The 57,671-nt window shown below is 71.1% G+C and carries 49 protein-coding genes and 1 pseudogene (1 of these 50 running past the window's edge); 40 read left to right on the forward strand and 10 right to left on the reverse strand.

Annotation, left to right across the window (positions count from 1 at the left end; translation table 11 throughout):
* A pseudogene (locus N865_RS23040) lies at positions 1-630 on the forward strand (DivIVA domain-containing protein); the annotation flags it as partial.
* Positions 631-760: 130 nt separating this feature from the next.
* Here the strand turns inward: N865_RS23040 and N865_RS12730 are convergent.
* Together N865_RS12730 and N865_RS21805 are read right to left on the reverse strand one after the other, a co-directional pair.
* Entirely contained in the window at positions 761-1,639 is an 879-nt protein-coding gene (locus N865_RS12730) for a hypothetical protein (RefSeq protein WP_157557685.1), read from the reverse strand.
* Positions 1,640-1,669: 30 nt separating this feature from the next.
* Positions 1,670-1,855 carry a hypothetical protein gene (locus tag N865_RS21805; RefSeq protein ID WP_051510528.1) on the reverse strand — a complete coding sequence of 62 codons (186 nt, stop codon included), beginning with the start codon at positions 1,853-1,855 and terminating at the stop codon, positions 1,670-1,672.
* Between N865_RS21805 and N865_RS12735 the strand changes: the two genes are divergently transcribed.
* The 15 genes from N865_RS12735 (at position 1,845) to N865_RS12805 (ending at position 22,700) form a co-directional block, all read left to right on the forward strand.
* Positions 1,845-2,363 carry a TraR/DksA family transcriptional regulator gene (locus N865_RS12735; RefSeq protein ID WP_034806505.1) on the forward strand — a complete coding sequence of 173 codons (519 nt, stop codon included), beginning with the start codon at positions 1,845-1,847 and terminating at the stop codon, positions 2,361-2,363. The genes N865_RS21805 and N865_RS12735 overlap by 11 nt on opposite strands.
* On the forward strand, positions 2,336-3,058 hold the full coding sequence (locus N865_RS12740) for a signal peptidase II (protein WP_245603749.1): 723 nt from the start codon (positions 2,336-2,338) through the stop codon (positions 3,056-3,058). The genes N865_RS12735 and N865_RS12740 overlap by 28 nt, the downstream gene beginning before the upstream one ends.
* On the forward strand, positions 3,051-3,983 hold the full coding sequence (locus N865_RS12745) for an RluA family pseudouridine synthase (RefSeq protein ID WP_034806633.1): 933 nt from the start codon (positions 3,051-3,053) through the stop codon (positions 3,981-3,983). Before N865_RS12740 ends, N865_RS12745 begins: the two co-directional genes overlap by 8 nt.
* Before the next feature lie 291 nt (positions 3,984-4,274).
* A complete protein-coding gene (gene dnaE / locus N865_RS12750) occupies positions 4,275-7,859 on the forward strand; it encodes a DNA polymerase III subunit alpha (RefSeq protein ID WP_034806508.1) in 3,585 nt (1,194 codons plus the stop codon).
* Positions 7,860-7,916: 57 nt separating this feature from the next.
* Positions 7,917-9,023, forward strand: coding sequence for a winged helix DNA-binding domain-containing protein (locus N865_RS12755; RefSeq protein WP_245603750.1), 1,107 nt, complete (start codon positions 7,917-7,919; stop codon positions 9,021-9,023).
* Positions 9,024-9,974, forward strand: a complete 951-nt coding sequence (locus N865_RS12760; protein WP_051510529.1) for a pseudouridine synthase — start codon at positions 9,024-9,026, stop codon at positions 9,972-9,974.
* A gap of 184 nt (positions 9,975-10,158) precedes the next feature.
* Complete coding sequence (locus tag N865_RS12765) at positions 10,159-13,593, forward strand: ExeM/NucH family extracellular endonuclease (RefSeq protein WP_034806511.1); 3,435 nt, start codon at positions 10,159-10,161, stop codon at positions 13,591-13,593.
* Between the two features lie 86 nt (positions 13,594-13,679).
* Complete coding sequence (locus N865_RS12770; RefSeq protein ID WP_034806515.1) at positions 13,680-15,779, forward strand: S9 family peptidase; 2,100 nt, start codon at positions 13,680-13,682, stop codon at positions 15,777-15,779.
* Positions 15,780-15,863: 84 nt separating this feature from the next.
* Positions 15,864-17,225 (forward strand): histidinol dehydrogenase, encoded by a 1,362-nt coding sequence (gene hisD, locus N865_RS12775; RefSeq protein WP_034806517.1) that lies wholly within the window; start codon positions 15,864-15,866, stop codon positions 17,223-17,225.
* On the forward strand, positions 17,222-18,406 hold the full coding sequence (locus N865_RS12780; RefSeq protein ID WP_034806519.1) for a histidinol-phosphate transaminase: 1,185 nt from the start codon (positions 17,222-17,224) through the stop codon (positions 18,404-18,406). Before hisD ends, N865_RS12780 begins: the two co-directional genes overlap by 4 nt.
* Complete coding sequence (gene hisB / locus N865_RS12785; protein WP_034806521.1) at positions 18,403-19,014, forward strand: imidazoleglycerol-phosphate dehydratase HisB; 612 nt, start codon at positions 18,403-18,405, stop codon at positions 19,012-19,014. The genes N865_RS12780 and hisB overlap by 4 nt, the downstream gene beginning before the upstream one ends.
* Before the next feature lies 1 nt (position 19,015).
* Entirely contained in the window at positions 19,016-19,654 is a 639-nt protein-coding gene (hisH, locus tag N865_RS12790) for an imidazole glycerol phosphate synthase subunit HisH (protein ID WP_034806523.1), read from the forward strand.
* An 87-nt stretch (positions 19,655-19,741) separates the two neighbouring features.
* Positions 19,742-20,485, forward strand: coding sequence for a bifunctional 1-(5-phosphoribosyl)-5-((5-phosphoribosylamino)methylideneamino)imidazole-4-carboxamide isomerase/phosphoribosylanthranilate isomerase PriA (gene priA / locus N865_RS12795; RefSeq protein ID WP_034806526.1), 744 nt, complete (start codon positions 19,742-19,744; stop codon positions 20,483-20,485).
* The gene (locus N865_RS12800; protein ID WP_084328195.1) at positions 20,482-21,333 is read left to right on the forward strand and encodes an SseB family protein; all 852 of its coding nucleotides are present in this window, start codon (positions 20,482-20,484) and stop codon (positions 21,331-21,333) included. Before priA ends, N865_RS12800 begins: the two co-directional genes overlap by 4 nt.
* 101 nt (positions 21,334-21,434) lie before the next feature.
* Positions 21,435-22,700 carry a DUF445 domain-containing protein gene (locus N865_RS12805; RefSeq protein WP_034806529.1) on the forward strand — a complete coding sequence of 422 codons (1,266 nt, stop codon included), beginning with the start codon at positions 21,435-21,437 and terminating at the stop codon, positions 22,698-22,700.
* Positions 22,701-22,782: 82 nt separating this feature from the next.
* On the opposite strand, the gene N865_RS12810 is transcribed toward N865_RS12805, so the two are convergent.
* The 4 genes from N865_RS12810 to N865_RS12825 all read right to left on the reverse strand — a co-directional run bounded on the left by N865_RS12810 (position 22,783) and on the right by N865_RS12825 (position 27,525).
* Positions 22,783-23,565 (reverse strand): ABC transporter permease, encoded by a 783-nt coding sequence (locus N865_RS12810; RefSeq protein WP_034806531.1) that lies wholly within the window; start codon positions 23,563-23,565, stop codon positions 22,783-22,785.
* A complete protein-coding gene (locus tag N865_RS12815) occupies positions 23,562-24,671 on the reverse strand; it encodes an ATP-binding cassette domain-containing protein (protein WP_084328196.1) in 1,110 nt (369 codons plus the stop codon). The genes N865_RS12810 and N865_RS12815 overlap by 4 nt, the downstream gene beginning before the upstream one ends.
* Before the next feature lie 191 nt (positions 24,672-24,862).
* On the reverse strand, positions 24,863-25,570 hold the full coding sequence (locus N865_RS12820) for a PadR family transcriptional regulator (RefSeq protein ID WP_051510530.1): 708 nt from the start codon (positions 25,568-25,570) through the stop codon (positions 24,863-24,865).
* A gap of 158 nt (positions 25,571-25,728) precedes the next feature.
* Entirely contained in the window at positions 25,729-27,525 is a 1,797-nt protein-coding gene (locus N865_RS12825; protein WP_034806534.1) for a sigma-54-dependent Fis family transcriptional regulator, read from the reverse strand.
* 265 nt (positions 27,526-27,790) lie between these two features.
* On the opposite strand from N865_RS12825, the gene N865_RS12830 reads away from it, so the two are divergent.
* The 9 genes from N865_RS12830 (at position 27,791) to N865_RS23735 (ending at position 37,024) form a co-directional block, all read left to right on the forward strand.
* Positions 27,791-29,422 (forward strand): ferritin family protein, encoded by a 1,632-nt coding sequence (locus tag N865_RS12830; RefSeq protein WP_034806537.1) that lies wholly within the window; start codon positions 27,791-27,793, stop codon positions 29,420-29,422.
* A 182-nt stretch (positions 29,423-29,604) separates the two neighbouring features.
* Entirely contained in the window at positions 29,605-30,687 is a 1,083-nt protein-coding gene (locus tag N865_RS12835) for an FAD-binding oxidoreductase (RefSeq protein ID WP_034806540.1), read from the forward strand.
* 44 nt (positions 30,688-30,731) lie between these two features.
* Complete coding sequence (locus N865_RS12840) at positions 30,732-31,838, forward strand: aromatic/alkene monooxygenase hydroxylase subunit beta (protein ID WP_034806543.1); 1,107 nt, start codon at positions 30,732-30,734, stop codon at positions 31,836-31,838.
* Positions 31,839-31,840: 2 nt separating this feature from the next.
* A complete protein-coding gene (gene mimD / locus N865_RS12845) occupies positions 31,841-32,176 on the forward strand; it encodes a propane 2-monooxygenase effector subunit MimD (protein ID WP_157557687.1) in 336 nt (111 codons plus the stop codon).
* Positions 32,177-32,332: 156 nt separating this feature from the next.
* Positions 32,333-33,373, forward strand: coding sequence for an amidohydrolase family protein (locus N865_RS12850; RefSeq protein WP_034806548.1), 1,041 nt, complete (start codon positions 32,333-32,335; stop codon positions 33,371-33,373).
* Entirely contained in the window at positions 33,370-34,158 is a 789-nt protein-coding gene (locus N865_RS12855; RefSeq protein WP_084328197.1) for a metal-sulfur cluster assembly factor, read from the forward strand. Before N865_RS12850 ends, N865_RS12855 begins: the two co-directional genes overlap by 4 nt.
* Complete coding sequence (locus N865_RS12860; RefSeq protein ID WP_034806551.1) at positions 34,155-35,180, forward strand: NAD(P)-dependent alcohol dehydrogenase; 1,026 nt, start codon at positions 34,155-34,157, stop codon at positions 35,178-35,180. Before N865_RS12855 ends, N865_RS12860 begins: the two co-directional genes overlap by 4 nt.
* A gap of 70 nt (positions 35,181-35,250) precedes the next feature.
* Positions 35,251-36,900, forward strand: coding sequence for a chaperonin GroEL (gene groL / locus N865_RS12865; protein ID WP_034806560.1), 1,650 nt, complete (start codon positions 35,251-35,253; stop codon positions 36,898-36,900).
* A 1-nt stretch (position 36,901) separates the two neighbouring features.
* A complete protein-coding gene (locus N865_RS23735; RefSeq protein ID WP_281173498.1) occupies positions 36,902-37,024 on the forward strand; it encodes a hypothetical protein in 123 nt (40 codons plus the stop codon).
* Positions 37,025-37,088: 64 nt separating this feature from the next.
* Here N865_RS23735 and N865_RS12870 read toward each other — a convergent pair whose 3' ends face one another.
* Positions 37,089-37,295, reverse strand: a complete 207-nt coding sequence (locus tag N865_RS12870; protein ID WP_034806563.1) for a hypothetical protein — start codon at positions 37,293-37,295, stop codon at positions 37,089-37,091.
* 57 nt (positions 37,296-37,352) lie between these two features.
* Positions 37,353-37,811 carry a MarR family winged helix-turn-helix transcriptional regulator gene (locus tag N865_RS12875; protein WP_034806566.1) on the reverse strand — a complete coding sequence of 153 codons (459 nt, stop codon included), beginning with the start codon at positions 37,809-37,811 and terminating at the stop codon, positions 37,353-37,355.
* Positions 37,812-37,872: 61 nt separating this feature from the next.
* On the opposite strand from N865_RS12875, the gene N865_RS12880 reads away from it, so the two are divergent.
* Together N865_RS12880 and N865_RS12885 are read left to right on the forward strand one after the other, a co-directional pair.
* Entirely contained in the window at positions 37,873-38,304 is a 432-nt protein-coding gene (locus tag N865_RS12880; protein WP_034806569.1) for an organic hydroperoxide resistance protein, read from the forward strand.
* A gap of 56 nt (positions 38,305-38,360) precedes the next feature.
* Positions 38,361-39,362: an NADP-dependent oxidoreductase gene (locus tag N865_RS12885; RefSeq protein ID WP_034806572.1), complete on the forward strand. Its 1,002-nt coding sequence runs from the start codon at positions 38,361-38,363 to the stop codon at positions 39,360-39,362.
* A gap of 97 nt (positions 39,363-39,459) precedes the next feature.
* On the opposite strand, the gene N865_RS12890 is transcribed toward N865_RS12885, so the two are convergent.
* Positions 39,460-40,116 carry a hypothetical protein gene (locus N865_RS12890; protein WP_157557686.1) on the reverse strand — a complete coding sequence of 219 codons (657 nt, stop codon included), beginning with the start codon at positions 40,114-40,116 and terminating at the stop codon, positions 39,460-39,462.
* A gap of 180 nt (positions 40,117-40,296) precedes the next feature.
* On the opposite strand from N865_RS12890, the gene N865_RS12895 reads away from it, so the two are divergent.
* Both N865_RS12895 and N865_RS12900 read left to right on the forward strand, forming a co-directional pair.
* Positions 40,297-42,501 (forward strand): sensor histidine kinase, encoded by a 2,205-nt coding sequence (locus N865_RS12895; RefSeq protein WP_051510532.1) that lies wholly within the window; start codon positions 40,297-40,299, stop codon positions 42,499-42,501.
* On the forward strand, positions 42,494-43,153 hold the full coding sequence (locus N865_RS12900; protein WP_034806578.1) for a response regulator transcription factor: 660 nt from the start codon (positions 42,494-42,496) through the stop codon (positions 43,151-43,153). Before N865_RS12895 ends, N865_RS12900 begins: the two co-directional genes overlap by 8 nt.
* Positions 43,154-43,156: 3 nt before the next feature.
* Here N865_RS12900 and N865_RS12905 read toward each other — a convergent pair whose 3' ends face one another.
* Entirely contained in the window at positions 43,157-45,208 is a 2,052-nt protein-coding gene (locus N865_RS12905; RefSeq protein ID WP_051510533.1) for an elongation factor G-like protein EF-G2, read from the reverse strand.
* Positions 45,209-45,297: 89 nt separating this feature from the next.
* Here N865_RS12905 and N865_RS12910 point away from each other — a divergent pair, with 89 nt between their 5' ends.
* The 11 genes from N865_RS12910 to argB form a co-directional block, all read left to right on the forward strand.
* Positions 45,298-46,644: an MFS transporter gene (locus tag N865_RS12910; RefSeq protein ID WP_034806585.1), complete on the forward strand. Its 1,347-nt coding sequence runs from the start codon at positions 45,298-45,300 to the stop codon at positions 46,642-46,644.
* A 314-nt stretch (positions 46,645-46,958) separates the two neighbouring features.
* Positions 46,959-47,564 carry a translation initiation factor IF-3 gene (gene infC, locus N865_RS12915; protein WP_034806588.1) on the forward strand — a complete coding sequence of 202 codons (606 nt, stop codon included), beginning with the start codon at positions 46,959-46,961 and terminating at the stop codon, positions 47,562-47,564.
* Positions 47,565-47,640: 76 nt separating this feature from the next.
* Positions 47,641-47,835, forward strand: a complete 195-nt coding sequence (gene rpmI / locus N865_RS12920) for a 50S ribosomal protein L35 (RefSeq protein WP_020144695.1) — start codon at positions 47,641-47,643, stop codon at positions 47,833-47,835.
* Positions 47,836-47,918: 83 nt separating this feature from the next.
* Positions 47,919-48,320 (forward strand): 50S ribosomal protein L20, encoded by a 402-nt coding sequence (rplT, locus tag N865_RS12925; RefSeq protein WP_034806592.1) that lies wholly within the window; start codon positions 47,919-47,921, stop codon positions 48,318-48,320.
* A gap of 93 nt (positions 48,321-48,413) precedes the next feature.
* Complete coding sequence (locus N865_RS12930; RefSeq protein WP_034806595.1) at positions 48,414-49,217, forward strand: TrmH family RNA methyltransferase; 804 nt, start codon at positions 48,414-48,416, stop codon at positions 49,215-49,217.
* Between the two features lie 39 nt (positions 49,218-49,256).
* Positions 49,257-50,489 (forward strand): PAS domain-containing sensor histidine kinase, encoded by a 1,233-nt coding sequence (locus N865_RS12935; protein WP_034806598.1) that lies wholly within the window; start codon positions 49,257-49,259, stop codon positions 50,487-50,489.
* Between the two features lie 254 nt (positions 50,490-50,743).
* The gene (gene pheS / locus N865_RS12940) at positions 50,744-51,853 is read left to right on the forward strand and encodes a phenylalanine--tRNA ligase subunit alpha (protein WP_034806656.1); all 1,110 of its coding nucleotides are present in this window, start codon (positions 50,744-50,746) and stop codon (positions 51,851-51,853) included.
* 1 nt (position 51,854) lies between these two features.
* Positions 51,855-54,413: a phenylalanine--tRNA ligase subunit beta gene (pheT, locus tag N865_RS12945; protein ID WP_034806601.1), complete on the forward strand. Its 2,559-nt coding sequence runs from the start codon at positions 51,855-51,857 to the stop codon at positions 54,411-54,413.
* Positions 54,414-54,558: 145 nt separating this feature from the next.
* Positions 54,559-55,602 carry an N-acetyl-gamma-glutamyl-phosphate reductase gene (gene argC / locus N865_RS12950; protein WP_034806604.1) on the forward strand — a complete coding sequence of 348 codons (1,044 nt, stop codon included), beginning with the start codon at positions 54,559-54,561 and terminating at the stop codon, positions 55,600-55,602.
* Positions 55,599-56,765 carry a bifunctional glutamate N-acetyltransferase/amino-acid acetyltransferase ArgJ gene (gene argJ / locus N865_RS12955; protein ID WP_034806607.1) on the forward strand — a complete coding sequence of 389 codons (1,167 nt, stop codon included), beginning with the start codon at positions 55,599-55,601 and terminating at the stop codon, positions 56,763-56,765. Before argC ends, argJ begins: the two co-directional genes overlap by 4 nt.
* A protein-coding gene (argB, locus tag N865_RS12960) for an acetylglutamate kinase (RefSeq protein ID WP_051510534.1) crosses the window boundary here: on the forward strand, positions 56,762-57,671 show its 5' portion. 68 nt of this gene lie beyond the right edge of the window; only the first 910 of its 978 coding nucleotides appear in the window; its start codon is at positions 56,762-56,764; the stop codon falls past the right edge of the window. The genes argJ and argB overlap by 4 nt, the downstream gene beginning before the upstream one ends.

Consider the following 57,671-nt stretch of genomic DNA (forward strand, 5'->3'; position numbering starts at 1 on the left):
CGGGCCGAGGCGGACGCCGCGAGCGCCCGCGCCAGCCAGGTCTCGAGCACGTCGGCCGCGGCCCCGGCCACCCCCTCGACGGCGGGTGCCGACGCCGCCGGTGTCATCGCCCTCGCGCAGCGCCTGCACGACGAGCACGTGGCGGCCGGTGAGAGCCGTCGCAACCAGCTCATCACCGAGGCCGAGAGCCGCCACGCCGAGCTCCTCTCCACCGGTCAGGCGAAGTACGACCAGCTCGTCGGCACCGGCCAGGCCAAGCACGACGAGGCCGTCCGCCGGGCCGAGGAGATCTCCGCCGCGGCGACCGCCGAGCGCGACCGCATGATCGGGGAGGCCACCGCCAAGCGCGACCAGATGCTCGCCGAGGCGACCGCCAAGCGCGACGAGATGCTGACCGAGGCGCGTGAGCGCTCGACCGGCATGGTCGCCGAGGCGCAGCAGCGCAAGGCTGCCCTTCTCGATGAGCTCGAGAAGCAGAAGAGCCTGCTCGACCGCAAGATCGAGGAGCTGCGCGGCTTCGAGAAGAACTACCGGACCAACCTCAAGTCCTACATCGAGGGCCAGCTGCACAGCCTCGACTCCGGTGTCGTCGAGCCGGGCCGCCCGGTCGACGCCCAGCGCCACGGCTGAGCACACGCTCGACCTCGACCAGACGAGCGAGGGCCGCCCGGGATCCGTCCCGGGCGGCCCTCGTGCGTTGTGCACGGCGATCACTTGGCGCGGGTTCGCGCGTCTCGTTTGTGTGGGCGCGTTCGGGGGCTTATTGTCGGCCCCACTTGTCAGCGTCGACGACATGAGCCATGGAGGGCCAGATGGCGGCGAAGAAGACAGCAGGGGCCTCGGGGGCCACGCCACGCACGGCCGCGACGAAGGCGTCGGGGGCCGCCGCGGCAGCCGCTGCCCCGACGCGATCGGGCGCGAGGTCCACGTCCTCCTCCGTGCGCAGGTCAGCCGCCGCGAGTGTCCGAGGGGCTGCGTCCAAGGTCGCGAAGACGGCGGCCTCCGTCGCCAAGAGTGCCGGCCGGGCCGTCACGGGCTCGACGTCCACGACGAAGAAGGCGACCACCGCGAAACCGGGCGCTGCGAAACCGGGCGCTGCGAAGCCGGAGTCGTCAGCGTCGACGGCGGCGAAGACCTCCACCGCGAAGACCTCCACCGCGAAGACCTCCACCGCGAAGACCTCCACCGCGAAGACCTCCACCGCGAAGACCTCCACCGCGAAGACCTCCACCGCGAAGACCTCCACCGCGAAGACCTCCACCGCGAAGACCTCCACCGCGAAGACCTCCACCGCGAAGACCTCCACCGCGAAGACCTCCACCGCGAAGACCTCCACCGCGAAGACCTCCACCGCGAAGACCTCCACCGCGAAGACCTCCACCGCGAAGACCTCCACCGCGAAGACCTCCACCGCGAAGACCTCCACCGCGAAGACCTCCACCGCGAAGACCTCCACCGCGAAGACCTCCACCGCGAAGACCTCCACCGCGAAGGCGACCGCGAAGGCGCCGACCGCCAAGGCCACGTCGAAGACCACCGCCAGGGCGACCGCGAAGGCGGCCACGGCAAAGACGGCGACGGCGAAGGCCGCCGCGAAGACCACGGCGAAGACGACCGCGAAGACGACTGCGAAGCCCACCCCGAAGACCACGGTCGAGAAAACGGCCGCTCAGAAGGCCACGACGAAGAAGGCCGCCCCGACCCCGAGGACGACTCCCGCGAGCGCGAGGAAGACGGCGAAGACCACGACGAAGACCACGGCGAAGGCCGCGGCGAAGACCACCGAAACGCCCCAGGGCCGCACCAGTACCGGCTGGGCGACCGAGACCAAGAAGGCATCGACTGTGAAGACCACTCCAGCAGCCACCAAGAGCGCGAGCACGCCGCCGGCGAAGACCGCTACCAAGACCGCCACCAAGACCGCGAGCAGGACCACCGCCACGTCGCGAGCACGCACGACGAAGCTCGCCGAGACCCTGCGGGTCAAGGACGACGAGAGCCCGTGGAGCGTGGAGGAGATCAAGGAGGTCCGCGGCATCCTGCTCGACGAGATCGAGACGCACCGCGTCGAGCTCAAGCTCGCCGAGGACGAGCTCGACGACCTCCTGCGCGCCTCTGGGGACGGCGCCGGTGACGACCAGGCCGACGCAGGGGCCAAGACCGCCGAGCGGGCCCACGAGATCTCGGTCGCTGCCAACGCCCGCGCCAGCCTGCTGCAGGCCGAGCACGCCCTCGAGCAGCTCGACGCAGGGACCTACGGCATCTGCGAGAACTGCGGCAACCCGATCGGCAAACTTCGACTCCAGGCCCGTCCTCGTGCGACCCTGTGCATGACATGCCAGGAGAAGCAGGACCGCCACTGACCCCGCAGACCGACGCGTCGACGTCCCCCCAGGACGTCGACGTGTCGCTGCTGCCCGCTACCGGCTCGCAGACCAGTGATGGCGTGAGCCCCGAGACCCACCCCGAGCTCGTGACCCCAAAGACGCAGGACCCCAAGCCGACCCCCGCCCGCCGAAAGTGGCTCTTCGCCATGCTCGTCGCCGTGGCCGTGCTCGCCTACGCGAGCGACCAGGTCTCGAAGATCGTCGCCCTCGACGTCCTCGCCGACGGCGAGCCGCGGCCCTTCATCGGCGACCTCATCCGCTTCAAGCTGATCGGCAACCCGGGGGCCGCCCTGTCGCTGGGGGCGGGCAACACGTGGGTGATGACCCTCATCGCGCTCGGCGTGCTCGCCGCGATCATCTTCGTCGCCAAGGATCTCGGGTCCTGGGCATGGGCCCTCGCCCTCGGGCTGCTCCTCGGCAGCGCCGTGGGCAACCTGACCGACCGGTTCGTCCGGCCGCCGGGCGGCGGTCAGGGACATGTAGTCGACTTCATCGACTACAACCGGTGGTTCATCGGCAACGTTGCCGACATCTGGATCGTCGGCGCGGCCGGGCTCATCATCGTGCTCGCGCTCCTCGGGATCGGCGTGGACGGCCGCCGTGACCGCGACCGGGTTCACGACCGCGACGTGCCGGCTGGGCCGACCCCCGGAGGCGGCCCCGATGCCTGACGTGCGCACCGTCCTCGTCCCCGACGGCCTCGAGGGCGAGCGCGTCGACGCCGGGGTGGCCCGCCTTTTCGGCGTCTCGCGGACCAAGGCCGCAGACCTCGCCGCGGACGGCCACGTCGTCCTCGACGGCAAGGCGGTGGCCAAGTCGGAGCGGCTCACGGCCGGGGCGCTGCTCGAGGTGTCGCTCCCGCGGCCGGAAGACACCCCGAGCCTCGCCGTCGTCGCCGAGCCGGTGCCGGGCATGCGCATCGTGCACGACGACGACGACATCATCGTCGTCGACAAGCCGGTCGGGGTGGCCGCGCACCCGAGCGTCGGCTGGAACGGTCCCGATGTCGTCGGTGGCCTCGCGGCCGCGGGCTACCGCATCTCGACCTCTGGCGCGCCAGAGCGTCAGGGCATCGTCAGCCGGCTGGATGTCGGGACGTCGGGCCTCATGGTCGTCGCCAAGAGCGAGTACGCCTACTCCCGCCTCAAGCAGGCCTTCCGGAGCCGGACCGTCGACAAGACCTACCATGCGCTCGTCCAGGGGCTGCCGGACCCGCTCGTCGGGACCATCGACGCCCCGATCGGGCGGCACCCGGGCCACGACTACAAGTTCGCCGTCATGAAGAGCGGCAAGCCGTCGGTCACCCACTACGAGGTGATCGAGGCCTTCCGCCACGCGAGCCTCCTCGACATCCACCTCGAGACCGGCCGGACACACCAGATCCGGGTCCACTTCGCGGCCCTGCACCACCCGTGCTGCGGCGACCCGCTCTACGGTGCGGACCCCAAGCTCGCCGCGAGGCTGAAGCTCGAGCGCCAGTGGTTGCACGCCGTCGGGCTCGGTTTCGAGCATCCCGGGACGGGGGAGTATGTCCACTTCGAGAGTCCCTACCCCGAGGACCTCCAGCGCGCCCTCGACATCGTGTCGACCTTCTGACGGGTTCAGCCTCAACCTCACCCTGAAGGTTGAGAACGGTCGTATGCCGCTCGGCGGGCACTGTGCCCCGCCCCCCGCGAGCCCGTGACCCGCCTCCAAGCCACGTGAACGCAGCGCTCGTTCTCGAACTCAGCGGCATACCACTGAGTTCGAGAACGAGCGCTGCGCTCGATCGGCGATGGGCCCCGCGACCCGCCCGGACAACCAGCACGACGCCGGCATGACACCGGCCGCGACACCCGCTTGCGACACGCCGAGGAGTGTCCTCGGGGAGGCTTAGACTCGACCACGATGTCGACCGAAACCGCCGCCCCGGACCAGAGCTTCGTGCACCTGCACGTGCACACCGAGTACTCCATGCTCGACGGGGCCGCGAGGATCGGCGACCTCTTCACCGAGGCCGCCAGGATGGGGATGCCGGCCCTCGCGACGACCGACCACGGCTACGTCTTCGGGGCCTACGAGTTCTGGAAGAAGTCACAGGGCACGGGCGTCAAGCCGATCATCGGCGTCGAGGCCTACATCACGCCAGGTACCCACCGCACCGACCGGACCAAGGTCAGCTGGGGCGACGGTGGGCGCGACGACATCTCCGGTGGTGGCGCCTACACCCACATGACGATGCTCGCCCAGAACAACGAGGGCATGCACAACCTCTTCCGGATGAGCTCGATCGCCTCGCTCGACCAGGTGTACACCAAGTGGCCGCGCATCGACCGCGACCTGCTCTCGACCTACGGCAAGGGCCTCATCGTCACGACCGGCTGCCCGAGCAGCGAGATCCAGACCAAGCTGCGGTTCGGCCTCTACGACGAGGCCCGCGAGGTCGCCGGTGAGCTCCGTGACATCTTCGGGGCCGACAACGTCTTCGTCGAGCTGATGGACCACGGCCTCGACATCGAGCGCCGCACCCAGCGCGACCTCATCCGCCTGGCGCGCGACCTGGGGCTGCCGCTCGTCGCGACCAACGACCTTCACTACACGCGGGCCGAGGACGCCAAGGCCCATGCGGCCCTGCTCTGCGTCCAGTCCGGCTCGACCCTGATGGACCCCAACCGCTTCAAGTTCGACGCCGACGACTTCTACCTCAAGTCGGCCGCCGAGATGCGCCACGTCTGGCGCGAGCTGCCCGAGGCCTGCGACAACACGCTGCTCATCGCCGAGCGCTGCGAGGTCTCCTTCACCGAGGGGGAGGGCCGCTACATGCCCCGCTTCCCCTGCCCCGTGGGAGAGGACGAGACCTCCTGGTTCATCAAGGAGGTCGAGACCGGCCTTCAGCGACGGTTCCCCGAGGGGGTGCCCGACTACGCCCGCAAGCAGGCGGCCTTCGAGGAGGACGTCATCGTCTCCAAGGGGTACGCCGGCTACTTCCTCGTCGTCGCCGACTTCATCAACTGGGCCAAGCGCAACGGCATCCGGGTCGGCCCGGGCCGCGGCTCCGGCGCCGGCTCGATGTGCGCCTACGCGATGGGCATCACCGACCTCGACCCGATCCCGCACGGCCTCATCTTCGAGCGGTTCCTCAACCCCGAGCGCATGTCGATGCCCGACTTCGACGTCGACTTCGACGAGCGTCGGCGCGGTGAGGTCATCCGCTACGTCACGGAGAAGTACGGCGAGGAGCGCGTCGCGCAGATCGTCACCTACGGCACGATCAAGGCGAAGCAGGCCGTCAAGGACGCGAGCCGCGTGCTCGGCCACCCGTTCTCCATGGGTGAGAAGCTCACCAAGGCGATGCCGCCCGCGATCATGGGCAAGGACATCCCGCTCACGGGCATCTTCGACCCGCAGCACAAGCGCTTCAACGAGGCGGCCGACTTCCGTGCCGTCCACGACGAGGACCCCGCGGCCCAGGAGGTCGTGGCCACGGCCCTCGGCCTCGAGGGCCTGAAGCGCCAGTGGGGGGTGCATGCAGCGGGCGTCATCATGAGCAGCGAGCCGCTCATCGACGTCATCCCGATCATGCGGCGCCTGCAGGACGGCCAGATCATCACGCAGTTCGACTACCCGAGCTGCGAGTCGCTCGGCCTGGTCAAGATGGACTTCCTCGGCCTGCGCAACCTGACGATCCTCGACGACGCCATCGAGAACATCAAGCTCAACCGCGACGAGGACATCGATCTCGACGCGCTGTCCAAGGACATGACCGACCCGGCGACCTACGCGCTCCTGGGCCGAGGCGACACGCTCGGCGTCTTCCAGCTCGATGGCGGCGGCATGCGGGCCCTGCTGCGCCTCATGCAACCGGACAACTTCGAGGACATCTCCGCAGCCCTCGCGCTCTACCGGCCCGGCCCAATGGGCGTCAACGCGCACACCAACTTCGCGCTGCGCAAGAACGGCAAGCAGGAGGTCATCCCCCTCGACCCTGCGCTGAAGGGCAAGCTCCAGCCGGAGATGATCGAGGCCCTGGACCCGATCCTCAAGATGACGTACGGCCTGGTCATCTACCAGGAGCAGGTCATGGAGATCGCCCAGAAGCTCGCGGGCTACACCCTCGGCAACGCCGACCTGCTCCGCCGGGCCATGGGCAAGAAGAAGAAGGAGGTCCTCGACGCCGAGTACGTCCCCTTCTCCGAGGGGATGAAGGCCAACGGGTTCAACGAGGCCTCCATCGCGGCCCTCTGGGGCGTCCTCGTCCCCTTCTCCGACTACGCCTTCAACAAGGCCCACACGGCCGCCTACGGCCTCGTGTCGTACTGGACGGCCTACCTCAAGGCCAACTACCCGGCCGAGTACATGGCCGCCCTCCTGACGAGCGTGCGCGACGACAAGGACAAGTCGGCGCTCTACCTCAACGAATGTCGGCACATGGGCATCAAGGTCCTCCCGCCCGACGTCAACGAGTCGATCGCCAACTTCGCCGCCGTCGGCACCGACATCCGCTTCGGCCTCGCTGCGGTCCGCAACGTCGGCCTGCCCGTCGTCGAGGCGATCATCAAGGCGCGTGAGGAGAAGGGCGCCTTCGGCTCGTTCAAGGACTTCCTCTCGAAGGTTCCGGCCGTCGTCTGCAACAAGCGCACCATCGAGTCGCTCATCAAGAGTGGGGCCTTCGACTCGCTCGGCGAGAGCCGCCGCGGGATGGTCGAGGTCCACGAGCGCTACATCGACGCCCTCGTCGAGGTCAAGAAGCAGGAGGCCATCGGCCAGGACAGCCTCTTCGGCAGCTTCGGTGACGACGACGGGGTCGGCGGTGGGGCCGACGCCTTCGACGGCCTGCCGCCCGTGCCGAGCGGGGAGTGGGACAAGGCGACCCTCCTGTCCTTCGAGCGCGAGATGCTCGGCCTCTACGTCTCGGACCACCCGCTCTTCGGGATCGAGCACATCCTCGCGACGCACGCCGACACGACGATCGCCTCGCTCATGGGCGAGGACGCCAAGCCCGACGGCACCCCCGTCACCGTGGCCGGGCTCATCACAAGCCTCCAGCTCAAGCGCACGAAGAAGGGCGACCTCTGGGCCATCGCGACGGTCGAGGACCTCGACGGCGCGATCGAGTGCCTCTTCTTCCCGTCCGCCTACCTGACATACTCCACGATGCTCGCGCAAGACACCGTCTGCGCCGTCAAGGGTCGGGTGAGCGCCCGCGACGACTCGATCTCGATCTTCGCCCAGGAGCTCATGATCCCCGACATCAAGGAGGGGCCACGCGGACCCGTGGTCGTGACGCTCCCGCTCGGCCGGGCCACCCCCGCCGTCGCGGAGAGCCTCAAGCGCGTCCTCGGCGAGCACCCGGGGGCGACGGAGGTCCAGGTCAGGCTGACCCAGCCCGGTCGCTCCGTGCTCATGTCGCTCGACGACTCCTTGCGCGTCAACGCGACGTCCGCTCTCTTCGGCGACCTCAAGGCCCTCCTCGGGCCGGCATGCCTCAGCTGAACCGATGAGCCGACCCCGCGCACCACGTCGCCCGTATGCCGTCGGGCCGGCTCCCCGATGAAGGCCGCCGACCGCCGGCGGCTGCGTCGCGCGCGGATGTCGGCGCTGGGGCTGAGCCCGGCCCTCGGGTCCCCGGCTGCTCCGGCGTCGGCTCTCGAGGTCGTCCACCACCTGGGCGCCCTGCAGGCGCAGGACTACCAGAGCGGGGTGTGGTCGCTCGGGGTGCGATCGGGCCTGACGCTCGCCGAGGTCGAGGAGGCGGTGCTCCGCCGCGAGATCGTCCGGACCTGGCCGATGCGCGGCACCCTGCACTGGGTCGCGGCCGAGGATGCGCGCTGGATGACCCGGCTCCTTGCCGGGCGCGTGCTCGGCTCGATCGGCGCGCGCTACCGCCAGCTGGGCCTCACCGAGCGTGAGGTCGCCACGGCTGGCCGTCTCTTCGAGGAGCACCTCCACGAGCCGATGAGCCGACCCGACGTCGCCGCCCTGCTGGCCAGGGCCGGCATCGACGCGAGCGGCCAGCGCGCCTACCACCTCGTCGGCCACCACTGCATGACCGGCCTGCTCTGCCAAGGTCCGCTCATCGGCAAGCAGCCGAGCTTCGTCCTCATCGATGCGTGGGTTCCCCTGTCTCGCAACCCAACCCGCGAGGAAGGCCTGGCACTCGTCGCCGAGCGCTACGTCCGCGGCCACGGCCCCGTGACGGAGGGGGATCTGGCCAACTGGGTCGGCGGCACCCTGACCCTCGCCCGCGAGGCGCTCGGCCAGCTGGGGGACCGCATCGTCAAGGAGGAGGTCGACGGCCAGACCTGGCTCACGCATGTCGACGCGCCGGCTCCCTCCGGCGCGCCGGACGCGGTGCACCTGCTGCCGCAGTGGGACGAGCTCCTCCTCGGCTACCGGTCCCGCGACGTCACGCTGCCCGACGAGCACACGGCGCGGGTCGTGCCCGGGCGAAACATGGTCTTCCAGCCGACGGTCGTCGTCGACGGGGAGGTGGCCGGGATCTGGAAGCGCCGTGCTGCGAACGGCGCGACGATGGTCGAGGTGACGCCGTTGACCAGGCCGACCGCGAGGGCGCGCCGTGGGATCGAAGCGAGCGGAGCGGCATACGGGCGCTTTCTCGGCCACGACGTCGACGTGCGGATCACGGGGGAGGACTGAGTGGCCCGGAGTGCCATCCCGGCGTCGCCGCTCCCACCCCGTCACGGCGTCGACGCCCAACGGATCCGGATGCCGCAGGAAGGGCCGTGGGAGAGCCTGCGCGACCACCTCGTCGAACGGCTCGCTCCCGGGCTCGACGCCGACGAGGTCGACCGCAAGCTCAGGGCCGGTGAGTTCGTCGACGTGACGGGTGCGCCGGTGCCGCCCGACGCGCCGTTCGTCCCGCAGACGGTCGTGTGGACGCACCGCGACCTGCCCGACGAGGTCCAGGTCCCCTTCGAGATCGACGTTCTCCACCGCGACGAGCGCGTCGTCGTCATCGACAAGCCGCACTTCATCTCGACGATGCCGCGTGGGCGCCATGTCGTCCAGAGTGCCCTCGCTCGGACCCGGGTGCTCACCGGGCTCCCCCGCCTGACGCCGGCGCACCGGCTCGACCGACCGACCGCGGGCGTGCTCATGTTCACGACCGAGCAGCGGTGGCGGGGCGCCTACCAGCGGGTCTTCGCCGAGGGGCTCGCCCTCAAGGAGTACCTCGCCGTGGCGCCGGTCCGCGACGACCTCAAGCTGCCCGTCGTGCGGCGCACCCACATCGTCAAGGAGCACGGGACCCACCAGGCCCGCGAGGTGCCGGGCGGGCCTCCCAATGCCGAGACGCTGATCGAGCTCGAGGCACGGTCCGGTGGCCTCGGGCTGTACCGGCTGACGCCCCGCACGGGACGCACCCACCAGCTGCGGTGCCAGCTGAACGGCCTCGGCATCCCGATCGTCGGCGATGCGCTCTACCCCGTCGAGCACGACGTGCCCCTCGACGACTTCAGCAACCCGCTCCAACTGCTCGCCGCCGTCCTGGAGTTCGACGACCCGGTCGACGGCACGCGGCGGCGCTTCGAGACCCGGCGGACCCTCGAGGCGTGGCCGGCTGACCCAGCCGTCGTCGAGGCGCCGTGACCTGAAACGTGCCTGCGTCAGGGCCCCGAGGGCTGTTCGCCTTGTGCCCCAACGGCGTCCGTCGGCGCGCACCGTTCACCGATTCGTCGCATTTTGTCTCACCATTCGGGCGGCGCGGGCGATCGGCCCGGTCTAGGGTTTCGGCACACCGTGCGCAGGAGCCGGTTCACCGGGAGGAACTCACATGCTTTCATCACGCCCCTGGGCGCGTCGGATGGCGGGGGTGACGACGGCCGCGCTCGCCGTCGCCATCATCCCGTTCGTCGCGGCCCCCGCCGCATCGGCGGCACCGACCGAGCTGTTCTTCAGCGAGTACATCGAGGGCTCGAGCAACAACAAGGCCCTCGAGATCTACAACGGCACGGGGTCGCCCATCGACCTCGGTGCCGGCGGCTACACCGTCCAGATGTTCTTCAACGGCTCGAGCACGGCTGGGCTGACGATCGGCTTGAGCGGCACGGTCGCGAGCGGCGACGTCTTCGTCCTTGCCCAGGCAACCGCGAGCGCGACGATCCTCGCCCAGGCCGACCAGACCAACGCCGCCTCCTGGTACAACGGCGACGACGCCGTCGTCCTGCGCAAGGGCACGACCGTCATCGACTCCATCGGCCAGGTCGGCGTCGACCCCGGCACCGAGTGGGGCACGGGCCTGACCTCCACGGCTGACAACACGCTGAGGCGCAAGGCCACGATCGCGGCGGGGGACGTCAACGGGTCTGATGCCTTCGACCCCGCCGTCGAGTGGGACGGCTTCGCGGTCGACACCTTCGACGGGCTCGGCTCGCACACGATCCAGGGGCCGGTGACTGATGCGGCGCCCACCGTGGCGTCGACGTCGCCGGCGGACGGGGCGACAGGCGTCGCCGCCTCGAGCAACCTCTCGGTCACGTTCTCCGAGCCGGTCGACGTGACCGCCTCCGCCTTCGCCCTTGTCTGCTCGTCGAGCGGCACCAAGACTCTCGCCGTCACCGGGGGCCCCAGCACGTTCACCCTCGACCCGAGCACCGACCTCGCGGCCAGTGAGACCTGCACCCTCACGGTCTCCGCCGCCGGGGTCACCGACCAGGACACGAACGACCCGCCCGACACCATGGCCGCGGACTTCACCGCGTCGTTCACGGTCGCGGCAGTCGACCCGTGCACCCTGCCCTTCACGCCGGTCCCCGCGATCCAGGGTTCTGGGGCGACCGTTGCCCTGACCGGCACGGTGACGACGCAGGGCGTCGTCGTCGGCGACTACGAAGGGGCCTCCCCGGCACTGCGCGGGTTCTACCTGCAGGACGCCGCCGGTGACGGCGACCCCGCCACCTCCGACGGCATCTTCGTCTTCGAGGGCAACAACGCCAACACGGTGGTCCCTGGCGACGTCGTCCGGGTCACCGGCACCGCGGGTGAGAACCAGGGTCAGTCGCAGATCAGCGTCGGCACGATCCGGAAGTGCGGCACGGGGACCGTGGCCCCGACCCCGGTGACGTTCCCGGTGGCCTCGGACACCGCGCTCGAGCGCGTCGAGGGGATGCTCGTCACGATGCCGCAGCAGATGACGGTCACCGAGCACTTCCAGCTCGGCCGGTTCGGCCAGGTCGTCCTCTCAGAGGGCGGACGGCTCAAGCAGCCGACCAACGTCGTCTCCCCGGGTGCCGACGCCCTCGCCCTCCAGGCGGACAACGACCTGCGCAAGATCATCCTCGACGACGCCTCGCAGTCTCAGAACCCCGACCCGATCCTCTTCGCCCGTGACGGCCAGCCCCTCTCCGCGAGCAACACGCTCCGGGGCGGCGACACCGCGACCGGGATCGTCGGCGTCATGACCTACACCTGGGCCGGCAACAGCGCCAGCGGGAACGCCTACCGGGTCCGGCCGGTCAACGCCCTCGGCGGGACGTTCCACTTCGAGTCGACCAACGAGCGCCCCACCGCGGCCCCTGCCGTCGGCGGCACGACGCGTGTCGTCGGGATGAACCTGCTCAACTTCTTCAACACCTTCGACGGGCTCCCCGACACGGTCGACAACTGCGCGAACGGTGTCGGCGGTGCTGCGACGGACTGTCGAGGTGCCGATACGCCGGCGGAGTTCGACCGGCAGTGGCCCAAGACGGTGGCCGCCGTCAACGGCACCGGAGCCGACGTCGTCGCCTTCATGGAGATGGAGAACGACGGTTACGGCCCCGGCAGCGCGGAGCAGTTCCTCGTCGACAAGCTCAACGCGGACGCGCCGGGCACCTGGGCGTTCATCGACGCCGACGCAGCCACGGGCGAGACCAACGCCCTCGGCACCGACGCGATCAAGGTGGGCCTGCTCTTCAAGCCGGCGAAGGTGACGCCGGTCGGCAAGACCGCCGTGCTCAACTCCGTCGAGTTCGTCAACGGCGGGGACTCGTCGCCGCGAAACCGACCATCCCTGGCGCAGGCCTTCCGCGACAGGAGCACCGGCGGCATCTTCGTCGCGGTCGCCAACCACCTCAAGAGCAAGGGCAGTGCCTGCGACGACCCGGACGCCGGCGACGGCCAGGGCAACTGCAACGCGGTGCGCACGGTGTCGGCCCAGCTGCTCGCCGAGTGGCTTGCCGGCGACCCGACCGAGACCGGCGACGCCGACGTGCTCGTCCTCGGTGACATGAACTCCTACGCCAAGGAGGACCCGATCACCACCCTCGAGACGGCCGGGTTCCACAACCTCATCGAGGAGCTCGACGGACCGGACGCCTACTCCTACGTCTTCGACGGGCAGTGGGGATACCTCGACCACGCGCTCGGTTCCACATCCGTGAGGGCACAGGTCACCGGTGTCGCCGACTGGCACATCAATGCCGACGAGCCGTCGGTGCTCGACTACAACACGGACTTCAAGACGGCGAACCTCCAGTCCAGCCTCTACGCGCCCGACGCGTTCCGGATCTCCGACCACGACCCCGTCGTCGTCGGGCTCGACCTCACGAACGCGGCTCCGGTCGTCGGTACGGTCGCGAACACGAGCCCGGTCAGGGCCGGGACGCCGTTCTCGGTCACGGCGCCCTTCACGGACGCCGACCGGCTCGACACCCACACGGCGACGATCGCCTGGGGTGACGGGACGACGTCGGCCGGAACGGTCGACGGCTCGACGCGGACGGTGACCGGCACGCACACCTACGCAACGGCGGGCCTCTACCCGGTGACGGTCTCGGTCAGCGACGGCTGGGGCAACTCGGCATCCGGCACGACGACGGCCGTCGTCTATGACCCGGCGGCAGGCTTCCTCACCGGTACCGGCTATGTCCTGTCGCCTGCGGGTGCGCTCGTCTCCGACCCGGCGGCGAAGGGCAAGGGCAAGTTCGCTGTCACGGCCAAGTACGAGTCGGGCGCCTCGATGCCGACCGGATCCCTCACGTTCAGCCTCGACGGCTCCACGTTCTCGGTGGCCTCCAGCTCCTTCGACTGGCTCGTCGTGACCGGCGGCACGGCCGTCCTCGCCGGCGACGCCACCGTCAACGGCACGCCCGGCTACCGGGTCGAGCTGACCGCGACCGACGGGGGCAAGAAGGTCGACAGTCTCAGGCTGGTCGTGCGCCAGGGGACCGCAAGGGTCTACGACAGCGGGGTCCAGACGGTCCAGGGGCAGGTGACCGTCCACCCCTGAGGCCGGCAACGCGCAGGACGGACGGCCCCGGAGCCTCGTGGCTCCGGGGCCGTCGCCCCATCCGGGCCCGCCCATAGACTGCCCGCGTGCAACAGCCCCCGACCGCCCGCCGTGCCCCCGTCGTCCGCGAGCACCACGGCGACCGCTTCGAGGACCCCTACGCGTGGATGGCCGACCGCGAGTCGGCCGAGTTCCTCGAGTACCTCGCGGCCGAGAACCGCTGGGCCACCGAGCAGACGGCCCACCTCCAGGACGCCGCGAACACGATCTACGAGGAGTTCCGCTCGCGCGTCCGCGAGACCGACCTCTCGGTCCCGGTGCGGCACGACCGCTGGTGGTACTACTCCCGCACCGTCGAGGGCCAGCAGTACGCCGTCGACGCCCGGGTCAGGGTCGACGTCCAGCCGGACCGCCCGACCACCGACGGCGACCTGCCCATCGAGGGGGAGGAGATCCTGCTCGACCACAACGCCGAGGCGAACGGCCACGACTTCTTCGCCGTCGGCGCGAACGAGGTCTCACCCGCCGGCGACCTGCTCGCGTATGCCGTCGACCTCGTCGGCGACGAACGCTATGACGTGCGCGTCCGGCGGATCGCGACGGGCGAGGTTGTCGACGAGGCGGTCCACGGCACGGGTGGGTCGCTGGCCTGGTCCCTGGACGGACGCTACGTCTTCTACACCCTCGTCGACGAGGCGTGGCGACCGCACCAGGTGTGGCGACACGAGCTCGGGACGTCGATGGACGCCGACGTCCTCGTCCACGACGAGCCGGACGAGCGCTTCTTCGTCGGCGTCGGCAGCTCGCGCGACGACCGCCACGTCATCATCGCCATCGGTTCGAAGACCACGAGCGAGTTCCTTCTCCTCGATGCGGCTCGGCCATTGGATCGGCCGTGGGTCGTCGCGGGGCGGCGGCAGGACGTCGAGTACGACATCGAGCCGTTCGGCGACCAGCTGCTCATCACGCACAACGCCAACCGGCCGAACTTCGAGCTGGCCGTCGCGCCGATCACGTGCACGAGCCACGAGGAGTGGGTCCCCCTCGAGGTGACGCGTGAGGACGAGTACGTCACCGCGGCCGAGGGCTTCGACGACTTCATCGTCATCGCACTGCGTCGGGAGGGCCAGTCCGGGGTGCGGTTCGTCCTGCGTGACGCCGACGCGCCCAACGGGCTGGGGGAGGCGCACGATCTCGCCCTCGCCGAGCCGATCCACACCGTCGCCGTCGGGGCCAACCCGGAGTCGTCGACGCCGACCGTCCAGGTCGTCCACGAGTCTCTCGTCAGCCCACGGACGGTGAGCGACTACGACGTGCGCCGGCGGGAGCTGACGGTCCTCAAGCAGCAGGAGGTCCGTGGCGGCCACGACCCCGACGACTACGTCCAGCGTCGTGAGTGGGCGACAGCGCCCGACGGGACCCGGGTGCCGATCTCGCTCGTCCACCACCGCGACACACCACTGGACGGGACGGCACCGGGCCTGCTCAACGGCTACGGCGCATACGGCATCCCCACCGACCCGTGGTTCTCCGTCCTGCGTCTCTCCCTGCTCCAGCGAGGCTGGGTCTTCGCCATCGCGCACGTCCGGGGCGGCTCCGAGCTCGGGCGGCAGTGGTACGACGACGGCAAGCTCGCCGCCAAGGCCAACACGTTCACCGACTTCGTCGCCTGTGCCGACCACCTCATCGCCACCGGTGTCGTGGCCCCGGACCGGCTCGCCGCGGAGGGCAGCTCGGCCGGGGGTCTGCTCATGGGCGTCGTCGCCAACACGGCCCCCGACCGGTTCCGCTTCATCCATGCCTCGGTGCCCTTCGTCGACGCTCTGACGACGATGCTCGACCCCTCCCTGCCGCTCACCGTGGTCGAGTGGGAGGAGTGGGGCAACCCGCTCGAGGACCCGGCGGCATACGCGCTGATGAAGTCGTACACGCCCTACGAGAACGTCAGGCCCGGGCGCTACCCCAGCCTGCTCGTGACGACGGCCCTCGGCGACACCCGCGTCTACGCCACCGAGCCGGCGAAGTGGGTCGCCGCGCTGCGGCACGTGACGGGCGGCCTTCCGGGTGCCGCGCCCATCCTCTTCCGCACGGAGCTCGCTGCCGGGCACGGCGGCCGGTCGGGGCGCTACGACACGTGGCGGGAGTGGGCGTGGGAGACAGCCGTGCTCATCGACCAGACCTCGTGACACGCCGGTGAGCCCGCTCACTGCCCAGGGCGTCGCCTGAGACGGGCGGACGGGCCGCGCCGCGCCCTCCTTAGACTGGGGCGCATGATGTCCACTCTCGACCTGCGCGGCCGCACGCTCGATGTGCGCTTCCTGCGCAAGGCCATGCCCCGTGCCGAGTTCGACGTCACGGCCGCCCTCGAGCAGGTGCGGCCGATCTGCGAGGACGTCGAGCATCGCGGGGCCGAGGCGCTGCGCGACCTCGGGGAGCGCTTCGACGGGGTCCGTCCGACCCACCTGCGCGTGCCCGCGGAGGTCCTCGCCACCGCGCTCGAGCAGCTCGACCACGACCTGCGGGCCGCGCTCGAGGAGTCGATCCGCCGGGCCCGCGTCGTCCACGCCGACCAGCGTCGCACCGACACGACGACCGAGGTCGTCCCCGGGGGCGTCGTCACCGAGCGGTGGGTGCCCGTCGACCGCGTGGGCCTCTACGTCCCGGGCGGCCTCGCCGTCTACCCGAGCAGCGTCATCATGAACGTCGTCCCGGCCCAGCTCGCGGGCGTCCGCTCCCTGGCCGTGACCTCGCCGCCGCAGAAGGAGAACGTCGGCGAGTTCGCCGGATACCCCAACCCGACGATCCTCGCGACGTGCGCCCTCCTCGGGGTGGACGAGGTGTACGCCGTCGGCGGCGCCCAGGCCGTGGCGATGTTCGCCTTCGGCTTCGACGACGAGGTGGAGGTCGACGGCCGCACCGAGACCGTCGTGTGCGACCCCGTGTCCATGGTGACCGGCCCCGGCAACATCTGGGTCGTCGCCGCCAAGCGCCTCCTCAAGGGCCTCATCGGCATCGACGCCGAGGCGGGTCCGACCGAGATCGCGATCCTCGCGGACGACTCCGCCGACCCCGAGCACGTCGCGGCCGACCTCATCAGCCAGGCCGAGCACGACCCGCTCGCCGCGTCGGTGCTCGTCACCGACAGCGAGGAGCTCGCCGGGGCGGTGCGGGCATCACTCGCCCGCCGCGTCCCCGCGACCAAGCACGCCGAGCGCGTCGCGGAGGCCCTCGGTGGCACGCAGTCGCGCATCGTCCTGGTCGACGACGTCGCCGCGGGCCTCGAGGTCGTCAACGCGTATGCCGCGGAGCACCTCGAGATCCAGACGCGCGATGCCGCCGCGGTGGCCGCACGCGTCCGCAACGCCGGGGCCGTCTTCGTCGGGCCCCACGCGCCGGTCAGCCTCGGCGACTACGCCGCCGGGTCCAACCACGTCCTGCCGACCGCCGGGTGCGCGACGCACTCGAGCGGCCTGTCCGTCCAGTCGTTCCTGCGCGGCATCCACGTCGTCGAGTACGACGAGGCGGCCCTGCGCGGCATCGCCCGCCACGTCGTGACGCTCGCCCAGGCCGAGGACCTCCCGGCCCATGGTGAGGCGGTCACGGCTCGCTTCGGCGACGAGGTGCCGCGGTGAGCGACGGCGACGGATCCGCCCGCAGCGAGGTCCAGCGGCTTCTTCGGGCGGACCTGAGGGGCCGCACGGCCTACGGCGCGCCGCAGCTCGACGTCGCGGTCCGGCTCAACACCAACGAGAACTCCTACCCGGTTCCGCAGGTCGTCGTCGACGCGATCCTGGCCGCGCTCGCCGACGAGATGGCTGGCCTCAACCGCTACCCGGACCGCGAGTTCACCGACCTGCGCAAGGCCCTCACGACCTACCTCGAGAAGCAGTCGGGAGTCTCGCTGACGCCCGAGCAGGTCTGGGCGGGCAACGGGTCCAACGAGGTCCTCTCGCACATCGTCCAGGCGTTCGGCGGCCACGGCCGCGTGGCGCTCGGCTTCACCCCGAGCTACTCGATGCACCCGATCATCAGCGAGACCCTCGGCACGACGTGGGTCGACGGCATGCGCGGCTCGGAGACCTTCGACCTCACGGCCGAGTCCGCCGCGGCGCAGGCCCGGGCGCACGAGCCGTCCATCGTCTTCCTCTGCTCACCGAACAACCCGACCGGCACGGCACTGCCGTTCGAGGTCATCGGGGCGGTCCTCGAGGCCGCCCCCGACGCGATCGTCGTCGTCGACGAGGCCTACGCCGAGTTCGCCCGGCCGGGGACGCGCAGCGCCCTCACGCTCCTCGGCGACCACCCGCGTCTCGTCGTCACCCGGACGATGAGCAAGGCGTTCGCCTTCGCCGGCGGTCGCCTCGGCTACCTCGTGGCCTCGGCAGAGCTCGTGGACGCGCTCCGGCTCGTCCGGCTGCCCTACCACCTCTCGATCCCGACGCAGATCATCGCGCGGGTCGCCCTCGAGCATGCCGACGTCATGCTGGCGACGGTCGAGGTCATCAAGCAGCAGCGCGACCGGATCGTCGCGGAGCTCGCGCGTCTCGGAGCCACCCCCGTGGCGAGCGACAGCAACTTCGTGCTCTTCGGCGGGCTCGCCGACGAGAAGGCGACGTGGCAGGCGCTGCTCGATGCCGGGGTCCTCGTGCGCGACGTCGGCATCCCGCACCACCTCCGGGTCACCGCAGGTGACCCGGGCGAGACGACGGCCTTTCTCGAGGCCATGGCACGTCTCGCACCCACCCACGTCGTTCCCACCCCCGTCGCCGACCCGGCGCCCGAGGGTCCCGCCGAGCAGGAGTCCGCGTCATGAGCACCCCCGCCCCGCGCACCGCGAAGATCAACCGCACGACGTCCGAGTCGACCATCGAGCTGTGGCTCGACCTCGACGGGACCGGCGTGGCCGACGTGTCGACCGGCGTGCCGTTCTACGACCACATGCTCGCCTCGCTCGCCAAGCACTCCCTCATCGACCTCACGGTGCGCGCGACCGGCGACATCGAGGTCGACGTCCACCACACCGTCGAGGACACCGCGATCGTCCTCGGCCAGGCCCTGCGCGAGGCCCTTGGCGACAAGTCCGGCATCTCCCGCTTCGGCGATGCGACGGTCCCGCTCGACGAGGCGCTCTGCCACGCCGTCGTCGACGTCGCCGGGCGCCCCTACGTCGTTCACGTGGGCGAGCCCGAGGGCCAGCAGTACGCCCTCATCGGTGGCCACTTCACCGGCTCGATGACGCGTCATGTCCTCGAGTCGTTCGCCTACAACGCCGGCCTGTGCCTCCACGTGCGCGTCCTCGCCGGGCGCGACCCGCACCACATCGTCGAGGCGCAGTTCAAGGCCGTCGCCCGCGCGCTCCGGGCCGCGATCGAGCGTGACGACCGCGTCGTCGGCATCCCGAGCGCCAAGGGTGCCCTCTGAGATGAGCGCGAACGTCGTCGTCCTCGACTACGGCAGCGGCAACGTCCGCTCGGCCGTCCGCGCGCTCGAACGCGTCGGAGCGAGCGTCACCCTCACCGCCGACCCCGTCGCGGCGCTGGAGTGCGACGGTCTCTTCGTGCCCGGAGTCGGCAACTTCCACGCCTGCATGGCCGGGCTCGCGGCCGCACACGGCCCGCGGGTCATCGGCCGGCGCATCAGCGGCGGTCGCCCGGTCCTCGGCGTGTGCGTCGGCATGCAGGTGATGTTCGACGGGTCCGCCGAGCCGTCCGACACCCCTCTCGAGGGACTCGGCGAATGGCCGGGCACGGTCGAGCGGCTGCCCGCCGACGTCGTCCCCCACATGGGGTGGTCCGACGTGCGAGCCGGGGAGGGCTCCCGGCTGTTCGCGGGTGTCGAGCACGAGCGCTTCTACTTCGTCCACTCGTATGCCGTCCTGCGCTGGGAGCTGAACCCGACCGGTGCGTTCGCGAGGGTCGCACCCACGGTCACGTGGGCGCACCACGGTGCCGACTTCGTCGCAGCGGTCGAGAACGGCCCCCTCTGTGCGACCCAGTTCCACCCGGAGAAGTCGGGCGATGCCGGCGCCCACCTCCTCGAGAACTGGGTGCGCAGCCTGTGACCACCGCGATGACCACCCCGACGTGGAGGGCGTGATGGCGGACCGGCGGCATACCCAGTTCCTCTGCACCACAAGGAGACCCCGCACATGACTGACCAGCCCCGCCTCGAGCTCCTCCCCGCGGTCGACATCGCCGACGGACAGGCAGTGCAGCTCGTCCAGGGCGTCGCCGGCACCGGGGGCCAGTTCGGCGACCCGTGGGAGGCCGCCAAGGCCTGGCAGGACCAGGGCGCCGAGTGGATCCACCTCGTCGACCTCGACGCGGCCTTCGGTCGAGGCAGCAACCGCGAGCTCATCGCCTCGATCGTCGGGCGACTCGACCTCGAGGTCGAGCTGTCGGGCGGCATCCGCGACACCGAGTCGCTCGAGGCGGCGCTCGCCACCGGCTGCCGGCGCGTCAACATCGGCACCGCCGCGCTCGAGGACCCCGAGTGGACCGCCTCGATCATCGCCGACCACGGTGACCGCGTCGCGATCGGGCTCGACGTCCGCGGCACGACGCTCGCCGCCCGGGGATGGACGCGCGACGGCGGCGACCTGTGGGAGACCCTCGCGCGTCTCGACCGGGAGGGCTGCGCGCGCTACGTCGTCACCGACGTCAACAAGGACGGGATGCTCCAGGGTCCCAACGTCCAGCTCCTCAAGGACGTCTGCGCCCGGACGGACCGTCCGGTCGTCGCCTCGGGCGGGGTCTCGACGCTCGACGACATCCGGGTGATCCGCGAGCTCGTCGGCGACGGCGTCGAGGGCGCGATCGTCGGCTCCGCGCTCTACCGGGGCGCGTTCACCTTGCCCGAGGCCCTCGATGTCGCGGGGCGCCCCGGCTCATGAGCCACGAGAGCTCCACGACTCCCGATCCGACGGTCGGCCAGCCCGGCAGCGGTCCCGTAGGGCCCCCGACGACGTCGGCACCCCATGTCGACGAGGCGGGCCGGCCGTCGGACTCGGCTGGACAGGCGTGGCAGGGCAAGGCGATCCCCTCGCACGGTTTCTCGGGCGACCAGGGCGACGCCGACCCCGAGCTGCTGGCTGCCCTGGCGGAGGTCCGGGCGCGCCCCGGCCCCGGGAACGAGGCCGTGCTCATGGAGCGGGTGGCCCGATCCCGGTGGCTCGTGCCCGTCGTGGCGGTCGCGACCGAGGTCGACACGTCGTCGGGTCACGCGGCCGACACGAGGAGCGACATGGCCGCGGTGACCCTGACGGCGCCCGACGGGTCGCGTGCCCTACCGATGTTCAGCTCGCTGGCGGCGCTCGCCGAGTGGGACCCCGCGGCCCGACCGGTCCCGGTCCGCGCTGCAGCGGCGGCCCAGGCGGCGATCAGCGAGGAGTGTCACGTCCTCGTCGTCGACGTCGCCTCGGAGCACGCGACCGTTCTCCGGCCGAGCATGCTGTGGGCCCTCGCGCAGGAGCGGGCGTGGACTCCGAGCCATCTCGACAATCACGTCGCAGCTGCGGTCGCGGCCGCGGTGGCGGGCGAGGACGCCGTCGTCGACCACCGGCTGGAGGCGGGCGAGCCGGCCGGTGCGGGGGTCCTGCGCGTCGTCCTCGGGCTGCGCCCGGGCCTCGACGGCGACACGGTCAGCACGATCGCGACACGGATCGGCGAGCGGATCGCCACCGATGGGGAGACGCGTGCGAGGATCGACGCTCTGACGTTCGCACTCGAAGCGGCCCGCTGACGGCGCCCCCCGAGAGCCACCCGGCCGTCAGCAGGAGTCACCGAGCAGTCACGAGCAGTCACTGAGCAGCGGAGGAGGCCGAGGCGCGTGGAGGTGAGACCGTGAGCGGCCCGCTCGGGTTCATCGTCGACCCGGCCGTCGACGCCCAGCGCCGACGCGACCTGCGCCGCATGCGCACCGTCGCCACGGGACTGCTCGTCTTCGCCGCGATCGTCTACCTGTTCACGCGTGGCCAGGACCACGGGATCCTCGGCTTCGTCAACGCCGGCGCCGAGGCCTCGATGGTCGGCGCGTGTGCCGACTGGTTCGCCGTGACGGCGCTCTTCCGGCACCCGCTCGGCCTGCCCATCCCGCACACCGCGCTCATCCCGCGCAAGAAGGAGATGATCGGGCGCAGCCTCGAGGAGTTCGTCGCCGAGAACTTCATGCATGAGGCGATCATCCGGGAGCGGGTCATCGACGCCGAGCCGACGCGGAGGATGGCCGAGTGGGCCCTCGCGCCCGGGCACGCGAAGCGTCTCGTCGACGAGGTGGCGACCGTCGGCGCCCACGCCCTCTCGCGCATCCCTGACGAGGACGTGCGAGCCATCATCGTGCAGGCCGTCCTCCCGCGGCTCATGCGCGAGCCGGTCAGCTCCCTCGCCGGTGGACTGCTCGACCAGGTCGTCCGCGACGAGGCCCACGTCGGCCTCGTCGACCTCGCCCTCGACGAGTGCCGCAGCTGGCTCGTCGACAACGAGGACCTCTTCGAGTCGCTCATCCGCCAGCGGGCGCCGGCCTGGGTGCCCGATGCGGTCAACGACCTCGTGGCCCGGAGGATCCACACCGAGGCGCTCAAGTGGCTCGCCGACATCCGCCGCGACCCACACCACGACGTACGCATCGCCCTCGACAAGCTCCTCATCGACCTCGCCGACAACCTCCAGCACGACCCCGTGACCCAGGCGAAGGCGGAGCGGCTCAAGGAGCGGATGCTCTCGCACCCGCAGGTGCCCGAGACGGCGATGTCGCTCTGGACCTCGGCGCGTGGCGTCGTCATCGCGGCGCTCGAGGACGTCGACGGGCCGGTCCGGGCCCGCGGCATCGAGGAGGTCACCGCGCTCGGGAAGCGCCTGCTCGCCGACCGGGCGCTGCGAGACCGGATCGACGCGCGGATCTGCGACATCACCGTCTACGCCGTCGAGCGCTACGGCACCGAGCTCACCCAGGTCATCAGCCAGACGGTCGACCGGTGGGACGGCAAGGAGACGGCCGAGCGCGTCGAGCTGCAGGTGGGCCGTGACCTTCAGTTCATCCGGATCAACGGCACGCTCGTCGGTGGTCTCATCGGCATGCTCATCCACGCCGTCTCGCTCCTCATCCCCTGAGGGCGCCCTCAGGCTTCGACACAGAGCACGTATGCCGCCGGGCCGGGTCGCGCGACCCGGCCCGGCGGCATACGGCTTCGTCTCAGACGGACCGCTGGTAGGCGGCGAACGCCTTGGTCGCCAGCCAGCTCATGGCGACGGCGAGCGCGGCGAGGGCGCCGAGGCGCGGCCACATGGCAGCCCAGTCGGGCGCGGCGGCGAGGCCCTCCCGGCTGACGACGACGGCCCAGTCCAGCGGGTTGTATGTCGCGACGGTCTGGAGCCACGCGGGGGCGAGGCGCACATCCATGATCGCCGACGACAGGAACGCGAGCGGGAGGGACAGCAGCTGGCTGATCCCGATGAGCGCGTTCTGGTCGCGGGTGAGCAACGCGACGGCGTTGGACAAGGCGGCGAAGACGACGGTGAGCAGCACCGCCGCGGCGAAGGTCAGCACGATCCCCGGGAACGGACGGTCGAACCGGGCCCCGGCCGCGTAGGCGATGCCGATGATGACGGCCGTCTGCACGAACGCGGTCAGGCTCTGGTACGCGATGGTGCCGTTCATCATCGCTCCGCGGCGCACGGGGGAGGCGAGCATCCGGTCCATGACGCCGACGCCCATGTCCTCGATGTAGACCGTGCCGGCCCAGGCCGCGGAGAAGAGCGCCGTCATGGCGACGACACCGGGGGTCAGGTACTCGAGGTACGAGCGGCCGTCCGCGCCGAAGCCGGGGATCTGGACGACCGTCTCGAAGAGCGCCCCGAAGAGGAGCAGCCAGATCGCCGGCTGGACGAGCGTGATGAGGACGAAGGCCGGTTGGCGCACGAGCGCCGTGACCGACCGCCGTGTCAGGAGGGCTGAGTGCACGGCGAGGGTCGTCACGAGCCCACCTCCTCGAACGTGCGCCCCGCATGCCGCAGGTAGACGTCGTCGAGCGAGGGTCGGGCCACCGTGGCCGAGGCCACCGCGACACCCCAGCGCTCGAGCTCGGCGAGGGCCACCGGGAGGACGCCCGCTCCCTGGTCGGTCCGCCCTCGGACCTGGCGTCCCTCGGTCACGATGTCGAAGAGGGACGGCAGCCGAGAGAGGCGCTCGGCGGCCGCCGCTCCGGAGGTCGGGTCGACCAGCTCGACGACGAGCCGGTCCCCGCGCAGCTCGCTCTTGAGTGCGTCGGGGGTGCCCTGGGCGACGACCCGGCCCCGGTCGACGATCGCGAGCCGGTCGGAGAGATGGTCGGCCTCGTCGAGGTAGTGGGTCGTGAGCAGCACTGTCGTCTCCTCGACGCTGGCCATCCGCGCGATCTCGGCCCACAGCTGTGCCCGGGCCTCCGGGTCGAGACCTGTCGTCGGCTCGTCGAGGAAGAGCACGGCCGGACGGTTGACGAGGCCGATCGCGACGTCGAGGCGTCGGTTCATGCCTCCGCTGTAGGTCCTCGTGAGCCGGTCGGCCGCAGGGGCGAGACCGAACCGCTCGAGCAGCTCGCCGGAGCGTCGGCGCGCCGTCGCGCGGTCGAGGCCCTGGACCCGGGCGGCCAGCTCCAGGCTCTCGCGCCCGGTCATGAGCGGGGCCGAGCTCGGCCGCTGCGACACGAGACCGATGGCATGGCGGACCGCCCCCGGGTCACGCAGGACGTCGTGGCCGGCCACGGTGGCCCGTCCCGAGTCGGGTCGGGACAGCGTGGTCAGGAGGCGGACGGTCGTCGACTTGCCCGCGCCGTTGGGGCCGAGCAGGCCGAAGACCTCCCCGGGCCGCACCTGCAGCGACAGCCCGTCGAGGGCGCGAACCGGTTCCTTGCCGCGGCCGGCGGGGTAGGTCTTGACGAGGTCGGTGGCGTCAATGGTCCACTCCGACGCCGCGCCGCCCCGCTTCGGCCGTCGCGCGGCCCCGAGCGTGGATGTGGGCGTGGATGTGGGCGTCGAAGTGGGCGTCGATGTGGGCGTCGATGCCGGGTTCGGTGCGGCATGGGGCGCCGCAGGGTGGTGCGTCATGGTGACTCCTCGGGTACGGCCCGACCGGAGGGGCCGGGACACGGCGGGCGTTATCGCCCGTGGCGGGGAGTCGGTGCTGCGGCTGCCGTAGGCTCGTCGTGTGCCTTGAGTGCCGTCAGGCAGGTCGTCCGCGACCGACTCGAGGAAATGGCCCCCGGTCCGGCGTTGCAGCGCCTGGCCGGGGGTTCTCGTCAGGCCCCGGGATCGGGGCCGTTCGGCAGGGCGTCGCTCGCCAGGATGCGTCCCTCCTCTCCGAGGTATCCGACGGGATCGGTGAGGATCTCCTCCATGGGGGTGCCGGACGCGCGCAGCTCGTGGAGGCGGCGCCAGGTGGCGGTGCCCCCGAGCGCGCCCGAGCGGATGTCCGCGGCGAGCCCGGCGGCATACCCCCGCTCGGCGCGCAGCATGGCCTCGCGGAAGGTGCCCTCGACGAGGAAGACCTCCGGTATGCCGTTCTCGCGGGCCCACGCGTTGGCCGCTGCGATGGACCGCAGCTCGATCTCGAGCTTGCCGACCCGTTCCTCGAGCAGGCGCGCTGCCTCGTCCGGCGCGAGGCCGGCGATGAGGGAGAGCGCCGACTCGAGCGAGGACGGGTCGGCCGAGGGCGTGCTCAGCAGCTCGGAGAGCCAGTCCTCGAACTCGTCCATGCCGGCCGGGGTGATCTCGTAGACGGTTCGCTCCGGCCGGTTGCCCTCACGGATCTTCTCCCGTTCGGCGATGAGTCCGTGCTTCTCGAGGGCGGCGACGACCGCGTAGAGCGAGCCGTAGTTGAGGCGGATGCTCTTCTCCTTGCCGCGATGGCGCAGGGTCGAGCTGATCTCGTACGGGTGCATGGGCCGCTCGCCGAGGCACCCGAGCACCGCAAGGGCGAGGGGGTTGTTCACGCGACGGCGAGTCATGATGGCCTCCAGTTCGAATACTCGAAACAGAGTATTCCGAATGGAGGTCGTTGGCAAGCAACAAGGAGCCGCCGCGCGACGGGTCGCCAGCGCAGGCTCCCGCGGCGGCCGAGGTCAGGGGAGGCCGGGGAAGGCGGGAGGGTGGGGGGAGTGCCGGCTCAGGGCCGGGAGTCGATCATGTAGCCCCGGATCTTGCGGTAGATCGTGGCCCGTGACATCCCCAGGTGACGGGCGGCGAGGGCCTTGTTGCCGCCGTGGTCGTCGAGGGCGCGCGTGATCGCGTCACGTTCGAGGGCCTCGAGCGGGGTGAGGCTGCGACGACCAACGGCCATGCACTCGGGAGGCAGGTCGGCGAGCTCGATCGTCCCGCTCCGCTTGGTGGCCATGATCTTGCGCAGCGTGTCGCGCAGCTGGGCGACGTTGCGTGGCCACGGGTGCCGCGCCAGCTGGTTCAGCGCCGCTGACGAGATCTGCAGCTCCCTGCCCGGGGAGGCCGAGAGTGACCTCAGCAAGTAGGGGATGACGACGCGGATGTCCTCGGGCCGGTGCCGGAGCGGCTCGAGCACGACCGTGCGGTCGAAGCAGGGGACGATCTGCGTCTCGACAGCCTCGTTGCGCACGGACGGGGTTCGTGTCGCCACGACCCACCGACCCGGGGCCGAGTGCGAGCGGCCCGACTCCTGGACGAGCAGCGTCGACACTGGCTCGACCAGCTGGGCCGGCAGGAGATCGAGGTGGCGGATCACGAGCGTGCCCTCCTCGGCATCGAGCTCCTCCGCCAGCGCGTCGAACCATCCCTCCGGGTCCGCCGCGGCGGCGGCCGCGTCGAGGACCCGGAAGTGACGCCCGGGGGTCTGCGCGAGGTGGACTCCTCGCGCCAGCGAGAAGGTGCCGACGCCGGGCTCGCCCTCGATGACGACCCACGTGTTGGTCCGGTGGGACTCGAGCACCTGCATGATCGCCCGGACCCACTCGGGGCTCGTCCCCGCGACGCCCGGCAGGTTCACGGGCACCGGCCGCGACGCGGCGGCGGCCTTGCCCCCGACCATCGTCGAGGGCTCGTGCAGCTGCACGCGGAAGACTCCACCGACCACGCGGGCGCCCACGGACGAGGGCCGGTAGTCGAGCCGGGCCACCGTCCCGCTCGGGAGGTCGGCGACGAGGGTGAGCGGTGAGTGCTCGCCGATGGCATCACCCGTACGCGCGACGAGCGCGGTGCGGTCGGCGGCGTCGAGCCGCTGCTGCGTCAGGCGGTTCATCATGACGACCTCGGCGCCCAGGGCGAGGACCGGGCCCGTCGCGTGACGACAGGCCGCGAGGTAGTCACGCAACAGCGTCATCTCGCTCACCGAGACCTTGGCGAGGATCTCGGCCTCGATCCGTTCGGCGATCGACCGGGCATAGGTCAGGAGCAGTCCGTTGGAGACACCGGCGGCACACGTCAGGTCGAGGACGCCGACGAGCGCCCCACTGATGGGGTGGTGGCTCGGCGCCCCCGCGCAGGCGAACATCATGAGTGGCTCGGTGAAGTGCTCGCTGCCGACGATGAGGGTCGGCGTCCGAGTGAGCAACGCCGTGCCGATGCCGTTGGTCCCGACGGACTCCTCGGCGTACGTGAAGCCGGGCGCGAGACTGACCTTCTCGAGCCGCTTGCCGAGCGCCGGATCCGTGCACAACCGATGGATGACCCGGCCGAACTGGTCGGCGAAGATCATGCTCACCGGCTCGTCCCCGAGCTGGTCTGCGACGCTCGCGAGGACCTGGCCCACGAGGAGGTGGGTCTCGGACTCGCCGAGCCCGGCGGCATACGACGGCTCGACGAGCTCGGGGTTGACCCCTGCCTGGGTGCTGCGCTGCCACGACTGCCCCACGACCTCGCGCACCGTCCCCGCGACGACGCCCGACGTGATGAAGTGGTCCCTGGCCAGCTCGAGCTCCTGGGTGCGGTGGCCCACGGCTCACCTCCTGGCTCCTGGCGGTCGCGACGTCGCGCCCGCGCGGTTCTGCCCAGTGTCCGTGCGGTGTGCCGGCTTCGGCAAGGAACGTCTCAGCCCCCACGCAGGCGCTGTCTCAAAGTGAGACGCGGCCGGTCGAGCCCGCGCCCGCTCTCACATTGAGACAGCCACGCCCTCGTCCTCCGACGAGTCTCCTCTCACACGGCGAAAGCATCCGCCGAACCGGCTCGGTCCGCCCGGACCGACCCGACACCAGGAGGCAAGAGTGAGCAGACAGAGTCTGACGAAGGCCCACGCCAAGATCTCCGAGCTGACGTGGGAGCCGACCTTCGCGACGCCCGCGACGCGCTTCGGCACGGACTACACGTTCGAGAAGGCTCCGAAGAAGGACCCGCTCAAGCAGATCATGCGGTCCTACTTCCCGATGGAGGAGGAGAAGGACAACCGCGTCTTCGGCGCGATGGACGGTGCGGTGCGCGGGAACATGTTCCGCCAGGTCCAGCAGCGCTGGCTCGAGTGGCAGAAGCTGTTCCTGTCGATCATCCCGTTCCCCGAGATTTCGGCCGCCCGCGCCATGCCGATGGCGATCGACGCGGTGCCCAACCCGGAGATCCACAACGGGCTCGCGGTCCAGATGATCGACGAGGTTCGTCACTCGACGATCCAGATGAACCTCAAGAAGCTCTACATGAACCAGTACATCGACCCGGCCGGGTTCGACATGACGGAGAAGGCGTTCGCGAACAACTACGCGGGCACCATCGGGCGGCAGTTCGGTGAGGGCTTCATCACCGGCGACGCCATCACCGCCGCCAACATCTACCTGACCGTCGTCGCGGAGACGGCCTTCACCAACACGCTCTTCGTGGCCATGCCCGACGAGGCCGCCGCGAACGGCGACTACCTGCTGCCGACGGTCTTCCACTCCGTCCAGTCGGACGAGTCGCGGCACATCTCCAACGGCTACTCGATCCTGCTCATGGCCCTGGCCGACGAGCGCAACCGGCCGCTCCTCGAGCGCGACCTGCGTTACGCCTGGTGGAACAACCACTGCGTCGTCGACGCGGCCATCGGCACGTTCATCGAGTACGGCACGAAGGACCGCCGCAAGGACCGCGAGAGCTACGCCGAGATGTGGCGCCGCTGGATCTACGACGACTACTACCGCAGCTACCTGCTGCCGCTGGAGAAGTACGGCCTCACCATCCCGCACGACCTCGTCGAGGAGGCCTGGAACCGGATCACGAACAAGGGCTACGTGCACGAGGTCGCCCGGTTCTTCGCCACCGGCTGGCCGGTCAACTACTGGCGCATCGACACCATGACGGACACCGACTTCGCGTGGTTCGAGGAGAAGTACCCCGGCTGGTACAGCAAGTACGGAAAGTGGTGGGAGAACTACAACCGCCTCGCCTACCCGGGCCGCAACAAGCCGATCGCCTTCGAGGACGTGGGCTACCAGTACCCGCACCGCTGCTGGACCTGTATGGTGCCGGCCCTCATTCGTGAGGACATGGTCGTCGAGAAGGTCGACGACCAGTGGCGGACCTACTGCTCTGAGACGTGCTACTGGACGGACGCCGTCGCGTTCCGTCCCGAGTACGAGGGTCGTGAGACACCGAACATGGGCCGTCTCACCGGCTTCCGTGAGTGGGAGACGCTGCACCACAACAAGGACCTCGCCGACATCGTCAAGGACCTCGGTTACGTGCGGGACGACGGCAAGACCCTCATCGGGCAGCCGCACCTCGACCTCGACCCCCAGAAGATGTGGACCCTCGACGACATCCGCGGCAACACGTTCATGAGCCCCAACGTGCTCCTCAACGAGATGTCCGACGCCGAGCGCGAGGCCCACGTCGCGGAGTACCGGGCGAACGGCACGAAGGTCGCCTGAGGCGACCTCGGACCCATCGGCCGGCTCCACGCCGGATCGGGTTGGCGGCGCGGCCAGGGATGAGCCGCGCCGCCAACCCCCGGGGCAACCCGGGGCTTGCACCGACATGAGCCGACTCGCACTGACATGAACCGGCGCGAATCATCCAGAGCCGGCACGAAACGACACGAAAGGAGGCCCCCGTGGCCGACACCCACAAGATCTACTTCGAACCCGTCGACATCGAGATGGAGGTCGGCGAGGACGAGAAGATCCTCGACGCCGCGTTCCGTCAGGGCATCCACCTCATGCACGGGTGCCGCGAGGGCCAGTGCTCGGCCTGCAAGAGCTACGTCCTCGACGGCGAGATCCAGATGGAGCGCTACTCGACGTTCGCCTGCAACGACGCCGAGGTCGACGAGGGGTACGTCCTGCTCTGCCGGGCGCACGCCTACAGCGACTGCACCATCGAGCTGCTCAACTTCGACGAGGACGAGCTGCTCGGTGGGGTGCCGATCCAGGACGTGCGCACCCGGGTCACGGCCATCGAACCGATGACGCGCGACATCGTGTCGCTGCGCCTGACGGCGGTCGAGCCGTCGACCTACGAGTTCAAGCCCGGCCAGTACAGCGACATCACCATCCCCGGGACGGACGAGCACCGATCGTTCTCCATGGCGACGACGCAGTCCACCCCGGGCGAGGTCGAGTTCCTCATCAAGAAGTACCCGGGCGGGAGGTTCTCGGCGCTGCTCGAGGACGGCCTCGCGGTCGGTGACGAGCTTCACGTCAACGGTCCGTACGGCTCCTTCACCATCAAGGAGGGGCACGTCCTTCCCGTCGTGTGCATCGGGGGAGGGGCGGGGATGGCCCCCATCCTCTCGCTCCTGCGCCACCTCAACGAGACCGGGAGCACCCGCCCCGTCCGCTTCTACTACGGCGCCCGGACGGCGGCCGACCTCTTCTACGTCGAGCAGATCCTCGCCCTCGGCGCGGGCCTGCGTGACTTCGAGTTCGTCCCCTGCCTGTCCGAGGAGCTCCCGGAGCGCCCGGAGGCGGGCTCGTCATCCGCAGACGCGGGTATGCCGTCCGGCCTGCTCCTCGAGGCCGGCAACGTCACCGACGTGGTGGCGCGGCGCGAGGCCGACCTCGCGAGGTGCGAGGTCTACCTGTGCGGTCCGCCACCCATGGTCGATGCCGCGCTGGTGTTCCTCGAGGCACAGCACGTGCCGAGTGACCAGGTCTTCCACGACTCGTTCACGAGCCCGGTGACCGTCTCGGCCTGACCGACCGACATCCACGAACCACCCACACCAACAACGGAGTTGACATGGTTGACATCACCGACCAGAAGACGCGCAGCTTCCCCACGATCGAGTTCACGGACTCCGAGGCCGGCGCCCTGGAGTTCCCCAGCTCGAAGAGCCGCACGTACAACTACTACAAGCCGGCCAAGCTCCGGGCGACGATGTACGAGGACGTCACCGTCGACGTGCAGCCCGACCCGGACCGACACCTGACCCAGGGCTGGATCTACGGCTTCGGCAACGGCCCCGGCGGCTACCCGAAGGAGTGGACGAAGGCCCAGTCCTCCAACTGGCACGCCTTCCTCGACCCCAACGAGGAGTGGGAGCAGACGATCTACCGCAACAACTCGGCGGTCGTCCGCCAGGTGAGTCTCTGCCTGGAGAACGCCAAGCGGGCGCGGGCCTACGAGGGCTGGAACCACGCCTGGGTGACCTTCATCCAGCGCAACCTCGGGGCGTGGATGCACGCGGAGAACGGCATCGCCCTGCACGTCTTCACCTCGATCCAGCGGTCCGCACCGACGAACATGATCAACAACGCCGTGGCGGTGGCTGCGGCGCACAAGATGCGCTTCGCCCAGGACCTCGCCCTCTACAACCTCGACCTGTCGGAGGCGGGGATCGACTTCGACGGTGGGGCACACCGGGACGTCTGGCAGAACGCGCCCGAGTGGCAGCCGACGCGTCGGGCCGTCGAGGAGCTCACGGCGGTCGGCGACTGGGCCGAGCTGACCTTCGCGACGAACATCGTCTTCGAGCAGCTCGTCGGCCAGCTCTTCCGGAGCGAGCTCGTCATGCAGATCTCCGCGCGCAACGGCGACTACATCACCCCGACGCTCGTCGGCACGGGGGAGAACGACTACGCCCGGGACCTCGCGGCCTCGCGCACCCTCTTCCAGCTGCTCGTCCGCGACGAGGAGCACGGCGCCGCCAACAAGGAGCTCTTCGGCCGGTGGCTGTCCACCTGGGTCCCGAAGTGCCTCGCCGCGGCCCAGGCGCTGCAGCCGATCTGGTCGCAGCCCGCCGAGAAGACCATCACCTTCGCCACGTCCCTCGACGCGGCCAAGGACAAGTTCCGCACCCTGCTCGAGGAGATCGGGCTCGACATTCCGAAGGAGTTGGACCAGTGAGCATGCAGTTCGGTTCGGAGGCGACGTTCTCCAACATGTGCGGGGTCACCCTGATGAACACCCCGGTCGGCCGCGTCGTGGCCGAGGTCATGGGCGGCAAGGAGGGCGTCGAGCTCACCGAGTACCCCTCGATGATCCGGGTCGACGGCACGAGGCTGCTCAGCTTCGACTACGAGGAGCTCACCGAGGCGCTCGGCACCGAGTTCGACGGCTCGGTCTTCGAGGAGATCAGCTCCACCCACTACGGGCGGATGGTCCACCTCGACGACAAGACGATGCTCTTCGCCAGCCCCGAGGACGCCGCCGAGTACATCGGCTTCGACCTCAGCGTCCACTGATCCCAGCCGAAGCCACTGGCGCGCCGAGCAGTTCGTATGCCGCTGGGCCGGCACCGACCCAGCGTGGCCACGGCGGCCGGCTCAGCGGCATACCGGCGCAGGACGCCGGCTCCACCCCCGCGTTTCATCCCGACCACACGAAGAAGTGAGGAACCCATGTACGAGAAGAACGGCGAGAAGTACTACGTCGTCGACGCCCACGTCGCCCTGTGGGACGGCCGTGAGTCGAACCAGAAGAACATCCACGGCAAGCAGTTCATCGACTGCTTCTACGACTACCACAAGAACCTCAGCCCCGAGGAGGTCGTGTGGGACTACGACGCCTACACCTACTACGGCGGCGAACGGCTCATGAAGGACCTCTTCGTCGACGGCTACGTCGACCACGCGATCTTCCAGCCGGCCTTCCTCGGTGACTTCTACGAGAACGGGTTCGGGCAGACCGAGGAGGCGTGGGCCCTCACGCAGGCCAACCCGGGCAAGCTCACCTACAACCACAACTTCGACCCGCGCAACGGGCAGGCCGGTCTCGACCAGCTGCGGCGCGACGCCGAGCGCTTCGGCCTCAAGGGCGTCAAGCTCTACACGGCCGAGTGGCGCGGTGACTCGCGCGGCTACAAGCTGACCGACCCGTGGACCTACCGGTACCTCGAGGCCTGCGAAGAGCTCGGCATCACGAACATCCACATCCACAAGGGCCCGACGATCATCCCGCTCGACCGTGATGCCTTCGACGTCGCCGACGTCGACGCGGTGGCGACCGACTTCCAGGGGCTCAACTTCGTCGTCGAGCACTGCGGGCTGCCGCGCCTCGAGGACTTCTGCTGGATCGCCACGCAGGAGACCAACGTCCACGCCGGCCTCGCCGTCGCCATCCCGTTCATCCACACGAGGCCGCGGTACTTCGCCCAGATCATCGGCGAGCTCCTCTACTGGGTCGGCGAGGACAAGATCCAGTTCTCCAGCGACTACGCCCTGTGGACACCGAAGTGGCTCGTCGAGAAGTTCGTCGACTTCCAGATCCCCGAGGCCATGACGGAGTACGCGCCGCTGACGACGACGGCCAAGAAGAAGATCCTCGGACTCAACGCGGCGAAGATGTACGGCCTCGACGTGCCCGAGGAGCTGCGGCTCGCCGACACCGGCGAGGTCGGCCTCGAGGTCGCCGCAGGGGCCAAGGAGAGCGTGCTGTCATGAGCGCCGTCGCCACTCCGGTCGTGTCGCCGGCGCCGCGGGACCGCGCCTCGGCGCGGCGCGGGGCATCCCTGGCGAACGACGTGATCGAGGCCCTGACCACCGTCAAGGACCCCGAGCTGGACGAGCCGATCACCGAGCTCGGCTTCGTCCGCTCCGTGGCCCTGCACCCGTCGGGGGTCACGGTGCACCTGCGGCTGCCGACGTCGTTCTGCGCGCCGAACTTCGCCTACCTCATGGTCTCCGACGCCCAGGACGCGCTGCGTCGGGTGCCGGGGGCGGCCCGCGTCACGGTGCTCCTCGACGACCACCACGACTCGGACAAGATCAACGCCGGGATCGCCGCGGACGCCGGCTACCTCGGGACGTTCGGCGCCGAGGCGGCCGAGAGCCTCGACGCCCTCCGGCTCACCTTCCAGCGCAAGGCCCACACGGCCGCGATGGAGCGGTGCGTCATGGCCGCGCTGACCTCGGGGGCGGCGCGGCTGGAGGACCTCGGGAGCCTGACTCTCGGGGACCTCGCGGGCGGTCCCACCAAGGAGGCGCTGCTGAGGCGACGGGCCGACATCGGGCTGGGCCTCGCTCCCGGCGACCTGGTCGTCGTCGACGAGCACGGGGACGCCGTGCCCGACGAGGAGCTGCCGCTCCGGCTGCGCCTCGCCACCTCGGTGCGGATCTCCATCGAGGGCAACGCCCACTTCTGCCGGGGTCTGCTCGCGACGCGGTACGCGAACGGCGACTCCGACGCCATCACCACCGACATCACGGACACGAGGAGCACGTCATGAGGGCCGTCCAGGTCATCGGGTACCACACCAAGCTGCAGCTGACGGAGGTGCCGGAGCCCCAGGTGACGGGACCGCTCGACGTCATCGTCAGGATCGGCGGGGCCGGCGTGTGCCGCACCGACATCCACATCCTCGAGGGGCAGTGGGCGGAGAAGTCGGGGGTCGCCCTGCCGTACACGATCGGCCACGAGAACGCAGGGTGGGTGCACGCCGTCGGCGACGCCGTCACCAACGTCACGGTCGGTGACAAGGTCATCCTCCACCCGCTCATCACGTGCGGCCTCTGCCGGGCGTGCCGCTCCGGCGACGACGTGCACTGCGAGAACAGCCAGTTCCCCGGCATCGACACCAACGGCGGCTACGCGCAGTACCTGCGCACCACCGCCCGCAGCGTCGTCAGGATCGACGACGCCCTCGAGCCCTCCGACGTGGCGGCGCTCGCGGATGCCGGCCTGACCGCCTACCACGCGGCCGCGAAGGCGGCCCGGGTCACGCGACCGGGCGACGTCTGCGTCATCATCGGCGCCGGCGGCCTCGGCCACATCGGCATCCAGGTGATGAAGGCCATCTCGGGGGCGACCGTCGTGGTCGTCGACCGGAACCCCGCCGCGGTCGCGCTCGCCACCGAGATCGGTGCCGATCACGGCGTCGTCGCGGACGGCACCCACGTCGAGAAGGTGCTGGAGCTGACCGGCGGCAAGGGCGCCGAGGCCGTCGTCGACTTCGTCGGCGAGGGTGGGGCGACCAAGGAGGGCACGGCGATGCTGCGTCGTGCCGGCAGCTACTTCGTCGTCGGCTACGGCGAGAACATCGACGTGCCGACGATCGATGTCATCTCGACCGAGATCAACTTCGTCGGCAACCTCGTCGGGTCGTACAACGACCTCCAGGAGCTCATGGTCCTCGCCGCCCAGGGGAAGGTCACGCTCCACACCACGAAGTACCCCCTGGACGAGTTCCAGCAGGCGATCGACGACCTCGACGCCGGGCTCGTGCGCGGACGCGCGATTCTCATCCCCTGAAGGGGCGGCACCGGCCGCCTCCCGGCGGTCGGTGTCTCTCCCTTTCCGAATCACGAAGGACTGACACACCATGGCCAAGGAACTGCGCTTCAACACGGACGCCCGACGACTCCTCGAGTCGGGTGTCAACGCCCTGGCGGACGCCGTCAAGGTGACCCTCGGACCCAAGGGGCGCAACGCCGTCCTCGAGAAGCTGACCGGACCTCCGACGATCACCAACGACGGCGTCACGATCGCCCGCGAGATCCAGCTGCGCGAGCCGTTCGCCAACATGGGCGCCCAGCTCGTCAAGGAAGTCGCGATGAAGACCAACGGGGTCGTCGGCGACGGGACGACGACGGCGACGGTGCTCGCCCAGGCCATGGTCCGGGAGGGCCTGCGCGCCGTCGACGCGGGGGCCAACCCCATGCGCGTGCGCCGGGGCATCGAGCGGACCGTGCCGATCGTCGTCGAGACGCTCGCGGGCTGGGCCGCCGAGGTGGCCGGCCTCGAGGACCTGCGGCACATCGCGACCCTGGCCGCGAGCGACGACGAGGCGATCGGGCACGTCGTGGCCGAGGCGGTGGACGCGGTGGGCCGGCGCGGGATCGTGACGACCGAGGAGTCCGACGACCTCGGCCTCTCGGTCTCGGTCGTCGACGGCATCGAGTTCGACCACGGCTACATCTCGGCGTACATGGTCACCGACCGTGAGCGGATGGAGACCGTCTACGAGAACCCGCTCATCCTGCTGACCAACAAGAAGATCAGCCAGGTCCAGGAGATCATGCCGACGATCGAGGTGGCCAAGCGCGCGGACCGCCCGCTCGTCGTGCTTGCCGAGGACGTCGACGGCCCGGCCCTTCAGCTCCTCGTCGGCGGCAACATGCACCACACGATGCAGTCCGTCGTCGTGCGGGCTCCCGGGTTCGGGCACCGCCGCGTCGCGGAGCTCGAGGACCTCGCGATCGCGCTCGGGGGTCAGGTCATCGCCAAGGACACCGGCCTCGAGCTGGGCGAGGTCACCCGCGCCCACCTCGGCTCGTGCGACCGGATCACCATCACGGAGGGTTCGACGACCATCGTCGGCGGCCATGGCGACCCCTCGCTCGTCGAGTCGCGGATCCGGCAGCTGGAGACGCAGCTCGACCGGGCGCGTATCGACGCAGACCAGGACAGCCTCCAGCTCCGCACGGCCCGCCTGTCCGGTCGGGTCGCGGTCATCAAGGTCGGCGGAGCGACGAGCGTCGAGCTCAAGGAGCGCATGCTCCGCGTCGACGACTCGCTCGCCGCGACGCGCGCGGCCCTCGAGCAGGGGATCGTGGCCGGCGGCGGCACCGCCCTGACCCAGGCGCAGGACGCGGTCTCGCGCGTCGAGCTGACCGGCGACGAGGCCGTGGGGCGTGAGGTGGTCCGTCGTGCCCTTCCAGAGCCGCTTCGGTGGATCGCGATCAACGCGGGCTTCGACGGCGACGAGGTCGTCGCGAAGGTCGCGGCCCTACCGGTCGGCCACGGCTTCAACGCCCTCGAGGGCTGCTACGGCGACATGTCCGAGTTCGGCGTCATGGACCCGCTCAAGGTGACCCGCGCGGCCCTCGAGGCCTCGGCCTCGATCGCGGCCCTCATCATCACCACCGAGACCGCGATCGTCGAGGAGGTCGTGGGCAACCCCGGCGCCATCTACGCACCCGGGTTCGGTGACCTCGCCGAGGGCCTCGTCCGTCCGAGCAACATCTACTGAGATGGCCGTCCTCCAGGTCGTCGCGGTGCTCGTGCCGGTGGTGCTCCCACGCCTGCTGTGGGGGCGCGCTCAGCGACGCCGGCTGAGCGTGCTCGTCTGGTCCGGTCACCTCGACCGGTCCTGAGGGATGAACGAAGCCGCCCTCCACCGTTCGGTGGGGGGCGGCTTCGTCGTCGGCGCGCTCGGGATCAGCCCGCCTCGGGAACATGGTCGCCTGCGCGGCGGGCCACACACGACGGGCAGCGGCCGAGGACGGTGACCTCGACGTGCTCGATGACGAACCCGCTTCCGTCGCCCGGAGGCAGGCATCGCGGGGGCTGCCCGCTGGACTCGATGCAGCGGCGCTCGCCGCACTCACGGCAGCGGAGCATCTCGAGACGGGACTGGTGCGGCATGGCACCACGCAACCACCGGTGTCCACCGCGGACAACGGTTCTTCTCACGTTGAGACGTCACGGCTCCTGGAGCGCCTCGGTGACCGACCGGAGGGTCTGCCGGAGCTCGACGAGCTGGGCCCGCGTGAGGCCGCTGCGCCGGGCGATCTGGTGTGGGACGTCACCGAGCGCGGCGAGCCGGTCGCGGCCCGCGGCCGTGACGGAGACGAGGACCCGGCGCTCGTCCTCGGGGTCGCGGGCTCGCCCGACCAGCCCGGCCGCCTCCATGCGCTTGAGCAGCGGCGAGAGGGTCCCCGAGTCGAGGCGCATGAGCTCGCCGAGCCGCCCGACCGTGAGCGGCCCGTGCTCGCCCACCGTCATGAGGGCGATGTACTGCGGGTAGGAGAGCCCGTGCTCGCCCAGCAGCTCGCGGTAGACGGCGTCGAAGGCCCGCACCGTCGTGTGCATGGCGTAGCAGATCTGCTGCTCGAGGCTCAGGGCCGCCGACGAGGGCGGGGTCGGGTTGGACGGGCTCATGGGTCAAGCGTACTATCTAATTGCGCACAATTGAATTGCGCACGACAGACTAGGAGAACGCATGAGCACCGCCGCCACCGACCGCGTCAGCTACGTCGCCTCGGCGACCGCCTCGGGCCGCGAGGGCCGAGCCGTCACCTCCGACGGCCGCCTCGACGTCACCCTCGCCGCGCCGCGCGAGCTCGGCGGATCGGGCGAGGGCACCAACCCCGAGCAGCTGTTCGCGGCCGGCTACGCCGCGTGCTTCGCGAGCGCCCTCGGCCTCGTCGCCCGCCAGCGTCGCGTCGAGGGCTTCGACGCGGCCGTGACCGCGGACGTCAGCCTCAGCGGCAACGGCCGCCAGGGCTTCGGCCTCGCCGTCGTGCTCCACGTCGAGCTCCCGGAGGGTCTCGACCCCGAGCTGGGGAGGTCGCTCGTCGAGACCGCGCACCAGGTGTGCCCCTACTCGAACGCGACGCGCGGCAACATCCCCGTCGAGCTCGTCGTCGAGTGACGGCGGCTCCGACCGACGCACCACGTTCTGATCTCCCGCCCCGGAAGGAAACTCGAATGACCAAGCCCCGTGAGGTCCAGCTCACGTCCCGCCCCGTCGGCTGGCCGACAGCCGACGACTTCGCCCTCGTCGAGAGCGAGGTCCCGCCGCTTGCCGACGGCCAGCTCCTCGTCCGCAACGTCGTCATGTCGGTAGACCCCTACATGCGCGGCCGGATGAGCGCAGCCAAGTCCTACGCCGAGCCCTATGCGCTCGGCGAGGCGATGCACGGCGGCGCCGTCGGCGAGGTCCTCGAGTCGCGTGCGGAGGGTATTGCCCCCGGTGACCACGTCCTCCACGGCCTCGGCTGGCGCGAGGTCGCCGTCGTCGACGCGAGCCAGGCCCGCGTCGTCGACACGAGCGTCGCCCCCGCATCGGCCTACCTCGGCGTCCTCGGCATGACCGGCCTCACGGCCTACGCGGGACTCACCCGCATCGCGAGCTTCAAGCCCGGTGACATCGTCTTCGTGTCGGGTGCGGCGGGTGCCGTCGGCAGCGTCGTGGGCCAGATCGCCAAGGCGCTCGGTGCCGGTCGCGTCATCGGCAGCGCCGGCTCGCAGGAGAAGGTCGACTACCTCGTGGGCGAGCTCGGCTTCGACGCCGCGTTCAACTACAAGGACGGCGCCGTGCGCGACCTCCTCGCCCAGGCCGCGCCGGAGGGCATCGACGTCTACTTCGACAACGTCGGTGGCGAGCACCTCGAGGCCGCCATCGGGGCGCTCCGCCTCGGCGGGCGCATCGCCGTCTGCGGCGCCATCTCGGGCTACAACAACACGGAGGCCCCCCCCGGCCCCCGCAACCTCGTCCGCCTGATCCAGACGCGCGGCCTCATCCAGGGCTTCCTCGTCGGCGACCACTACGACCTCGCGGGCGAGTACGCCCAGAAGGCCGCGGGCTGGCTGGCCGACGGCACCCTCACCTCGCGCGAGACGTTCGCCGACGGGATCGACCACGCCGTCGACGCCTTCCTCGGTGTCCTGCGCGGTGAGAACACGGGGAAGATGATCGTCCGCCTCTGACCCGGCGCGACCGCTCACACGACCAACGGCGCGTATGCCGTGAGCCCGGCTCACGGCATACGCGCCGTCCTGTTCGGCGGGGATCCGAGGGGTTACATCACTCCGAGGCCCCGGTCAGCTCGGGCCGGCGGGCGAGCAGCAGGCCGAGCACGGCGTAGCCGAGGAGCAGGTGCGTCGCGCCGATCCACCGGGCCGCGCCGTCGCCGAGGACGACCATGCTCGGGACGGTCACGACAGCCCAGGTCTCGGCGACGAGAGGCCACCCGCGCAGGATGCCCCTCCAGCGCCCGGCGACCGCGACCTTGATGCCGATGACGAACATGCCGAGCATCGAGAGCGGCCAGAACACGTCGAGCACCATGATGGCCGGGCTGTCCTGAAGGGACTCCGGCGCGAGGCCATGGGCAAGGGACCAGAGCGACGCGAGCCCGAGGAGGACGAACTCCACTCGGACCATCGCCCGCGCGGCCCGCGACGTGCCCGTCGCGCTGGTGCGCAGCATCACCGTCAGGAGGGCGAAGACGCCGACCTGGAAGAGGAAGCCGGTGAGGTCGCCGACCCGGCCCCCGACCCCGTCGGCCGTCGGGCCGAAGACGAAGTTCGAGGCGGACCAGATCGTCGCGCCGGCGGTGAGGACCAGGCCGAGCCGGCTCACCCGGCGGCGATCGATCCCGATGGTGGCGCGCGTGGCGGCCCCGGTCGGGTCCGTGTCGGTCCGCGCGAGAGCCGGTGAGGTGTGGGTCGTGTCGGGCATGGAGTGCTCCTTCGTGTCGGTCGCGGTGCCGTGGTGCACCGCCTGACGCAACTCTCGGGCGGGCACGTCCCGGATCCCCCCGGTGGCGGGAGTCCGGTTCGCTGTCCCGGCCCCGGCCCGGGTACACCCGGGACACCGAACCCCGGACACCGGGACAGCAGCCTTGCGACGATGTGCCCTGTGATCTCGGAGTCGGACGCCGCGCGCGGGAGCCGGACGGGCGCGGTCCTCACCGCCCTCGCCCTCGTTCTCACCGCCTTGACCATTGCCCTCGACATCGCCAATGCGGGCCACGTACCCGAGGCCGCAGAGCTCGAGCCCGGCTGGCTCGGGGCGCTCACCGGGCTGGCCCAGGTCGTCCCCGGCGCGCTCCTCCTGCGGCAGCTGCCGAGGCACCCGGTCGCGTGGATCCTCGTCGCCTCGGGGACCTTCTGGGTCGTCGACTCCTTCTGCGGCGCCTGGACCGCCTTCGCCGTGTACACGAACCCGGGGTTGCCGGGTGCGGCCGCGACCTTCTACGTCTACCAGCGCCTCGGGGCAGCCCTGCTCCTCGGACTGCCCCTGCTTCTCCTCGTCTTCCCCGACGGCCGACTACCCCACGCGCCGACGTGGCGTCGGCTCTCCGTCGCGAGCATCGTGCTGACCGCCCTGCTCCCCGTCCTGCTCGCCGTGGTGCCGACGGAGACCGCGACCCGCTTCACGCAGCAGCCGCTCGAGGAGCAGCTAGCCCAGCTCGGCGTCGACCCGTTCAGCATCAGCGCCCCCTACCCGATCTGGCAGGCCCTGCTGACTCTCGCCTACACCGGGATCTTCCTCAGCCTCGTCGTCCCCCTCGCAGTCGTCGTGCACCGCTATCGGGCCGCCGGCGACATCGGGAGGGCCCAGCTGCGCTGGCTCGTCTGGGCGGGCGTCGTCGACCTCGTCGCGATCGTCGCCGGACTGCTCACTCCGTCCCCGGTCGCCGGAGTCCTGCTCGCCCTCGCGGTCGGGTGCACGTCCGCGGCGGTCGTCGTCGCGGTCACCCGGCACCGTCTCTACGCGGTCGACCGGCTCATCTCCGCGACCGTCCTCTACGCCGTCCTCGCCGCTGCTGTCGTCCTCGTCGACGCCGTCGTGTTCGCCCTCGCGGGCGCCGTGCTCGGACAGCGCGACTCCGCTCTCGTCGCCATCGCCGTCGTGGCCGCGGTGTACGCGCCTCTGCGCGACCGCATCAGCCGGGCCCTGCGGCGCCTGCGGAGCGGTTCGAGGGACGACCCGTATGCCGTCGTGTCGGCCCTCGCCGAGCAGCTCGAGGGCTCCGACGGCCCGGATGCCCAGCTCGGCGCCGTGGTGAGAGCCGTCGGTGAGGCCTTCCGCTCGCCCTACGTCCGGATCGAGATCGACCGGCCCTCGGGCGAGCGGCAGGTCGTCCAGCACGGGAGCCCCGACGGCCACGAGGTCAGGCTGCCCGTCGTCTACCGCGGCGAGCAGATCGGTCGCCTCACGCTGTCCCCGGCCGGACGCACCGAGCTGACCGAGCGCGACCAGAGGCTCCTCGGTGACGTCGTCCGACAGGCCGCCGCCGCCACACGGGCGAGCGAGCTGAGCGAGGACTTGCAGGCCATCCGGGAGCGGCTCGTCTCGGCCCGGGAGGAGGAACGCCGCCGGCTGCGCCGCGACCTCCACGACAGCGTCGGACCCAGCCTCGCCGCCGTGTCCCTCCGCATCGAGACCGCCCGCAACGTCGCGCGGCGCGACCCTGCTGCTGCGGACCGGCTCCTCGAGGCGGCGACCGAGGACGTCGCCGCCGTCCTTGCAGACGTGCGTCGCCTCGCGCACGACCTGCGGCCGCCCGCGCTCGACGAGCTCGGCCTGGTCCGGGCCCTCGAGGAGCTGGCCCGACGGCTCGAGGGCCACGGCCTGACGATCTCGGTCCGTTCCGAGAAGGCGCCCCTGTCGTTGCCCGCGGCCGTCGAGGTCGCTGCATACCGCATCGTGGCCGAGGCCGTCCACAACGTCGTCCGGCACGCCGGGGCGAGCCGGTGTGTCGTCTCCCTCCGGCTCGGGGAGCCCCCGGACGGCGAGCGAGGCAGCGACCCGCGGGGGATGGCGGATGACGTGAACGACGCCTCGGCGGGCCAGGCCCACGCGACACGCACCCTGACGGTCGAGGTGCGAGACGACGGGCACGGCATACGCTCTGACGTGGTCGCGGGCGTGGGCATGCTCTCGCTGCGCGAACGAGCCGCCGAGCTGGGCGGGACGGCCACGGTCAGCTGTCCGGACACGGGCGGCACCGTCGTCCGTGCCTCGCTGCCGCTCGGTGGACGGCTCGCGGGCCCGACCGGGAGCGACTCGCTCCCGGTGGGCTCCCGATCGGCGACAGGAGTGACGACAGATGCGTGACGGACCCATCCGCGTGGTCCTCGTCGACGACCACCCCGTCTATCGCGACGGCCTCGCGGCCCTGCTCGACTCCGGCGACGGCATCGCCGTCGTCGGGACAGCCGGTGACGGCCGCGAGGCGCTCGCCGTCGTGGCCGCGGCCCGGCCCGACGTCGTCGTCATGGACGTGCAGATGCCGGTCATGGACGGGGTCGAGGCGACCCGGAGGATCACGGCGTCCACACCCGGGACCGGAGTCGTCGTGCTGACCATGTCGGAGGAGGACGAGACGCTCTTCCTCGCCATCCAGGCGGGCGCCCGAGGCTATCTCCTCAAGGGCGCCAACCAGGCGCAGATCGTCCAGGCGATCTCCGCCGTCGCGCAGGGAGGGGTGATCTTCGGTCCGGCCCTGGCGCGGCGGATCGCGGACTTCTTCGCGGCCGGCCCCGCCCGCACCGGGGGCCTCGACGAGCCGTTCCCGCAGCTCACGCCCCGCGAGCGCGAGGTGCTCGACCTCGTCGCGGCCGGCCGGTCCAACTCCCAGATCGCCTCGACCCTCTACCTCGCGCCGAAGACGGTGCGCAACAACGTCTCCGCGATCTTCGCGAAGCTCCACGTGGCGGACCGGGCCGAGGCCATCGTCCGTGCTCGCGACGCCGGCCTCGGCCGCTGACCGTCAGCCCTTGAGCAGCTCCTTGGCCTTGTCGGCGGGCAGCAGGTCGTGCCGGAGCGGCTCACGCACGAACGAGCCGGTGCCATGGGAGACCGAACGCAGGTCGATCGGGTAGCGCGAGAGCTCCGACTGCGGCACCTCGGCGTTGACGACCGTCCAGCCGGGGTCCTCGCCCGGCTCGGTACCGACGACATGGCCACGACGACCACGCAGGTCGGACATGACCGCCCCGAGGTACTCGTCGGCAGTGGTCACCGACACCCGGTCGATCGGCTCGAGGAGGGCGACCGTCGTCTCGTTGGCCGCCTCCTTGAGCGCCATCGCCGCGGCCGTCTGGAAGGCGACGTCTGAGGAGTCGACCGAGTGAGCCTTGCCGTCGACGAGCGTGACGCGCACGTCGACGACAGGGTGACCGGTGAGCACCCCCTTCTCGAGCTGCAACCGGGCCCCCTTCTCGACCGAGGGGATGAACTGACGCGGGACGGCGCCACCGACGACCTTGTCGACGAACTCGAAGCCCGACCCGCGGGGGAGCGGCTCGATCTCGAGGGAGCACACGGCATACTGCCCGTGCCCACCCGACTGCTTGACGTGGCGACCCTGGACCGAGCACTTCTGGATGAAGGTCTCGCGCAGCGCCGTCCGGTACGGCTCGGCCGTGACGGTGACGCCGTAGCGCTCCGCGAGCTGCTCGATGACCGAGTCGACGTGGGCCTGGCCCATCGTCCAGAGCACGACCTGGTCGGTCTCGCTCGAATGCTCCATGCGCATCGTCACGTCCTCGGCGACGAGCCGCTGGAGCGCGCCACCGAGCTTGTCCTCGTCGGACTTCGACGCGGCCCGGATCGCGACAGGCAGCTGCGGCTCGGGCAGGACCCAGGGCGCGACGACGGCCGGCCGTTCGGTCGAGGAGAGCGTGTCGGAGGTCTCCGCGCGGGTCAGCTTGGAAACGAGGGCGATCTCCCCGGCGATCGCCGTCCCCCGGGGCCGGTGGGTGTCGCAGAACGGCGCCGCGAGGGGCCCGACCCGCTCGTCGTCGTCATGGGCCGGGTGGCCCTCGACCTCGTGGCCCACGAAGTCACCGAGGTGGCCGGAGACGTGGACCGTCTCGTCGACCCGGAGCGTGCCCGAGAAGACCCGGACGAGGGAGAGGCGTCCGACGTAGGGGTCGCTCGTCGTGCGCACGACCTCGGCGACGAGCGGCGCGTCGGGGTCGCACGTGACGCCGGTGATGGCGCCGCCGGCGGGCGTGGTCACTGCCGGGAGGGGATGGACGGTGGGGTTCGGGAAGGCCTGGGTGATGAGGCCGAGCAGCTCCTCGACCCCCGCGCCCGTCGGCGGCGACACCGGCAGGATCGGGAAGAAGCTGCCCTGGGCGATCGCCGTCCGCAGATCGGCACGCAGCGCGTCGGTGTCGAGGTCCTCGCCCTCGAGGTAACGGTCGAGCAGGGTCGCGTCCTCGGACTCCTCGATGACCGACTCGATGAGGGCTGCCCGCGCGTCCTCGTGCTCGCCGGCCGCAGCCGTGAGCAGGCCGACGACACCAGTCACGGCGCCACCATCGAGGACCGGCCAGTGCGTCGCCCGCGCGTCGCCGAACGTCCTCCGGCACGTCTCGACCGTCGCGGCGAAGTCGGCGCGGGGCTGGTCAAGATGGGTGACTGCGACCGCTCGCGGCATCCCGACCGCCGCGCACTCGCGCCAGAGGAGTGCGACCGGGCGGTCGATCTCGTCGGCGCCGGAGACGACGAAGACGGCGGCGTCGGCCGCCCGCAGCCCGGCGCGCAGCTCGCCGACGAAGTCGGGATAGCCCGGGGTGTCGAGCAGGTTCAGAGTCAGACCGTCGGTCTCGATCGACGCGACGGTCAGGGTGGTCGTCCGAACGTGCTCGTCGTCGCCGGGTCGGTGACCGACCACCCGGGCGGCGACGAGCGCGTCGAAGAGCGCCGTCTTGCCGGCCCCGCCGGGTCCGACGAGCACGACGTTGCGAATGTCCTGCGGCGAGGCGGGGCTGGGGGCCGCAGGGAGGTCTGATCTGCCGGTTGGTCTGCCCATGACCCCACCTTTCTCCTCTTGTGTCGCGCCGACAAGGGATCGGCAATACCCGGGTGCGGCGTGTCGCCACGGGGTGACAGGCTGGTCCCATGGATGTGGGTGCCTACCGGGAGGTCGTCGCGAGTCGCGACACGCGCAACGCGCTGCTTCTCGGGTTCTTCATCCGTGTCCCGCTGTTCGCCGGCAGCGTCCTGCTCACGCTTCACGTCGTGACCACGCTCGGGCGCAGCTACGGCCAGGCCGGCCTCGTCACGGCCGCCTCCACCGTCGCCGTCGCGATCTCCGGCCCCTGGCGCGGGCGTCTGCTCGACCGGACCGGACTGCGCCGCACCGTGCTGCCCTCCCTTTTGGTGCAGGTCGTCTGCTGGTCGGTCGCGCCCTGGGTCGACTACGCCCCCCTCATGGCTCTCGCCGCGCTGGCCGGCCTCTTCGTCGTCCCGACCTTCTCGATCCTGCGCCAGGTCATCATCCGGTCCGTGCCTGCCGAGCGGCGCCGGACCGCCCTCTCGCTCGACTCGGCCGCCACGGAGCTGTCGTTCATGGCCGGACCGGCACTCGGGGTGTGGCTCGCGACCGTGTGGGACACGAGCTGGGCCCTCTTCGCGTGCGAGATGGCCTCGGTCGCCGCAGGCCTGGGCCTCTGGGTCGTCAACCCGGCCCTCACCGGCGCGCCCGACGGCTCCAGGCCGCGCGACCCCGAGGAGCTGGGGGAGGGCGCACGCGCCGAGGTCATCGCCGACGAGGCCTCGGTGGCCACCGCCGACGGCGTCGAAGAGGCGCCCGCGCCCCGGCGCGCGTTCCGTGGATTCATCACCGTCCCTGTCGCCGCCGTCTACCTCGCCGCGGTCTGCGCGACCCTCGTCCTGACCGGGACCGACGTCTCCATCGTCGCGGCCCTGCGCTCCTTCGGAGCGGCCGCGTCGATCGGCTGGGTCCTCGCGCTCTGGGGCCTCGGCTCGCTCGTCGGCGGCCTGGTCTACGGCGCCTGGCACCGCTCCCTCTCGGTCTTCTGGCTCCTCGGCGGCCTCAGCGCAACGACCGCGCCGGTCGCCCTCGCCGCCGGTGTCCCCGCGTTCGCCGTCCTCATCACGATCTGCGGCGTGCTCTGCGCCCCGACGATCACCGCCACGGTCGAGCAGCTGAGCCGGCTCGTGCCCGAGCGCTTCCGGGGCGAGATGATGGGGTGGCACGGGTCGGCGATGACGGCCGGATCGGCCGTCGGCGCCCCGGTGGCCGGCTTCGCCATCGACCGGTCCGGATGGCAGGGCGGCTTTCTCATCGTCTCCGCGGTGGGCGTCGTCGTCGCCGGGGGGGGCCTGATCGCCCAGCGCCGCCGCAACCCCGCCCCCGCCGCCAGCGTCGCGGGTGTCGCGCCTCGGCCACGCCGGAGCGCCGATTCGGCCGATGGCTCCTCGGCTGCTAGAGTTGAGCACTGACCAGTTGTCACACCGCCTGGCGGCGTGGCGACGTGCAAGAGAAGCTCGCTTCCACCCGCGCCAGCCCTCGGGCTGCCGGGTTCCAGGTCCGCGTCACACGGTGTTCCCTCCGGGGGTCGCCTACGGCGCCGTATGCCGCGAGGCCACCTTCCCGGCATACGTCCACTTGGGCTCCTCGTGCACGCACGGGGAGCCTTTTTCTGTGCGGGTCACACGAAACCCGAGCTACAGCCCCGTAGGTCACCACCAGTCATCGAACTTAGGAGCACCACATCAGCGAGCCTCGCATCAACGAGCGCATCCGGGTCCCGGAAGTGCGCTTGGTTGGCCCCAATGGTGAGCAGGTCGGCATCGTGCGCGTCGAGGACGCGCTGCGTCTGGCCGAGGAGGCGAACCTCGACCTCGTCGAGGTGGCCCCGATGGCCAAGCCGCCGGTCGCCAAGCTCATGGACTTCGGCAAGTTCAAGTACGAAGCCGCCCTGAAGGCACGAGAAGCACGCAAGAACCAGGTCAACACGGTCATCAAGGAGATCAAGCTCCGTCCGAAGATCGACCCGCACGACTACGGCACCAAGCGCGGCCACGTCGAGCGGTTCCTCAAGGCCGGCGACAAGGTCAAGGTGACGATCATGTTCCGGGGTCGCGAGCAGTCTCGTCCCGAGCTCGGCCGCCGTCTGCTCGAGCGCCTCGCCGAGGACATCGCCGAGCTCGGCTTCGTCGAGTCGGCGCCGAAGCAGGACGGGCGCAACATGATCATGGTGATCGGACCGACCAAGAAGAAGGCCGAGGCCAAGGCCGAGCAGCGCCGCTCGCGCGAGCAGCGACCGGCCGAGAGCGCCGCAGCCGAGGGCGCCACCGCCGAAGGCGCACCCGCCGAGGCCGCAGCCCCCGAGGTCACCGAGGCTCCTGCCTCCGAGTGACCCCGACGGACCCCGGTTCGTCACGACAGTCCACGTACGTCACGTACGCCTGGCAAGACACGAAGGAGATCGGCTCATGCCGAAGATGAAGACGCACAGCGGTGCGAAGAAGCGTTTCCGCCTCACCGGCACGGGCAAGGTCATGCGTGAGCAGGCCGGCGGTCGCCACCTGCTCGAGCACAAGTCGAGCAAGAAGATGCGTTCCATCGCGAACGACGTCGAGCTCGCCAAGCCGGACGCCAAGAAGGCCAAGAAGCTCCTCGGCAAGTGAGCCGAGACACCCACCCAGCATTCCGCTGAGGCGCCGGGTCCTCTCGGTCACGCCAGCAGCACCAGCAACGAAGGAGTATTCACGTGGCACGCGTGAAGCGGGCAGTCAACGCCCAGAAGAAGCGTCGCGTCGTTCTCGAGCGCGCGAGCGGTTACCGCGGTCAGCGGTCGCGTCTCTACCGCAAGGCCAAGGAGCAGGTCACCCACTCGCTCGGTTACGCCTACCGTGACCGTCGCGCGAAGAAGGGCGACTTCCGCCGACTGTGGATCCAGCGCATCAACGCTGCGGCCCGCGCCAACGGCATGACCTACAACCGGTTCATGCAGGGCCTCAAGGCCGCCGGGGTCGAGGTCGACCGCAAGATCCTCGCCGACCTCGCCGTCAACGACGCGCCGGCCTTCACCGCTCTCGTCGAGCTGTCCCGCGCCAACGTCCCGGCTGCCGACAAGGCCGTCGAGGCGAAGGTCGCCGGCGACGCCGCCTGAGCGACAGCGCCACGTCACCGGCACCGTCACTGAGATCTCACTGACATCGCCACCGACATCACCGGCAACGCAGACCGAGCGCCGGGACGCGCCGTGCTGACCAACCCCCGATCTGATCGGGTCAAGGCAGTGCGGGCGCTGTCCCGGCGCTCGGTGCGTTCGCGTACCGGGGAGTTCCTCGCCGAGGGCCCGCAGGCCGTGCGCGAGGCGGTCGTCCACCGGCCCGACCTCGTCCGCGACGTCTACGTCACGCCTGAGGCGGCTGAGCGGCATACGGACATCGTCGACGCGGCCCGCGCGGCACGACTGTGGGTGCACGACGTGTCCCCGGAGGTCCTCGCGGCGATGTGCGACACCGAGTCCCCGCAGGGGATCGCGGCCGTATGCCGGGTGCTCGACGTCAGTCTCGCGGCGGCCCTCGCCGACCTGCCGCCCGACGCCATCGTGTGCGTCCTCACCAACGTCCGTGACCCCGGCAACGCCGGAACGGTGATCCGCGGTGCGGACGCGGCCGGCGCCGACGCCGTCATCGTCAGCGATGCCAGCGTCGACGTCTACAACAACAAGGTCGTGCGCTCGACCGTCGGGTCGCTGTGGCACCTGCCGATCGCCACCGGAGTCCCCGTCCCGGTGATCCTCTCGGCCCTCCGTGAGCGGGGCATCACGCTCCTCGCCGCCGACGGCGCCGGCCAGACGCTGCTGCACGACGTCGACCTCGGGCGGCCCCACGCGTGGGTCATGGGCAACGAGGCGTGGGGTCTCGAGCCCGAGGTCCGCGAGGCCTGCGACGAGGTCGTGCGCGTCCCGATCTACGGGCACGCCGAGTCGCTCAACCTCGCGATGGCGGCCACCGTGTGCCTCTACGCGTCCGCCGAGGCGCGCCGCCGGCGGCGCTGACCTGCCCACAGACAGGTGGGCGTGGCTATCCTTCCGAGCATGGTCACCGGGCAGGACCGGGGTGCGCAAGCATCCAACGGCACGCCCGCCCCGCAGGCGCGGCGCGCGGTCGAGCCCCTCGGCACGCCCGAGGGGCGCTGGCTGGAGTCGCTGCCCGACGGCCTCGTCGTCGCGGGACCGGACCGCTGCATCCGCTTCGCCAACACCGAGGCCCTACGCATCCTCGGCTGCACCGCCGACGACCTGCTCGGCCGACGGCTCGTCGACGCGCTGCCGCTGCGCGACAAGTACGGTCGTGACTGGTGGACACACCTCGACCCCCGGGACGCCCCCGGGTCCGCGACCGGGCAGACCGAGCGGCTGCTCGTCGCCCCGGACGGGCACGACGTCCTGGTCACCGCCGGCTACGTCCGGTCCGAGCCGGGCGGGGTCGTCGAGCAGGTGCTCCTCGGGCTGCGCGACGCCGAGGCGCGCCAGCGGGCCGAGCGTGACCAGGCCACGGTCCTGTCCACCGTCGCCCACGAGCTGCGGGCCCCGCTGACGTCGGTCACCGGCTTCACGAGCAGCCTGCTGCGCCGCTGGGACCGCTTCACCGACGAGCAGAAGCGCCTCATGATCGAGACGATCGAGTCCGACGCCAAGCGCCTCACCCGCCTCATCACCGAGCTGCTCGACATCTCGCGCCTCGACTCGGACAGCCTCAACCTCAGGCTCGGACCGGTCGACCTCCACGAGCTGCTCGTGACCCACGTCGTCCGCCACGAGCTCGGTCGGTCGGCCGGTGCCGTACGGCTGCGCCTCGGCGCGACCGCCACGCAGCTCGGGCTGCCGGAGATGTGGGCCGACCGCGACCGGCTCGAGCAGGTCTTCTTCAACCTCATCGAGAACGCCCTCCAGCACGGAGACGGCCTCGTCACCGTCACCCTCGACCGCGTCCCGGGCGAGGCGCCCGCGACCGGTCGCTCCCTCGACCGCGGTGCCGACCCCGCCCGTCCGGGCGACCTCGTCCGTCCGGGCGACCTCGTCCGCAGCGACGACATCCTCGTCATCGTCGACGACGAGGGCGAGGGAGTCCCCGAGGCCGACCGGGAGCAGGTCTTCGGCCGGTTCTGGCACGGTCCCTCCAACGCGAGCACGGGCCTCGGGCTCTACGTCGTGCGCGGCCTCGTCGAGGCGCACGGCGGCACGGTCGTCGTCGACGGCAACGAGGCGGGTGGGGCCCGGTTCGTCGTGCGGCTGCCGTCCGGCCTGCCCGACGTCGTCGGTCCGTAGCCCGTCCCTCGTCATCGCTCGATAACCCCCGCCCGGGCGGAGAAGCTGCGGCCGGGTGGGCGGCATACGCCCAACCAGGTCCGCCCAGGTGGAGAAGCCGTGGTCGGGAGGGAGGGCGGCTCCGCAAGCGCGGACGCGGACGAAACCGGTTCGACGGCGCCCCTAGACTTGGACCACGACCGCGCCCGCCCCGATCCTCGAGGGTGCGCCGCACCACCGACCACGCCCCGAACGAGAGCAGCGAACGCACGCCGATGTCCGGACCCAACACGAACTACGACCCGGTCGAGGTCTCAGCCCTCGACCCCGCGAACATCGACGCCGCCGTGGAGGAGGCGCTGGCCGCGATCGCCGCAGCCGGCTCGCTCGACGAGCTCAAGGCGGTCCGCACCGCCCACCAGGGTGACCGGAGCCCGCTCGCCCTCGCCAACCGCGAGATCGGCGCCCTGCCGCCGAGCGCGAAGGCCGAGGCCGGCAAGCGGGTCGGCCAGGCCCGCGGCCGCGTCGCCCAGGCCCTCGCGACTCGCCAGGTGGAGCTCGAGGCCGAGCGGGACGAGCGGATCCTCGTCGAGGAGCGCGTCGACGTCACGGTCCCGGCGGTGCGCCGCCCCCACGGAGCCCGACACCCGATCGAGCTCGTCGCCCAGCGCCTCGTCGACGCGTTCGTCGGGAGCGGCTGGGAGGTCGCCGAGGGGCCCGAGCTCGAGAGCGAGTGGCTCAACTTCGACGCGCTCAACCTCGGCCCGGACCATCCCGCGCGGCAGATGCAGGACACCTTCTTCCTCGACCCGGTCGACTCGGGCCTCGTCCTGCGCACGCAGACCTCCCCGGTGCAGATCCGCACGATGCTCGAGAAGGAGCCGCCGATCTACATCGTCGCCCCGGGCAAGGTCTTCCGCACCGATGACCTCGACGCGACGCACACGCCGGTCTTCCACCAGATCGAGTGCCTCGCCATCGACAAGGGCCTGACGATGGCCCACCTGCGCGGTGCGCTCGACGCGTTCGTGCGGATCATGTTCGGCCCCGAGACGCGCACCCGGGTCCGCGCCAACTACTTCCCCTTCACCGAGCCGAGCATGGAGACCGACTTCCTCTGCTTCACCTGCCACGGCGAGGAGACGTGGGGCAGCGCCGAGCCGTGCCGGACCTGCGGCGGTTCTGGCTGGATCGAGCTCGGTGGCTCCGGCATGGTCAACCGCAAGGTGCTGCGCACCTGCGGCATCGACCCCGACGTCTACTCCGGGTTCGCCTTCGGGCTCGGGATCGAGCGCGCGCTCCAGCTGCGCCACGGGGTCCAGGGGATGCACGAGATCGTCGAGGGCGACGTCCGCTTCTCGCAGCAGTTCGGGATGGAGGTCTGACATGCGTATGCCGCTCAGCTGGCTCGCGGAGTACACCGACCTCGCGCCCGGGGCCCGGGGCGCCGACGTGGCCGCCAGCCTCGTCAGCGTGGGGCTCGAGGAGGAGGACCTCCACGGCGGCGACCTCAAGGGTCCCCTCGTCGTGGGGCGCGTCCTCGACTTCGTCGTGGAACCGCAGAAGAACGGCAAGAAGATCCGCTGGTGCACGGTCGACGTCGGCCAGAACGGCCAGATGCTGACCGAGGGCAAGCACCAGGAGATCGTCTGCGGCGCGCACAACTTCGAGGTCGGCGACCTCGTCGTCGTCGTGCTGCCCGGTGCCGTGCTGCCCGGGAACTTCGAGATCGCCGCGCGCAAGACGTACGGCCACGTCTCCAACGGGATGATCTGCGCCGAGGACGAGATCGGTCTCGGCCACGACCACGAGGGCATCATCGTCCTGTCCCGTCTGCTCGGCGAGGAGAAGGCGGCGGCCCTGTCGCCGGGCGACGACGCGATCGCGCTTCTCGGGCTCGGTGAGGAGACCGTCGAGACCAACGTGACGCCCGACCGCGGCTACTGCTTCTCGGTGCGCGGCCTCGCTCGCGAGTACTGGCACGCCCAGGGGAGCCCCCGGGGTGGCTACCGCGACCCGGCGGCGATCGCGGTCCCGGCGCCGAACGGCGACGGCTACACCGTCGAGCTCAAGGACGAGACCCCGCTCGAGGGCAACGAGGGGTGCGACCGCTACGTCGCCCGGATCGTGCGCGGCATCGACCCGTCCCGGCCGTCGCCGTCGTGGATGCAGAAGCGCCTCACCCAGATGGGCATGCGGCCGATCTCGCTCGCGGTCGACGTCACCAACTACGTCATGCTCGCCGTCGGCCAGCCGCTCCACGCCTTCGACGTCGACCGCCTCTCCGGCTCGATCGTCGTGCGCCGTGCGCGGGCGGGGGAGACCTTGACGACGCTCGACGACGTCGAGCGCACGCTGAGCCCGGAGGACCTGCTCATCACCGACGGCGGCGAGCACCCGCTCGCCATCGCCGGGGTCATGGGCGGCGCCTCGTCCGAGGTCGCAGCGACGACGACCGACGTGCTCGTCGAGGCCGCCCACTTCGACCCGACGACGGTCGCGCGGTCCGCGAGGCGCCACCGGCTCGCGACCGAGGCATCCAAGCGCTTCGAGCGCGGCGTCGACCCCAAGGTCACTGCTGCCGCCGCGCAGCTCGCCGTCGACCTCCTCGTCGAGCACGGCGGCGGCACGCCCGACCCGGGCGTGACGGACGTCGACCACACGACGGACCGGGCGGCATACCGCCTCGACGTCACCGAGCCGTCGCGGATCGTCGGCGTCGACTACCCGCGGGAGCGCGTGCTCGGCATCCTGCGCGACCTCGGCTGCGAGGTCGTGGAGTCGGGGGAGGGCGCCGACGACGTCCATGTCCTCGTGACGCCGCCGTCGTGGCGCCCCGACCTCGTCGACGCGCCCGACTACGCCGAGGAGATCGCGCGGATCGACGGCTACAACAACATCCCCTCGGTCACGCCCACGCCGTCTGGGGGCCGGGGCCTCACCCACTCGCAGAAGGCGCGCCGCGTCGTGGCCGACGCCCTGGCCGGTGCCGGCCTCACGGAGGTGCTGAGCTACCCGTTCGTCTCCGAGGAGCTGGCCGACCAGCTGATGCTCCCGGCCGATGACGACCGCCGCAACGCCGTGCGGCTCGCCAACCCGCTGTCCGAGGAGCGTCCGCTCCTGCGCACGTCGATCCTCGCGAGCCTCGTCGACACGCTGCGCCGCAACGTGGCCCGCGGGCACAAGGACGTCGCGATCTACGAGCTGGGTCTCGTGTTCCGCCCCGGTGGCCCGCTCGGCACGGCCCCGATCCCGAGCGTGGCGTCCCGGCCCGACGCCGAGACGCTCGAGCGGCTGTATGCCGCCGTGCCGGCTCAGCCACGACGCGTGGGCATCCTCGCGACCGGGCTCATCGAGCAGGCCGGCTGGTGGGGACCGGGGCGGCCGGCCGACTGGAGCGACATGGTCGCGGCGGTCCAGGCCGTCTCCGCGGCCCTCGCCGTCCCCGTCGTCGTCGCCAACGACGCGGCCCACGCCCCGTGGCACCCGGGCCGCTGCGCGCGGATCACCCTGGCCGATGGCACGCTCGTGGGTCACGCGGGAGAGCTGCACCCCAAGGTGCTTGCGGCTCTCGACCTGCCTGCGCGAACGGTGGCCGCCGAGCTCGACGTCGACGTGCTCGTCCGTGCGAGCGAGGAGCCCGTCCAGGCCCGGTCGTTCTCGACCTTCCCGCCGGCGATGACCGACGTCGCCCTGCTCGTGCGCTCTGACGTGGCCGCGGCTGACGTCGAGGCCGCCCTGCGGTCGGCAGCCGGGGACGCGCTCGAGTCCATCGTGCTGTTCGACGTGTACGAAGGGGAGCGGGTCGAGGCGGGACACCGGTCCCTCGCGTACCGGCTCACCTTCCGGGCCGCCGACCGCACGCTGACGACCGAGGAGGTCAACGGCTTCCGCGACGCCGCCGTGGCGGCCGCGGCCGCACGGACCGGCGCCGTCCAGCGCTGACCCCCGTCGCTGTGCCCCTGACCCGGGCACCACGACCGCCCCGACCGGCCGGATCCACCGTGATCCGGCCGGTCGCCGCGTTTGAGGGCGACCGGCCTCGACCCCGCGGTGCACAACTATGCATCAGTGTGTATAGTCATGCATTGTGATCAGGGCAGCAGTTGCGGGGGCGAGCGGATACGCCGGAGGAGAGATCCTCCGGCTCCTGCTCGCCCACCCGCAGTTCGAGGTTGGCGCCGTCACGGCAGGGAGCAACGCAGGCGAGCGTCTCGGGGCGATCCACCCTCATCTGACGCCCTTGGCGGACCGAGTCCTCGACGACACGAGCGTCGAGGTCCTCGCCGGGCACGAGGTCGTCTTCCTCGCGCTGCCGCACGGGCACTCGGCGGCGCTCGCCGCCCAGCTGCCGGAGGAGGTCGTCGTCATCGACTGCGGGGCCGACTTCCGGCTCGAGTCGGCGCAGGCGTGGACCACCTTCTACGACACGCCGCATGCCGGCGCTTGGCCATACGGGCTGCCCGAGCTCCCGCTCGCGGGTGGGGCCAGGCAGCGCGAGCGGCTGGCCGGGGCGCGCCGCATCGCCGTGCCCGGGTGCTACCCGACGGGCATCTCGCTCGCCCTCGCTCCCGGCCTCGCGGCCGGCACCATCGAGCCCTCCGACGTCGTCGTCGTGGCGGCGTCGGGCACCTCTGGCGCCGGCAAGGCCCTCAAGCCGCACCTGCTCGGGAGCGAGGTCATGGGCTCGATGTCGCCCTACGGCGTGGGCGGCGGCCACCGGCACACCCCCGAGATCGAGCAGAACCTCGGCCGCGCCGCCGGCCTGCCCGTCACCGTCTCCTTCACCCCGACGCTCGCCCCGATGCCGCGGGGGATCCTCGCCACGTGCACGGCCAGGCTCACCGAGGGTGCCGACCCGGCCTCCGTGCGGAACGTCTGGGAGCAGGCGTATGCCGCCGAGCCCTTCGTCCACCTCCTGCCGGAGGGGGTGTGGCCGCGGACGGCAGACGTCATCGGCAGCAACAACGTCCACCTGCAGGTCGCCGTCGACGCGCACGCCGGCCGCGTCGTCGTCGTCTCGGCCATCGACAACCTCACCAAGGGCACGGGCGGCGCCGCCATCCAGTGCGCCAACCTCGCCCTCGGGCTCGACGAGGCCCTGGGCCTGCCCCTGACAGGAGTCGCACCGTGACCGGTTCACCCTCCACCGTCCGGCTGCCGCGCGGCTTTCGCGCGGCGGGAGTCACCGCCGGGCTCAAGGCGAGCGGCCGGCCCGACCTCGCCCTCGTGGTCAACGACGGCCCCGACCACCACGGTGCGGCCGTCTTCACCACGAACCGGGTCGAGGCGGCGCCCGTCACCTGGTCCCGGCAGGTCGTCGCCGACCGTCGGGTCGACGCGGTCGTGCTCAACTCGGGCGGGGCCAACGCGTGCACGGGTCCCCAGGGCTTTCTCGACGCACATCGGACCGCGGAGCACGTCGCGGAGTCGCTCGGCATCTCCGCCGGCGACGTCATCGTCTGCTCGACGGGGCTGATCGGTGAGCTGCTGCCCATGGACATCGTCCTCGCCGGCGTGACGTCCGCCGCAGCCGCCCTCACGCCCGACGGCCACGAGTCGGCCGCGGTCGCGATCATGACGACCGACACGGTCCACAAGGTCGCCGTGCACCACGGTGAGGGGTGGTCCGTGTCCGGCATGGCCAAGGGCGCCGGCATGCTCGCCCCGGCCCTCGCGACGATGCTCGTCGTCCTGACGACCGACGCGGTCGTCACCGCGGAAGACCTCGACGCGGCGCTCCGAGCCGCCACCGCGATGTCGTTCGACCGCATCGACTCCGACGCCTGCATGTCGACCAACGACACCGTCGTCGCCCTCGCCTCGGGGGCCTCGGAGGTCGAGGTCGGCCGCGACGAGCTCACGGCCGCGCTCACCGAGGTGTGCGCCGACCTCGCTCGGCAGCTCATCGCCGACGCCGAGGGCGCCGCCCACGACATCGCCATCGAGGTGCGCTCGGCGGCGTCGGTCGACGACGCCCTCGAGGTCGCCCGGGCGATCGCCCGCAACAACCTCTTCAAGTGCGCGATCTTCGGCAACGACCCCAACTGGGGCCGCGTGCTCGCAGCCGTCGGCACCACGCGTGCCGCCTTCGAACCGGCGGCCCTCGACGTCTCCATGAACGGCGTGCAGGTCTGCCGGGCGGGGGGAGTGGGGCAGGACCGCTCCCTCGTCGACCTCAGCGCCCGCGAGGTGCACCTGCTCGTCGACCTGCACGCCGGGGACGAGACCGCGACCGTGTGGACCAACGACCTGACCCACGACTACGTCCACGAGAACTCGGCCTACAGCTCATGAGCAGCCAGCACGGTTCCGGCGCTCACCAGAGCCTGCGTGGCCTCATCGACGCGGCCGCGATCCGGGTCGCGGCGGGCAAGGCCGCGACCCTCGTCGAGGCGTTGCCCTGGCTCGAGCGCTTCCGCGGCGCGCTCGTCGTCGTCAAGTACGGCGGCAACGCGATGGTCGACGAGAGTCTCAAGAAGGCCTTCGCCGAGGACATCGCGTTCCTCCGGTATGCCGGGCTGCGACCGGTTGTCGTCCACGGCGGCGGCCCCCAGATCAAGTCCATGCTCGGTCGCCTCGGTCTCGAGAGCGAGTTCAGGGGAGGCCTGCGCGTCACGACCCCCGAGGTCATGGACGTCGTCCGCATGGTCCTCACCGGTCAGGTCGGCCGCGAGCTCGTCGGCCTGCTCAACCAGCACGGCCCGATCGCGGTCGGACTCTCCGGCGAGGACGCCGGACTGCTCGGGGCGCGCCGCCGGGGCACGGTCGTCGACGGCGAGCTCGTCGACCTCGGTCTCGTCGGCGATGTCGAGAGCGTCAACCCGTCGGCGGTCCTCGACATCCTCGACGCCGGGCGCGTCCCGGTCGTGTCGACGGTCGCTCCCGACCTCGACGTCGAGGGCCAGGTGCTCAACGTCAACGCCGACACCGCTGCCGCCGCGCTCGCCGTGGCCCTCGGGGCCGAGAAGCTCGTCGTGCTCACCGACGTCGAGGGCATCTACGCCGACTGGCCCGACCGCGGCTCGCTCCTGTCGAGCATCGACGTCACGGCGGCCAAGGCGCTCCTCGCCCGGGTCGACGAGGGGATGGTTCCCAAGCTCGAGGCATGCATCCGCGCGGTCGAGGGCGGGGTGTCGCGGACCCACGTCGTCGACGGCCGCACCCCGCACTCGATCCTGCTCGAGATCTTCACCGACGAGG

The sequence above is a fragment of the Intrasporangium oryzae NRRL B-24470 genome (assembly GCF_000576595.1).
In the GTDB taxonomy this organism is placed as follows: Bacteria; Actinomycetota; Actinomycetes; order Actinomycetales; family Dermatophilaceae; genus Intrasporangium_C; species Intrasporangium_C oryzae.

Coding starts and splice junctions, on each gene's coding strand:
- N865_RS12900 (WP_034806578.1), top strand. CDS start 42,494: ATGCGTGACGGACCCATCCGCGTGGTCCTCGTCGACGACCACCCCGTC.
- N865_RS12820 (WP_051510530.1), bottom strand. CDS start 25,570: ATGACTCGCCGTCGCGTGAACAACCCCCTCGCCCTTGCGGTGCTCGGG.
- N865_RS12905 (WP_051510533.1), bottom strand. CDS start 45,208: ATGGGCAGACCAACCGGCAGATCAGACCTCCCTGCGGCCCCCAGCCCC.
- pheS (WP_034806656.1), top strand. CDS start 50,744: ATGTCCGGACCCAACACGAACTACGACCCGGTCGAGGTCTCAGCCCTC.
- N865_RS12765 (WP_034806511.1), top strand. CDS start 10,159: ATGCTTTCATCACGCCCCTGGGCGCGTCGGATGGCGGGGGTGACGACG.
- dnaE (WP_034806508.1), top strand. CDS start 4,275: ATGTCGACCGAAACCGCCGCCCCGGACCAGAGCTTCGTGCACCTGCAC.
- N865_RS12755 (WP_245603750.1), top strand. CDS start 7,917: ATGAAGGCCGCCGACCGCCGGCGGCTGCGTCGCGCGCGGATGTCGGCG.
- rpmI (WP_020144695.1), top strand. CDS start 47,641: ATGCCGAAGATGAAGACGCACAGCGGTGCGAAGAAGCGTTTCCGCCTC.
- N865_RS12800 (WP_084328195.1), top strand. CDS start 20,482: ATGAGCCACGAGAGCTCCACGACTCCCGATCCGACGGTCGGCCAGCCC.
- N865_RS12885 (WP_034806572.1), top strand. CDS start 38,361: ATGACCAAGCCCCGTGAGGTCCAGCTCACGTCCCGCCCCGTCGGCTGG.
- N865_RS12860 (WP_034806551.1), top strand. CDS start 34,155: ATGAGGGCCGTCCAGGTCATCGGGTACCACACCAAGCTGCAGCTGACG.
- N865_RS12935 (WP_034806598.1), top strand. CDS start 49,257: ATGGTCACCGGGCAGGACCGGGGTGCGCAAGCATCCAACGGCACGCCC.
- N865_RS12850 (WP_034806548.1), top strand. CDS start 32,333: ATGTACGAGAAGAACGGCGAGAAGTACTACGTCGTCGACGCCCACGTC.
- N865_RS12890 (WP_157557686.1), bottom strand. CDS start 40,116: ATGCCCGACACGACCCACACCTCACCGGCTCTCGCGCGGACCGACACG.
- N865_RS12910 (WP_034806585.1), top strand. CDS start 45,298: ATGGATGTGGGTGCCTACCGGGAGGTCGTCGCGAGTCGCGACACGCGC.
- N865_RS12840 (WP_034806543.1), top strand. CDS start 30,732: ATGGTTGACATCACCGACCAGAAGACGCGCAGCTTCCCCACGATCGAG.
- pheT (WP_034806601.1), top strand. CDS start 51,855: ATGCGTATGCCGCTCAGCTGGCTCGCGGAGTACACCGACCTCGCGCCC.
- N865_RS12875 (WP_034806566.1), bottom strand. CDS start 37,811: ATGAGCCCGTCCAACCCGACCCCGCCCTCGTCGGCGGCCCTGAGCCTC.
- N865_RS12745 (WP_034806633.1), top strand. CDS start 3,051: ATGCCTGACGTGCGCACCGTCCTCGTCCCCGACGGCCTCGAGGGCGAG.
- hisB (WP_034806521.1), top strand. CDS start 18,403: ATGAGCACCCCCGCCCCGCGCACCGCGAAGATCAACCGCACGACGTCC.
- N865_RS12870 (WP_034806563.1), bottom strand. CDS start 37,295: ATGCCGCACCAGTCCCGTCTCGAGATGCTCCGCTGCCGTGAGTGCGGC.
- mimD (WP_157557687.1), top strand. CDS start 31,841: ATGCAGTTCGGTTCGGAGGCGACGTTCTCCAACATGTGCGGGGTCACC.
- N865_RS12880 (WP_034806569.1), top strand. CDS start 37,873: ATGAGCACCGCCGCCACCGACCGCGTCAGCTACGTCGCCTCGGCGACC.
- N865_RS12855 (WP_084328197.1), top strand. CDS start 33,370: ATGAGCGCCGTCGCCACTCCGGTCGTGTCGCCGGCGCCGCGGGACCGC.
- N865_RS12740 (WP_245603749.1), top strand. CDS start 2,336: ATGCCAGGAGAAGCAGGACCGCCACTGACCCCGCAGACCGACGCGTCG.
- N865_RS23735 (WP_281173498.1), top strand. CDS start 36,902: ATGGCCGTCCTCCAGGTCGTCGCGGTGCTCGTGCCGGTGGTGCTCCCA.
- groL (WP_034806560.1), top strand. CDS start 35,251: ATGGCCAAGGAACTGCGCTTCAACACGGACGCCCGACGACTCCTCGAG.
- hisH (WP_034806523.1), top strand. CDS start 19,016: ATGAGCGCGAACGTCGTCGTCCTCGACTACGGCAGCGGCAACGTCCGC.
- hisD (WP_034806517.1), top strand. CDS start 15,864: ATGATGTCCACTCTCGACCTGCGCGGCCGCACGCTCGATGTGCGCTTC.
- priA (WP_034806526.1), top strand. CDS start 19,742: ATGACTGACCAGCCCCGCCTCGAGCTCCTCCCCGCGGTCGACATCGCC.
- N865_RS12815 (WP_084328196.1), bottom strand. CDS start 24,671: ATGACGCACCACCCTGCGGCGCCCCATGCCGCACCGAACCCGGCATCG.